We start from the raw sequence: 57,208 nt of genomic DNA, 5'->3' as shown, positions 1-57,208 counted from the left end.
CACCCCATCGCAGGAGAGCGAGGGAGCAACGGCCGCGTGTCCGGTGAACTTTGGTCACCGGTCGGTCACTCAGTGTTACGCGGAGACGGCCTTCTGGACGTCCAGGGCCAGCAGCAGCTGGCCGTCGAGCTTGTAGGCGCCGCGGATCAGGTCGCGGGCCTGGCCCTCCAGCGTGTCCGGCGGGGCCTCGAAGTCGGCGGCGTCCACGTCGACGACGTCGGCGATGGAGTCGACCAGCAGGCTGACCGCCTCGCCGTGCAGCCGCACCACGATGACGACGGCGTCGGTGCCCTCGGGCCGCGGCGGGCGGCCCAGCCGCTCGCGCAGCTCGATCGCGGTCACCACCTGCCCGCGCAGGTTGATCAGGCCGGCCACCGCGGAGGGGGCGAGCGGGACCCGGGTCAGGCCCTGGCTCTTGAGCACCTCCTGCACGTGCTCCACCTCGATGCCGTACAGGTCGCCGTCCAGGCGGAAGGTGGCCAGCTGTCCGCTGGTCGCCACGACGCCCGTGCCGTCGGTGGTCTTGAAGTCGGTCGCGCTGGTCACGTCAGACCTCCAGGAAGGAGCCGGGGACGCCGGACGGCGTCTCGTGGGAAGCCGCCGGGGCGGAGTAGAAGGCCGGGTCGGCGGCGAGGATCGCGGCCCGGACGTCGAGCAGCTCGGTCACCTTGTCGCCGAGGACGGCGGAGCCGAGCAGGCCCATGTCGTCGATGTCGCTGCGCACCGCTGCCTCGCCGTCGACGATGTCGAGGATCTCCTCGACGACGATCGCGACGCTGCGGCCGTGGTCGGAGTAGACGATGACCTCGAGCACCTCGCGCTCGGTCTCGCCGTAGGCGCCCAGGTGCCGGTCGAGCCGCACGATCGGGAGGATCGCGCCGCGGTACTGGACGACCTCGCGGTTGCCGACCTTCTCCACGGTCTCGGTGCGCACCTGCTCGAGCCGGGTGACGGTGTCGAGCGGGATGGCGACCCGACGGCCCCCACCGATGGCCGCGAGCAGCATCCGCTGGCGCTCGGTCTCGCTGCGCGCGGCGGCCGCGGCGGCGTCGCGGTTGGACTCCTGGCCGCGCTCGTTGGTCTCGGCGCGCAGGGCCCGGCGGGCCAGGGCCTGCACGTCGAGGATCAGCGCGACCGTGCCGTCACCGAGGACGGTGGCGCCCTGGTACAGCCCGATCTGCTTGAGCTGGCCGCCGACGGCCTTGACCACGATCTCCTCGGTGTTGATGACGCGGTCGACCACCAGGCCGAAGCGCCGCCCCTCCGCGCGGAGCACCGCGATGACCACGTGCCCGTCGTGCCGGTCCGAGGGGAGCTCGAGCACGTCGGTGAGGCGGACGAGCGGGAGGAGCTCCCCGCGCAGCCGGTAGACCTGCGCCCCGCCGACCTCCTCGACGGCGTTGACGGCCTTCTCGGCGTCCAGGCTGACCAGCTCCTGCAGGCTGATCTGCGGGATGGCGTAGCGGTCGCCGGCGCACTCCACGGTCAGTGCCGGGACGATGGCCAGCGTCAGCGGGATGCGCAGCCGGCAGACGGTGCCCCGGCCGGTCTCGGACTCGACCTCGATCGAGCCGCCGATCGCCTCGATGTTGGTCTTGACGACGTCCATGCCGACGCCGCGGCCGGAGACGTTGGTGACCGCCGCCGCCGTCGAGAAGCCGGGCAGGAAGATCATCTGCAGGATGTCCTGCGGGCTCATCCGGGCGAGCGCGTCCGGGGTGAGCAGGCCGCGCTCGACGGCCTTGGCGCCGACCTTGGCCGGGTCGATGCCGGCGCCGTCGTCGGCGACCTCGACCACGACCTGGCCGCTCTCGTGGCGGGCCCGCAGGGTCAGCACGCCCTCCGCGGGCTTGCCCGCGGCCTTGCGCGTGTCCGCCGGCTCGATGCCGTGGTCCACGGAGTTGCGCACCAGGTGCGTCAACGGGTCCTTGACCGCCTCGAGGAGGGTCTTGTCGAGCTCGGTCTCGCGGCCCTCCATCTCCAGGCGGATCGACTTCTTCAGCTGCGAGCCGAGGTCGCGGACGACGCGCGGCAGCTTGGACCAGATGTGGTCGATCGGCTGCATGCGCGTCTTCATGACGCCCTCCTGCAGCTCGCTGGCGATCAGGTTGAGCCGCTGCGAAGCGCGCAGCAGGTCGGTGTCGTTGGACCGGCCCACGTACTGGACGATCTGGTTGCGGGTCAGGACCAGCTCACCGACGAGCAGCATCAGCTCGTCGAGCAGGTCGACGTCGACGCGGATGGTGCTGTCGGCGACGGCGCGGCGGGTCTGGCCGTCGCCGGTGCCGGCGGGGGCGTCCGCCTCGGGCTGCTCGGCGGGGGCCGGGGTGGCCTCGGCGACGGGCGCGGGCTCCGGGGTCTCGGGCACGACGGGGGTCACTTCCTCGATCAGCTCGTCGACGGGGACGGGAGCGGGCGCGGGGATGGCGGCCTTCGCGCGGGAGGTGCGCTTGGCCGGGGCCTTCGGGGTGGCGGCCTTCTTGGCGACGGCGGTCCTCGCCGGCGCCTTCGCCGGGGCTGCCTTGGCCGGGGCCTTCGCCGCGGCCTTCACGGCGGCGGGCTTCACGGCGGCGGGCTCCGCGGGGGTCGCCGGTGCGGCGGCGGCCGGGGTGTCCTCCATGGCGGCGCTGATGGCGGCGACCACGGCGGAGACGTCCACCGATCCCTCGCCGCCGCTGGCCTCGATCGAGGTGAGCAGCGCCCGGACGGTGTCCACCATCCGCAGCAGCACGTCGGTGCGCGCCGGGGTCAGGTCCAGCGCGCCGTCGCGCAGCCGGGAGAGCATGTTCTCGCCGACGTGCGTGACCTCCTCCAGCCGGTTGAAGGCCAGGAAGCCGCTGGTGCCCTTGATCGTGTGGATGGTCCGGAAGATGCTCGAGAGCCGCTCCCGGGAGTTGGGCTCCTGCTCGAGGGCGACCAGGTCGGAGTCGAGCTGGTCGAGGTTCTCGTGGCTCTCGACCAGGAACTCCTCGACGATGTCGTCCAGACCGTCCACGGGGTGTCCTTCTCTCTGCTTCGCGACGGGGACGCACGTCCCCGCTGGGTCATCGGCGGCGCCGGCCGCGGAATCAAGGTGAATCCGCGGCCGGCCGGCCGTATCCGGTGTTATCGGCAGTGCGGGATCAGTAGGTGAAGCGGCTGACCGTGGAACGCAGGTCCGCGGCCATCCGCGACAGCTCGTCGACGGCGGTGCGGGTCTGGGTCAGCGCCTGCGTGGTCGACTCGGCGGCGGTGGAGACGCCGGTGATGTTGTTGGCGATCTCCGTCGTGCCGCCGGAGGCCTCCTGGACCGAGCGGGCCATCTCGTTGGTCGTGGCGGTCTGCTCCTCCACCGCGCTGGCGATGGTGGTCTGGCGGTCGGAGATCTGGGCGACGATCGTGCTGATCTCCTCGATGGCCGCCACCGCCGCCGTCGTGTCGCCCTGGATGCTCTGCACCCGGCGGGCGATGTCCTCGGTGGCCTTCGCCGTCTCCTGGGCCAGCTCCTTGACCTCGTTGGCGACGACCGCGAAGCCCTTGCCGGCCTCTCCGGCGCGCGCGGCCTCGATCGTGGCGTTGAGGGCCAGCAGGTTGGTCTGCTCCGCGATCGAGGTGATGACCTTGACGACGTTGCCGATCTCGGCCGAGGACTCCCCCAGCTTGGCGACCGTGGCGGTCGTGGTCTCGGCGGCGGTGACCGCACGGGCGGCGACCTCGCTGGCCTCCGCGGCGTTGCTGGCGATCTCCCGGATCGAGGCACCCATCTGCTCCGCACCCGCGGCCACGGTCTGCACGTTGCGCGAGACCTCCTCCGCCGCACCGGAGACGACCCCGGACTGCGCCGCGGTCTCCTCCGCCGACGCCGAGATCTGCGCCGACGAGGCCGACAGCTCCTCCGACGACGCGGCCACGGCGTCGGCCGAGCCCACCACGCCGGCCATGACCTCGCGCAGGTTCGCCTGCGCGGCCGTGAGCGCAGCGGCCATGCGACCGAGCTCGTCGTCCGCGGCGGCCTCCGGCGCTCGTGTCAGGTCACCGGCGGCCAGGGCGTCGACCGAGGCGTGCACCGAGCGCACCGTCGACGTCAGCATGCGGACCACGACGTAGGCCAGCGCGCTGGCCACGAGCAGCCCGACGGCGACCACGACCACGATCTGGGTGACGACGCTCGCGGCGCGGTCCTCACCGGCCGCGGCCTCGTCCGCCGCAGCGACCGCCTGGGCCTCGCTCTCGGCGGCGTAGGGGTCCATGACCGCCGTCGCCAGCGGCTTCTCCTCGTTGAAGCCGAACGCCGTGGCGGTGCCGGCGTCCATCGACGCGAGCTGCTGGTCGGTCGCGGCGTAGTACCCGTCGAGCGCCGTCTGGAATGCGGCCCACGAGGCCTCGTCGGCCTCCTTGCCGTCGTACTCCTCGACGAGGGCGTCCAGCTCCTGGCGCCGCTCGGCCAGGCTCTCCCGAAGGCTCGCGCGCGTCGCGCTGTCGGCCACGTTGTAGGAGATGACACGGACCCGATCACCCTGGAAGCTGCGCTGGATCGCGCCGAGGGTGTCGAGCGGGCGGACGTTCTCCTGGTACAGCCGTGCCTCGCCGTCGCGCAGCGCGTGCGCACCGTTGACGGCCAGCACGGCGATGGCGACGGCCACCAGCCCCATGGTGGCGACCACGGCGGCGAGCTTGACGGCGATCGGGCGGTCGGCGAACCACCGCCGACGGTGGCGGGGACTGCTGGTCAAGGGTGTGCTCCTCCGAGAATGGTGGTCCTGGTGCGTCCGGAGCATCACCTGTTCCGGTCGGTACCGTTCCATTTTTAGGCGGCGTGTCGCGCACCCCTGGAACACGCTTTCCACTGACCGGCTCGACCATGTCGACAAGGCGTCGGCGCGGGCCGGGACATGCCTGGGTAGGACCGTCCGACATCGAGAAGAGAGCGCGATCGCAGTCGGCCACCGCCTTTTCCGTGGCGACACCAGCAGGTGAAACGGCTCACTACCGACCATGACCGGGGGAAATTGCGACCCCGAAATGGCGGACGGGGCGGCGGCCACCTGGCCACCGCCCCGTCCGTCAGGGGAAGGCGTGGGTCGTCAGTAGGTGAACCTCCCGACCGTGCTGCGCAGGTCCGAAGCCATCCGGGACAGCTCGTCCACCGCGATGCGGGTCTGGCCCAGGGCCTGCGTCGTGGAGTCCGCGGCACCCGAGACGTTGGTGATGTTGGCGGCGATCTGACCGGTGCCCTGCGCGGCCTCCTGGACCGAGCGGCTCATCTCGTTGGTCGTGGCGGTCTGCTCCTCCACGGCGGAGGCGATGGTCGTCTGGCGGTCGGAGATCTGGGCGACGATCGTGCTGATCTCCTCGATGGCGCTCACCGCCGCCGTCGTGTCGCCCTGGATGGCCAGCACGCGCTTCGCGATGTCCTCGGTGGCCTTCGCCGTCTCCTGGGCCAGCTCCTTGACCTCGTTGGCGACGACGGCGAAGCCCTTGCCCGCCTCGCCGGCCCGCGCGGCCTCGATGGTCGCGTTCAGGGCCAGCAGGTTGGTCTGCTCGGCGATCGAGGTGATCACCTTGACCACGTTGCCGATCTCGGCGCTCGAGTCGCCCAGCTTGGCCACGGTGGCCGTCGTGCGCTCGGCGGCCGTCACGGCGCGGGCGGCGACCTCGGACGCCTCGGCGGCGTTGCTGGCGATCTCCCGGATCGAGGCGCCCATCTGCTCCGCACCCGCGGCCACGGTCTGCACGTTGCGCGATACCTCCTCGGCGGCGCCGGCCACGATGCCCGACTGCGCCGAGGTCTCCTGGGCCGAGGAGGAGATCTGCGCCGAGGAGGCCGACAGCTCCTCCGACGAGGCGGCGACCGCGTCGGCGGACCCGACGACCGCGCTGAGCACCTCGCGCAGGCTGGCCTGCGCCGAGTCCAGCGCGGTGGCCATGCGCCCCAGCTCGTCCTGCGAGTCCACCCCGCTGCTGCGGGTCAGGTCGCCGGCCGCCATGGCCTCGGCGACGGTCTGCACCGACCGGACGGTGCGCGTGATCCGGCGGACCATGACGACGGTCAGGCCGACGGCCACGAGACCGGCGAGGACCGACAGGACCAGGATGAGCCGCTCGGCCGAGGACGCGTCCTCCGCCGCCTCAGCGTTGCGGGCGGCGGCCTGCTCGGCCTGGGCGACGCCCTCCTCCTCGAGGCCGTCGGCGATGTCGGTCAGCAGCGGGCTGGACACGTCGCGGTACAGCTGGGCGTAGGTGGTCAGGTCACCGGCGTCGGCGGCCGGGAACAGCTGGGCGGCGTTCGAGGCGAGGAACTGCTCGCGGGCCCCGGCGTACTTCTCCATGGCCTCGGGGTTCACGACGAAGGGCTCGTACTCGGCCAGGGCGGCGTCGACGTCGGCCTGCTTCTCCTGCATCTCGCCGACCAGCTCCACGCGGCGCGCCGGGTCGGAGACGGCGTACTCGAGCACGCGGGCACGGTGCGCCGCGGTCGCCCGCTGGACGGCGGAGAGCGCGTTCAGCGGCTTGAGGTTCTCGTCGTAGATCCGCTCCTGGTCCGCGGACATCTCACCGACGCGGGAGATCGCCAGGCCGTTCGTGCCGGCGAGGGCGACGACCAGCAGGCCGACGACCGCGCCGATGCGGAGCCCGACCGGCAGGTCGGACAGCCGTGACCCGACCCCCCTGCGGCGGGTGGGGAGGGAGGAAGTGGTCATGGTGTTCTCCTGCGTCGGGATTCCGGACGGGCCCGGAGCTGTTCGGTGCGCGACAGAGTGGCGCATTCCGACCGGTGCGGAATCGCATCCCGTGGCGTGTCGCAGGGGCGCCGGCGAGATTGTTCGGCGACCGCTCCGGAATTGTCGACCTGGCGATTTCCGGTGCCGCAGGAATGGCGGAGGGGTGGCGGCCCGCAGGCCACCACCCCTCCCCCGAGCCGGTGGCTCAGTAGGTGAAACGGCCGACCGTGGTGCGCAGGTCGGCGGCCATCCGCGACAGCTCGTCGACGGCGGTGCGGGTCTGGGTCAGCGCCTGGGTGGTGGCGTCGGCCGCGGTGGACACGCTGGTGATGTTCTCCGCGATCTGGCCGGATCCGCCGGCCGCCTCCTGCACCGAGCGGCTCATCTCGTTGGTCGTGGCCGTCTGCTCCTCCACCGCGCTGGCGATGGTGGTCTGCCGGTCGGAGATCTGGGCGACGATGCTCGAGATCTCCTCGATCGCGGTGACCGCCGCCCCCGTGTCGCCCTGGATGGCGAGCACCCGCTGCGCGATGTCCTCGGTCGCCTTCGCCGTCTCCTGCGCCAGCTCCTTGACCTCGTTGGCCACCACCGCGAAGCCCTTGCCGGCCTCCCCGGCCCGTGCCGCCTCGATCGTGGCGTTCAGCGCCAGCAGGTTGGTCTGCTCGGCGATGCTCGTGATCACCTTCACGACGTTGCCGATCTCGGCCGAGGACTCCCCCAGCTTGGCCACCGTCGCCGTCGTCCGCTCCGCCGCGGTCACCGCGCGGGCCGCGACCTCAGAGGCCTCCGCGGCGTTGGTCGCGATCTCCCGGATCGACGCGCCCATCTGCTCAGCGCCGGCGGCCACCGTCTCCACGCTGCGCGAGACCTCCTCCGCGGCGCTGGACACGACACCGGACTGCGCGGAGGTCTCCTCCGCCGACGCCGCGATCTGCGCCGAGGACGCCGACAGCTCCTCCGACGACGCCGCCACCGCGCCGGCCGAGGCCACGATCTGCGCGACGGTGTCGGCCATGCCCGTGGCCGCGGTGTTGAGCGCCACGGCCATCTGGCCGACCTCGTCCCGGCCGCGCACCGGGAGCCGGGCGGTCAGGTCGTTGTCCGCCAGCCGCTCCAGCGCGCCCTGGACGTCGCGCACGCCGCGGACGATGCCCCGCGACACCACGAAGGCCAGCCCCGCGCCGAGCATCGCGGCGATGACCGAGACGAGCACCGCAAGGGTGATGGTCTCGGTGCGGGCGTCGACGACGGCCTCCTCGGTCTGCGCGACCCGCGCGTCGACCGACTCGACGAGCTCCACCATCGCCTGGTCGAGGACGTAGAAGACGTCCCACTTCTCACCGGTGGAGAGGGCGTCGCCCTCGTCGAGCCGGTCCTGCTGCCACAGCGCGAAGATCTGGTCGTTGTAGTCGCTCATCTGGGCCCAGTTGGCCTCGATGGTGTCCAGGCTGGCCTCGGCCGTCTCGTCGAGCTGCGACCGGTCGAGGTCGAAGAGCTGCTCGAAGCCCTCGGCGCCGTCCCGGTAGTTGGGCACGTTGTCGCCCTCGGGTGCCGCGGCGACCGCTCCGCCGTCGACCCGCGCCTTCCAGGCGGTGATGTTCTGCCAGTTGGCCGCCCACAACAGGTCGTACCGGGCGTCCTCGACCGTCCGCTGGGCGGCGACAGCCGCCGTCGCCTCGTCGTGCAGGTCGCTGATCCGATCGACGCCGGAGACGCCGCAGACGGTGGCCGCCACCGTGCCCAGCAGCAGCGCCGAGCTCACGGCGAAGATCCGCGTGGCGATCCCGCGGTCGCGGTACCAGTGCCGCGCGGGCCCGCCCCCGCGCGAGGGGAGATGCGTGCGAGAAGACATGGTGCTCTTTTCCTGGGTCGGCCGGCACAGCGCGGGAGCGCCTGCCGAGCGGGGTGCGACGCCTGCCGCGTCGGACGAATGCTGACCCGGGATTCCGAGATCTCTTAGTATTGAGCGGTCGTGTCGTGGTCGCGTTCCGGAATTGGTCGGTGACCGCCATTCCCGGGCCGTTTTGTCGACATCCGGCGGAGCCGCGGAAATGACGGACGCCGGCGGCGACCGAAGTCGCCACCGGCGTCCGCCAGGGGAAGGTCGGGATCGCTCAGTAGGTGAACCTCCCGACGCTCGTGCGGAGCTCGGCGGCCATCTGGGACAGCTCGTCGACGGCGATCCGGGTCTGGGCCAGCGCCTGCGTGGTGGCGTCCGCGGCACCGGAGACGCTGGTGATGTTCTCCGCGATCTGGCCGGACCCGCCGGCTGCCTCCTGCACCGACCGCGACATCTCGTTGGTGGTGGCCGTCTGCTCCTCCACCGCGCTGGCGATGGTGGTCTGCCGGTCGGAGATCTGGGCGACGATGCCGCTGATCTCCTCGATGGCCGTGACCGCGGCGCTGGTGTCGCCCTGGATCGCCTGGACGCGGCGGGCGATGTCCTCGGTGGCCTTCGCCGTCTCCTGGGCCAGCTCCTTGACCTCGTTGGCCACGACGGCGAAGCCCTTGCCGGCCTCCCCTGCCCGGGCCGCCTCGATCGTGGCGTTGAGCGCCAGCAGATTCGTCTGCTCCGCGATGCTCGTGATCACCTTGACCACGTTGCCGATCTCCGCGCTCGAGTCACCCAGCCGGGCCACCGTCGCCGTTGTCCGCTCCGCCGCGGTCACCGCGCGGGCCGCAACCTCGGACGCCTCGGCGGCGTTGGAGGCGATCTCGCGGATGGAGGCACCCATCTGCTCGGCACCCGCGGCCACCGTCTCCACGCTCCGGGAGACCTCCTCGGCTGCGCTGGAGACGACCGCCGACTGGGACGAGGTCTCCTCGGCCGACGCCGCGATCTGGGTGGAGGACGCCGACAGCTCCTCCGAGGAGGCGGCCACCGCGTTCGCGGAAGCGGCGACGCCGGCGAGCACCTCGCGCATGTTGGCCTGGGCCTTGTTCAACGACGCGGCCATCTGGCCCGCCTCGCACGAGCTGGTCACCGGGATGTCCTGCGTCAGGTCACCGGTCGCCAGCGCGTCGAGCGACTTCTTGACCAGGAGCACCGGGCGGGTCACCGAGCGCATCGTCATCCAGCTGAGGAGCAGGACCACCGCGATGCCGGCGACCGCCACGGCGATGCTCATCGTCTGCGACGTGCTGATCGTGCTGTCCAGGTGCTCCTCGCCCGCCTCGTGCGCAGCCGCGATCGCGTCCTTGGCGGTACCGACGGCAGCATCGGTGAGGTCGTTTGCCGCCTGGATGTCCTCCCAGCGGGTGCGGGCGGCCGCCTGGTCGGCCACCGCCCCGTTGACGAAAGCGGTGATGGCGTCGGTGTAGGCGCCGAAGCTGGCCTCCAGGGCGGCGACCGCGTCGCCCGCCTCGCCGGTCAGGCCGATGGCGTCGAGTTCGTCGATGAGGCCCTCGGGAGTGGCCACGTCCTCGGCCAGCTCCTCGAGCTGCCCGGCCGGGTCGGATCGGACGACGGCCTTGTAGCCGTCGACCTTGAGCTCGCTGGCCCGGGTGTCGATCTGCAGCACCAGCTCCTGCGCGCTGCTGAGCTGGGCGAGGTGCTCCTCGGACTCGCGCACGTTGCCGTTGCCGACGATGACGACCGAGAGCAGGCCGACGAAGGCGACGACCACGACGCTCACGAGGATGGTGAACTTCACCGCCAGCGCCCGGTTGGCGAACCAACCGGCACGCCGCGCGGCAGGGGGAGCAGATCTGCTCACAGGAATTCCCTCTCTGGCGGTAAGACGACGATCCGTGTCGTCCGTGTGCGAGAGATTGTTGTGACTCCAGTCAGCCGCCGGAACTTGATTCCCTATGGTTTTCGGGATCGTTGTGCATGGGCTCGGTCGGCGACTCGCCCGGGTCGACGGGTCGACACGGCAATTGAGGTGACCGGGAGTTCCCTTTTCCGGGCGAACCATTCCACCTGCGGAAATGCGCCCGCGCACCGCAGGAGTCGACATCCCGCGCCGACGACCGGGCGCTCGGGACCTTTGTCACGGATCGGTCGTGCGCGACGCGTCTGCGCGCCGGCGGGCTAGGCGAGCAGGTCGGCCAAGCGCTCCAGCAGCGCGACGGCGGCGGCGGGGTCGTCGACCCGGTGCCGGGCCGCGGTCTCGCCGTCCCCGATCTTGACCGTCAGGTCGTCAGGGCCGAGCGTGCGGAAGGCGTCCTCGTCGGTGACGTCGTCGCCGAGGTAGACCGCGGCCCGCGCCCCGAGCTCGTCGGCCAGCCGGCGCAGCGCCGTCCCCTTGTCCGCATCCGTGACGGCCAGCTCGAGGACGTCCTTGCCAGGCTTCAGCGTCAGTGACGAATCGGCCTGCGCCCGTGCCCGGGCGAGCAGCTCGGCAGCGGCATCCCGATCCCGGACCTGCCGGACGTGCACGGCGACGGCCGCGGGCTTGACCTCGAGCCGGGCGCCGGGGACGGCGTCGACCAGCGTCCCCATCCGGGCGGCCAGCTCGTCGCGGTGGTGCGCCAGCTCGCCGGTCAGCGGGCCGTCGAACTCCGCACCGTGGCTGCCGATCCAGCGGAACGGGCCGGACAGCCCGCTGGTGGTCTGCAGGTCCGCGACGCCCCGGCCGCTCACCAGCGCCACCGTCACGCCGTCGGCGGCCGCCAGCCGGCCGAGGACCCGGGCGACGCCCGGCTCGGGGACCGCCTCGGAGGGCACGTCGCGCAACCGGGCGAGCACGCCGTCGTAGTCGCTGGCCACGAGCAGCGGACGGCGCCCGGCGACGGCGGCCAGCGCCTCCTCGAGGGCGGGGGAGGGGCTCACGCCTGCCTGCGCAGCGCCTCGAAGAACGAGGAGGCCCAGTGCTCCAGGTCGTTCCTGAACAGGTGCCGCCGCAGCGCCTTCATCCGCTTGGCCGCCTCGGCCGGCTCCATCCGCAGCGCGCGCACCAGCTGGTTCTTGACCCCGGCGATGTCGTGCGGGTTCACCAGCAGCGCCTGCTTGAGCTCGGCCGCGGCACCGGCGAACTCCGACAGCACCAGCGCCCCGCCCAGGTCGCCGCGCGCGGCGACGTACTCCTTGGCCACCAGGTTCATGCCGTCGCGGTAGGGCGTCACGAGCATGACGTCGGCCGCCCGGTAGAGCGCGGCCAGCTCCTCGCGCGGCATCGACTGGTTGAAGTAGTGCACGGCCGGCCCGGCGATCGAACCGTAGACCCCGTTGATGTGGCCGACCTGCTGCTCGATCGTCTCGCGCATGTGCACGTAGTGCTCGACCCGCTCGCGGCTGGGCGTGGCCACCTGCACGAGCACCGTGTCCGGCGCCTCCAGGACGCCGTCCTCGAGCAGCTCCTGGAAGGCGTTGAGCCGGACGCCGATGCCCTTGGTGTAGTCGAGCCGGTCGACGCCGAGGATGATCTTGGCGGGGTCGCCGAGCTCCGCGCGGATCTCCTTGGCCCGGGCCAGCACCTCCGGCGAGGAGGCCAGCTCGTCGAACGCCGCGACGTCGATGGAGATCGGGAAGGCCCGCGCGGTGACCGTGCGCCCGTCGTACTCGATGGAGCTGTTGCGCGCGGGCAAGTCGTGCAGCCGCCGGGCGAGCTGGACGAAGTTGCTGGCCGCCGACGGCAGCTGGAAGCCCACCAGGTCCGCACCCAGGAGCCCCTCGACGACCGCCGAGCGCCACGGCAGCTGGGTGAACAGCTCGTAGGGCGGGAACGGGATGTGCAGGAAGAAGCCGATGGTGAGGTCGGGCCGCCGCTGGCGCAGCATCGCCGGCACCAGCTGCAGCTGGTAGTCGTGCACCCAGACGATCGCGCCCTCGCCCGCGACCTCCGCGGCGCGGTCGGCGAACCGCTTGTTGACCTGGACGTAGGTGTCCCACCACGTGCGGTGGTACTCCGGCTTCTCGACCACGTCGTGGTACAGGGGCCACAGCGAGGCGTTGGACATGCCCTCGTAGTAGCGGTCGACCTCCTCCTCGGAGAGCTCGACCGGGATCAGCGACATCCCGCCGGACTCGAACGGCTCCGGCGCCTCGCCGGCGGACCCGGACCAGCCGACCCACGCCCCGCCGCGGCCGGCGACGAACGGCTCCAGGGCGGTCACCAGGCCGCCCGGGCTGCGCTGCCAACGGGTGGAGCCGTCGGGATCGGTCACCTGGTCGACGGGCAGCCGGTTGGCGACGACGACCACGGGGCTGTCCGCCCCGACCTCTGCCTCGTTGCGTTCGGTCATACCGGTACCGACCCTACCCATGAGCGCCGGTCACAGCAGGCCGGCCGCCCCGTACGCCGCCGCGGCAGCACCGATACCCAGGACCAGCGTGGCACCCAGGTAGGCCAGCGCCCGGGGGAGCGCGCCCTGCTCCACCAGCCGCACGACGTCGGCCCCGAAGGTGGAGAAGGTGGTCAGGGTGCCGCAGAACCCGGTGCCGACCAGGGCCAGGACCGCCGCGTCGACGTCGGCGGCGCCGAACAGCGCACCGAGGACGGCGCTGCCGAGGACGTTGACCACCAGCGTGCCCACCGCGGCGTCCCGGCCCCGGCGGACGGCGAGCCGGGTGGCCAGCAACCGCAGCGGTGCGCCCACGACCGCGCCGGCCGCCACGAGCAGCGCCGTCACCGCAGCACCCGGGACGGGCGGCGGACCACGAGCGCGCCGGCCACGACGGCGAGGACGCCGCCCAGCACGGAGGCGACGACGTACCCCCCGGCCAGCAGCGGGCTGCCGGCCCGGACGACCTCGACGGCGAACGCCGAGTACGTGGTCCACCCGCCGAGCAGGCCGACCGAGAGCAGCGGACGCGCCCAGCCGGGCTCGGGGGACCGCTCGGCGAGGACGGCGACCAGCAGACCGATCAGGAAGCACCCGGTGAGGTTGACCAGGAGCGTGGCCCACGGCCAGCCGCCCGGCTGGTGGGGGAGGGCATCGGACACCGCCCAGCGGCCCAGCGCGCCGAGCGCCCCGCCCACGGCGGCGAGCAGGTACGCCATCGCCCGCCCTCCTGCAGATCGGCCCCCGCGATGCGGCAGCATGCGCGGAACAGGGTCGCACGGGCGCGGTCCGGGGCAGGGGAGGAGCAGCCGTGGGACCGCTGCAGGGCGTGCGCGTGGTGGAGTTCGCCGGGCTGGGGCCGGGGCCGTTCTGCGGCATGCTGCTGGCCGACCTCGGCGCCGACGTGGTGCGGATCGACCGGAAGGGCGCCCGCGGCGGTCTGATCGGCTCGCTCGGTGCCACCTCGCTGCTCGACCGGGGCAAGCGCTCCATCGCCCTGGACCTCAAGGACCCGGCCGACCTCGACGTCGTCCATGCGCTGGTCCGCCGGTCCGACGTGCTGCTCGAGGGGTTCCGGCCCGGCGTCATGGAGCGGCTGGGCCTCGGTCCCGACGAGCTGCTCGGGGAGAACCCGGCGCTGGTGTACGGCCGGATGACCGGCTGGGGCCAGACCGGCCCGCTCGCGCCCACCGCCGGGCACGACATCGGCTACATCGCGTTGACCGGCGCGCTGGGGGCATCGGGCCGGCCGGACGAGCGGCCTGCCCCGCCGCTGAACCTGCTCGGCGACTTCGGCGGCGGGGGAGCCTTCCTGGCGCTGGGTGCGCTGGCCGCGCTGCTGCACGCCCGGGCGACGGGGGAGGGGCAGGTGGTGGACGCGGCGATCGTCGACGGCACCGCCGTCCTCACCACGATGATCCACGGGATGCTCGACGCCGGTGTCTGGACCGACCGGCGCGGCCGGAACCTGCTGGACACCGGCGCGCCGTTCTACGACGTCTACGCCTGCGCGGACGGCGCCTTCCTCGCCGTCGGGGCGCTGGAGGAGCAGTTCTACGCGGCGCTGCTCACCGGGCTGGGGCTGGCCGGCGACGAGACGCTGCCTGATCGCTTCGACCCGCGGCAGTGGCCGGCGCTGCGCGCGCGGTTCACCGAGGTCTTCGCGTCGCGGACCCGCGCGGAGTGGTGGCAGGTGTTCGAGGGCACCGACGCCTGCGTGGCGCCCGTGTGGTCGCTGCTCGAGGCCACCCGCGACCCGCACAACGTCGAGCGGGGGGTGTTCACCGAGGTCGACGGCACCGTGCAGCCCGCCGTCGCCCCGCGGTTCTCCCGCACCCCGGGCGCGGTCGGCAGCGTGCCGCAGCCCGGCCAGCACACGGACGAGATCCGCGCCGAACTCGGCCTGGCGACGTGATGGAACGGCCCCCTGCAGGGCCCCACCACGAGCGTGCGAGTGGTGGGGGGCAGGGGGTCCTTCAACGGCGGCGGGTCTCGGGGAAGAGCAGGTCGACGAAGCGCTCGGCCGTGGGCCGCGGCTCGTGGTTGGCCAGGCCGGGGCGCTCGTTGGCCTCGATGAACACGTAGTCGGGGCCGTCGACCGCCGGCACCAGGAAGTCGATGCCGGTGACCGGGATGCCCAGCGCCTCGGCCGCCCGGATGGCCGCCTCGGCGATCTCCGGGTGCAGCTGGTCGGTGACGTCCTCGATCGTGCCCCCGGTGTGCAGGTTCGCCGTCCGCCGGACCTGCACCCGCTCGCCGTTCGGCGGGACGTCGTCCATCGCGTACCCGGACTCGGCGACGACCTCGGCGGTCGTGTCGTCCAGCGGGATCCGCGACTCCCCGCCGGTCGCCCGCTCGCGGCGGCGGCTGGTGGAGCGCACGAGCGCGGCGACGTCGTGCCGCCCGTCGCCCACGACCTCCGCCGGACGGCGGACGGCGGCGGCCACCACCTCGCGGTCGATGACGACGACCCGCAGGTCCTCACCCTCGACCCGCTCCTCGACCAGCACGTCGGGGCAGAACTGCAGCGCGAACGCCACCGCCCGCTCCAGGGCCGCCTCGTCCTTGACGCCGACGGTGATGCCCCGGCCCTGCTCCCCCCGTGCGGGCTTCACGACGACGTCGCCGACGCCGCGCAGCAGCGCCCGGGCGTCGTCCAGGTCGCCCTCGCAGGCCAGCGCCCCCTGGGCCACGCGCACCCCGGCGCGGCGCATGATCCGGCGGGTCACCCGCTTGTCGTCACAGCGGCTCAGCGCCACCGCGGTGGTGAACTCCGAGAGCGACTCGCGGGTGAGCACGGAGCGCCCGCCCAGGGTCAGCCGCATCTCGCCCCAGTCGGCGTCGGTGACCTCGACGCGGATCCCGCGCCGCAGCGCCTCCTCGGCGATGATCAGCGCGTAGGGGTTGAGCTTCTCCAGCCCCGGCGGCCGTGCGGCGAACAGCGGGGTGTTGATCGGGTTCTTCCGCTTCACGCAGACGGCGGCGACCCGGGTGAAGCCGAGCTTGCGGTACAGCGTGATCGCCGGGGTGTTGTCGTGCATGACCGAGAGGTCCAGGTAGGCCCGGCCGCGGGCCACGTAGCGCTCGGCCAGCACGCGGACCAGCGCCTCACCGGTGCCGGGGGGAGCGTCCTGCTTGTCGGCGACCAGGCACCACAGGCTGGTGCCGCCCTCCGGGTCGCCGAAGGCGAGCACGTGGTCGACGCCGGTGACCGTGCCGACGATCTTGCCCGTGCGGGTGTCCTCGGCCACCAGGTAGGTGAAGGTTCGGGTGCGGTGGTTGGCCCACATGGTCGTGGCGTCCGCGGTCACCATGCCGTTGCGCGAGTAGAGGTCGTTGATGACCTCCATCTCCGCCTGCGAGGTCACGGTCCGCACGAAGACGCCGCGGATCACCTCGGGGCGGGCGCGGTAGCGGTGCAGGTCCAGCCGGTAGGTGAGCGACGGGTCGATGAACAGCTCGTCGGGCGCCATCCCGACCAGGACCTGCGGATCGCGCGGGTAGACGCAGATGTCGCGCCGGCCGGTCTCCTCGGCGCGCAGCACGTCGACGACCCCGCGCAGGTCGCGGAAGGTCTGGCCGAAGACGAGCTGCCCCCAGCCCAGGTCGAGCACGACGTCGGAGGCCATGCCCTCGATCTCGTGCGCCGTCGGCTCGTGCCAGGACCGGCTGGTCAGCTCGGGCGTGGACGCCACCGCCGTGCGACGGCGGTGACCGGCCAGCCGGGGTGCCGTGGTCATCTCCTCAGACACCGTGGTTCTGCAGCCAGAGCTCCAGCAGGCCGAGCTGCCAGAGCTTGTTGCCGCGCAGCGGGGTGAGCTCGCCGTTGGGGTCGGCGAGCAGCTCCTGCACGTACTCGGGGCGGAACAGGCCCCGTTCGCGGGCGGCGTCGTCGGTGAGCGCGTCGCGCACCAGGTCGAGCACCTTGCCCTCGAGGTGGGTGATCGCCGGCACCGGGAAGTAGCCCTTGGGCCGGTCGATGACCTCCGGCGGGATGATCCGCCGGCCGATCGCCTTGAGCACGCCCTTGCCGCCGTCGGCGAGCTTCAGCTCCGGCGGGCAGAGCGCGGCCAGCTCGACGAGGTCGTGGTCGAGGAACGGGACGCGCGCCTCCAGGCCCCAGGCCATGGACATGTTGTCGACCCGCTTCACCGGGTCGTCGACCAGCATGACCTCGCTGTCCAGGCGCAGCGCTGCGTCCACCGCGGTCTCCGCGCCGGGGGCGGACATGTGGTCGCGCACGAACGCCAGGCTCGGGTCCTGGTCGAGCATGTAGCGGCCGGAGACGACCTGGCACATCTGCGCGTGGTCGCGGTCGAAGAAGGCCGTGGCGTAGGTCTGCACCGCCTCCTCGCGACCGACGCCGGCCAGCGGCGGGTACCAGTGGTAGCCGGCGAAGACCTCGTCGGCGCCCTGGCCGGACTGCACGACCTTGATCGACTGCGAGACCCGCTCGCTGAGCAGGTCGAAGGCGACGACGTCGTGGCTGACCATCGGCTCGGCCATCGCGCCGATCGCGTGGCCCAGCGCGCCGGCCAGCTCGTCGGAGCCGACCCGGATGCGGTGGTGGTCGGTGGCGAAGTGCTCGGCGATGACGTCGGAGTACTGGAACTCGTCGCCCTCGCGGCCGCCGGCGGACTCGAAGCCGATCGAGTAGGTGGCCAGTCCGGTCTGCCCCTCCTGGGCGAGGAGGCCGACGATCAGGCTCGAGTCCAGCCCGCCGGAGAGCAGCACACCGACCGGGATGTCGGCGACCAGCCGGCGGCGGACGGCGACCCGCAGCGCCTCCTCGATCGCGTCCTCCCAGTCGCGGGCCGACCAGCCCGCGTGCTCGGCTCGGCGCTCGTAGGTGGCGTTCCAGTACCGGTGCTCGCGGCTGGTGCCGTCGGCCTCGATCACCCGCACGGTCGCCGGCGGCAGCTTCCGGACGCCGTTGAGGATGGTCCGCGGCGCCGGGACGACGGCGTGCCAGGTCAGGTAGTGGTGCAGCGCCACCGGGTCGATCGAGGTGTCCACCTCGCCGGCGCGCAGCAGCGCGGGCAGCGTGGAGGCGAAGCGCAGCCGCTTGCCGGGCGTCTCGCTCAGGTAGAGCGGCTTGATGCCCAGCCGGTCGCGGGCCATGACCACCCGGCCGGTGTCCCGCTCGGCGATGACGAAGGCGAACATCCCGTGCAGGTGGTCGACCACGTCGACGCCCCAGTGGTGGTAGCCCTTGAGGATCACCTCGGTGTCGCTGTGCGAGAAGAAGCGGTAGCCGTGGCCCTCGAGCTCGGCGCGCAGCTCCTTGTAGTCGTAGATGCAGCCGTTGAAGACCGCGGTCAGGCCCAGCTCGTTGTCCACCATGGGCTGCGAGCCGCAGGTGGACAGGTCGATGACCGACAGCCGCCGGTGCCCGAAGGCCACCCGCCCGTTGCTCCACGAGCCCTGGCCGTCCGGACCCCGGGGGACCAGGGCCTCCACCATGCGGGCGACGGCCGTCGTGTCAGCCGTCGAGCCGTCGAACGTGATCTCGCCGCAGAGGCCGCACATGCAGAACGATCTAACCCGCTCCGCGCGGTTCACGCCCGTCCAGGAGCAAGATCACACGGACTCGTAACAACGCTGTTCCACGTGGAACCGGCTTCCGGCTCGCGCGAGCCGCTGGGCAGCGTCCTGGCTCAGCACGACGGGTCCTGGCTCACCGTCGGCAGTGAGCCAGGACCCCTGGTGATCAGGTCTCCTGATCACCGGGGCGCCCCTCAGCTCCCGGTGAGCCGCTGGACGGCGGCGACGACGTCGACCAGGCCGGTGCCCTTGTCGAACGAGGTCGGGTACCCGCCGACCGTCTGGTAGCCGGCGCCGTCGGCGTACCGGTGCGCGCTGCCCTTGAGCGCGGCCTCGACCTCGGCCGGGGTCGCCGTCGGGTCGGCCTGGAACAGCTGCGCGACGATGCCCGCCACGTGCGGCGCGGCCATCGACGTCCCGCTGATCGTGTTGAAGGTGCCCAGGTCGAGCAGCCCCGGGCCGTTGCGGAAGTCCAGGCCGGTCGCGCAGATGACCAGGTACGGGCGGCAGGACGAGGTGATCGCCTCCCCCGGCGCCGACAGGTCCGGCCAGGTCGAGGGGTCGGCCGCGGCGCCGCGCGAGGAGAACTCGCTGACCGCGCCGTCGCGGGTGCCGGTGTCCTGGTCGAAGTAGGAGGCCACCGACAGGATGCCGCCGGTCGGGTCCTGGCCGGGCGGGTTGGTGAGCGACGCCGACCCGTCGCCGCCGTCGTTGCCGGCGGCCCAGACGGTGACGACGCCCTCGTCCGCCAGCGCCCGCTGCAGCTTCACCGTCGCCGAGTTCGGGTCGAACGCACCTCCGCCGGACGGCCCGTAGCTGTTGTTGGTCACCTTGATCGGCGGGCAGGTGCTGGCCGGGACACCGGCGCCGCACGGGGCCTCGTGGTTCTCCAGCACCCAGTTGAGCGCCGAGTCCGCGCCCACGATGAACAGCACCGCACCGGTGGAGATCGACACCAGGCTGGCGCCGGGGGCCGCGCCCTGGAGCGTGCCGCCGTCGGCGAGCGTCGTCGGCCGGCCGGCGACGATGCCGCTGACGTGGGTGCCGTGCCCGCCGACGGAGAGCGTGTCGGTGTCCAGCTGCTGCGGCACGCGGACCACGCAGCCGCTGGAGGTGTCCGACTCGATCAGGCACAGGCTCTTGAGGTTGGCGACGACGGCGCTGCTGCCGTCGGCGTTGCGGAAGTACGGGTGGTTCGGGTCGATCCCCGAGTCGATGACCGCGACCGAGACGCCCGAGCCGTCCAGCGCCTCCCCGTCCGCACCGGTCAGCGTGGCCACCGCCTCGGCGCCGCGGGTGGCGGTGTTCGAGGTCTCCTGCGCCAGCTCGATGGGCTGGTTGCCCTCGAGGTACGTGACGCCCGGCCGGGACCGCGCGGCCTCGATCTGCTCGGCGGTCCCGGTGGCGACGACCACGCCGATCCGCTCGAACTCGGTCACCTGCCGCATGCCGGTCGCCTGCACCGCGGCGCGCGCGGCCGCGGCGTCGGTGCCGTGCACCAGGACGGTGGTCGTGCCGCTCAGGGCGGCGAGCTGGTCGGCCAGGAAGTCCTGTACCGGGGCGAGCGGCGCGGCCTGCGCGGGCGCCGCGAGGAGCGCGCCGGCGACGACGGCCGCCAGGCTGCTCGAGGCCAGCAGGCGACGGGAGCGGTTCATGGAGGCACCTCGCGGGGTCAGGGCGGAAGGTGCCCTGCCCCAACGACGGTCGTCGGCCCTGGTTACGGCGCCGCCGTCCCGTGGCAAGGTGCGGCCATGGCATCCCGGACGGCCAACTTCAGCATCGACGCCCGCGACCCCCGTGCCCAGGCGGCCTGGTGGGCGCAGGTGCTCGACGACTTCGAGCCGGAGCCCGACGAGGACGACGACGAGGAGGCCGGCCTGCGCGGTCCGGGCGGCCGCTCCCTGCTGTTCCTCCGCGTCCCGGAGGGCAAGACCGTCAAGAACCGCATGCACATGTGCCTGCGGCCGGTCGACCGCAGCCGCGACGAGGAGGTCGACCGGCTGCTCGGGCTCGGCGCGACCCTCGTGGCCGACCTGCGGGAGGACGACCGCGGGTGGGCCGTCCTGGCCGATCCGGAGGGCAACGAGTTCTGCGTGCTCACCACCCGCGCGGACGAGGCCGGCATCGCGCGGGGGACGGCTCAGCCGTAGTAGAGCGCCACCGGCCGGCCGTCGATCTCGCGCACGTCGACCGGCGTCTCGTAGACGTCGGCCAGCACCTCCGGGCGCATGATCTCGCGGGCCGGGGCGTCGGCCACGACGGCGCCCTCCCGCATGGCGACGATCCGGTCGGCGTAGGTGGCCGCGAAGTTGATGTCGTGCAGCACGGTGACCACGCGCTTGCCGAGGTCGTCGGCCATCTGCCGGACCAGCCGCATGATCTCGGTCATGTGCCGCAGGTCCAGGTTGTTCAGCGGCTCGTCGAGCAGCACGTACTCGGTGTCCTGGGCGAGCACCATCGCGATGAACGCCCGCTGCCGCTGCCCGCCGGAGAGCTCGTCGAGGAAGCGGCCGCGGAGCGCGTCGAGGTCCAGGTAGGAGATCGCCCGGTCGATGTGCTCGCGGTCGTGCACGGTGAGCCGGCCGCGCGAGTGCGGGAAGCGGCCGAACTCGACGAGGTCGTGCACGGTCAGCCGGGCGGCGACCGAGTTGTCCTGCCGCAGGACGGCCAGCTTCTTCGCCAGCTCGGCCGACGGCGTCGACGCCACGTCCAGGCCGTCGACGGTGATCCGCCCGGCGTCCGGCGCCACCAGCCGGCCCACGAGGCCGAACAGCGTCGACTTGCCGGCGCCGTTGGGGCCGATGAGCGCCGTCACGCCCTCCCCGCCCAGGGTGAGCGAGACGTCGTCGACGACCGTGGCGCGGCCGTAGCGCTTGGTCACGTTCTCGAGCGCGATCACCGCGCCCCCTTCCGCAGGACGAGGTGGAGGAAGAACAGGCCGCCGGCGAAGTCGATGACCGTGGAGAGGGTGCCGCCGTAGCCGAGCAGCCGCTCCAGCACCAGCTGGCCGCCCAGCAGGCAGAGGACGCCGAGCAGGACGGCGGTGGGCAGCGTCCAGGCGTGGCGGAAGGAGCCGGCGTACGAGTAGGCCAGGTTGGCCACGATCAGGCCGAAGAACAGGATCGGGCCGACCAGCGCCGTCGAGGCCGCGATCATCACCGAGACGCTGGTGAACAGCAGCATCACCACCCGCCGGTGGTCGACGCCCAGCCCCACCGCCGCGGGCTCCCCGAGGGTGAGGACGTCCAGCGTCCGCACCAGCGGCACGACCGCGGCGCAGGAGAGCGCGACCAGGACGGCGGTGAGCACCAGCAGCGTCTCGTCGGGCCGGGTCAGCGAGGCGAACATCGCGTCGGAGAGCACCTGGAAGTCCAGCGGGTCCAGCATCCGCTGCATCCACTCGGTGAAGGCGCGGAAGAACGTGCCCAGCACGATGCCGACCAGCAGCATGAGGTGGATCGAGCGCCGCCTGCCGCCGAACAGCCAGGTGAACAGCAGCACGCTGAAGCCGACCATCACGGCGATCTGGACGAGCCACAGGGTGAGCTCGTCGGCCGCGAGGAACGCCGCCGAGCCGGAGACGAAGACCAGCACCGTCGAGATGAGCACGTAGAAGGCGTCGAAGCCCATGATCGACGGGGTCAGGATCCGGTTCTGCGTGATCGTGTGGAAGACGACGGTCGAGACGCCGACCGCCGTCGCCACGACGAGCACGGCCGCGACCGTGCGGCTGCGGATCTCCAGCGCGAAGGCCAGCGACCCGGGGACGTCGGTGAGCAGGTAGACGACGGTCAGCAGGAGGACGACGGCGCCGAGCGCGCCCAGCCGCACGCCCGGCCGCGCCCACAGCGCGCGGGCCCGGGTCCGGGCCGGTTCGGGCGTCGGGGTGGCGGCCGACGTGGCCGCGGGATCAGTGAGCACCGCTGCGCCTCCGCAGCAGCAGCCAGAGGAACAGCACCGCGCCGACGACGCCGACGATCACCGACAGCGGGATCTCGTACGGGAACCGGATCACGCGCGCCAGCAGGTCGCAGGCGAGGACGAACACCGCGCCGAGGCCGGCGACCCAGGGGATGGCGCGGCGCACGTTGTCGCCGATGATCAGGCTGACCACGTTGGGCACGACCAGGCCGAGGAACGGGATCAGCCCGGCGGTGACGAGCACGGCCGCGGTGATCACCGCGACGACGACCATGCCGACGGCGACCACGCGCCGGTAGTCCAGCCCCAGGTTGGTGGCGAACTCCTCGCCGAGGCCGATGACGCTGAACCGGTCGGCGGCCACCCAGGCGACGACGACCATCAGCCCGGCGATCCACACGAACTCGTACCGGCCCTGCATGACCGTGGCGAAGCTGCCCTGCGACCACTGGCCCAGCGACTGCAGCAGGTCCAGGCGGTAGGCGACGAACGTGGTCACCGCCGCGACCACGCCGCCGAGCATGATGCCGACGAGCGGGACGAGCACCAGCTGGCGCACCGGCACGGCGCGCACGACCCGCAGGAACACCCAGGTGCCGAGGAGCCCGAAGGCGGCGGCGACGGCCATCTTCCCGACGACGGCCAGGCCCGGGACGAAGACGATCGTGGTCAGCATGCCGAGGGTGGCGAACTCGCTGACGCCGGTGGTGCTCGGCTCGACGAACTTGTTGCGGACCAGCATCTGCATGATCAGGCCGGCGATGCCCAGCGAGGCGCCGACGAGGACCACCGCGATCGTGCGCGGGATGCGGCTGGCCACGAGCAGGAAGGCGGCGTCGCTCCCGGTGCCTCCGCGCAGGAGCGCTGCGGGGGAGACGTCGGAGACGCCGACGAAGAGGCTGGCGCCGGCCAGCAGCACGAGCAGCACGCCGACGAGCACCCCCACCCACGTGCGGCGGGGCCGCGCGGGGGCAGGGGTGCTCGTCGGGCTCGGGGCGAGCGCCGTCACGGACGGGCCCGGTCCACGGGGTACGGGCAGGTCATCCGGCGATCTGCAGGACGTCGTCGATCATGATTTTCGTCGTCTCGATCCCGCCGAAGACGATGTACCAGGCCGTCGGGTCGAGGTAGACGATCTGGTCGTTCTCGGCCGCGGTGGTCTGGGCGACGATGTCGTTGTCGAGCACCGCCTGCGCGGCCTGCGCGCCGGCCTCGCCGGTGGCGGCGTCGCGGTCGACCACCCACAGGTAGTCGGGGTTCGTCTCGAGCAGGAACTCGAAGGAGACCGGCTCGCCGTGGGTGGCGGCCTTGATGTCGTCGACGACCGGCTCCACGCCGAACGCGTCGTAGATCAGGCCGCCGCGGGCGGCGCGCGCGTCGGAGCCCTCGCCGGCCGGGGCCATGGCGCTGAGCTCGCCGCCGGAGACCATCAGGCCGAGGCCCGTACCGGCGTCGGCGGTCGCGGCCCGCGCCTCCTCGATGCCCTCCTCGACGTCGGCGATGGCGGCGGCCGCCTCGTCCTCGGCGCCGAGGACCTCGCCGAGGAAGGTGACGTTCCGCTCGAGGTTCTCGGTGTAGGTGCCGCGCAGGCTCAGATCGACCGTCGGCGCGATCTCGCTGAGGTCGTCGTACAGCGCCGACGAGCGGCCGCCGATGATGATCAGGTCGGGCTGCTGCGACTCGATCTCGATGAGATCGGCCTCGAACAGGGTCCCGACGTCGTACGCGTCGTCGGCCAGGGCGTCCTCGAGGTAGCCGGGGACCGAGTCGAGCGGAGCACCGGAGACCTCGCCGCCGAGCGCGCCGATCGTGTCGAGGCTGGCCATGTCGAAGACCACGATGTTCTCGGGGTTCTTCGGGACCTCGACGGTGGTCTCCTCCAGCTGCGGATCGGCGTCCTCGTCGGCGGCGTTGACGTTGCGGTCCCAGGTGAAGCTGACCGTGCCGGCGTCGTCGGTGCTCCCCGCGGCATCGGCCTCGGCGTCGCCGCCGCAGGCCGACAGCGCCAGGACGGCGGAGAGGGGCAGGGCGAGGGCGGCGAGGGGCCGGGCTACGCGCATGGTGCTCCTGTTCGGAACTGAGGGTAGGTAGTCCTAACTAAGGCGGCCCTAACCTGTCATACCCGTTCCGGAACGTCGTCACCGGGTCCCGGCCGGCCGGGTCCCGGTTGGCCGGCGCCCGGGCGGGGCAGGAGCGGCGCATGCAGACGCGCACCCTCGGATCCCTGACCGTCGCCGCCCAGGGGCTGGGCTGCATGGGGATGAGCGAGTTCTACGGGACCGGCGACCAGGCGGAGGCCGAGCGGACGATCCGCCGGGCGCTCGACCTGGGCGTCACGTTCCTCGACACCGCGGACATGTACGGCCCGTTCACCAACGAGCGACTCGTGGGGGCCGCGATCGCCGGCCGGCGCGATGACGTCGTGCTGGCCACCAAGTTCGGCAACGAGCGCGGGGAGGACGGGTCGTTCCGCGGCATCAACGGCCGGCCGGAGTACGTGCACCGCGCCTGCGACGCCTCCCTGCAGCGGCTCGGCGTCGACGTGATCGACCTCTACTACCAGCACCGGGTGGACACCTCGGTGCCCGTCGAGGACACCTGGGGGGCGCTGCGCGAGCTGGTCGAGGCCGGCAAGATCCGGCACGCGGGCATCTCCGAGGCCTCCCCGGAGACGATCCGGCGGGCGCACGCCGTCCAGCCGGTGACCGCGGTGCAGACCGAGTACTCGCTGTGGACCCGCGACCCCGAGGACGACGGCGTGCTCGCCACCTGCGCCGAGCTCGGCATCGGCTTCGTGGCCTACTCCCCGCTGGGCCGGGGCTTCCTGTCCGGGCAGATCCGCAGCATCGACGACCTGGCCCCGGACGACTTCCGCCGGCACAACCCGCGGTTCCAGGGCGCGGCGTTCGAGCAGAACCTGCGCCTGGTGGACCGGGTGCGCGAGATCGCCGACGAGAAGGGCGTGACCGCCGGCCAGCTGGCGCTGGCCTGGGTCATGGCGCAGAGCGGCCGGGACGGCGCGGGTGGGCGGGGAGGTGCCACCGTCGTCCCGATCCCCGGAACCAAGCGGGTCGCCTACCTGGAGGAGAACGTGGCCGCGGCCGAGGTCGTCCTCACCGACGACGAGCTCCGCCGGATCGACGAGGCGGCGCCGCGCGGCGCCGCGGTCGGCGACCGCTACCCGGACATGTCCACCGTGCACCGCTGACGGAGGACCCCGCTGCACCCCAGCCCGCGCCAGCTCGGGCCGGGCCCCCGCACCGGGGCCGGGGCCGTACCGGGAGGATAGGAGGGTGCTGGTCCCGCTCGTCGTCGCGATCACGGTGGTCGCCGCGCTCGTCGTCGCCGTGGGGCTGGCCTCGACGCTGGCCTCCCGCCGGACGGGGCTGGTGCACGTCGCCGCCGTCGGGCTGCTGCAGGGGCTGCTGGTGGCGCAGGCGGTCCTCGCGCTCGTCCGGATGGACGACGGCACCCCGGCGGACCGGCCCACGTTCCTCGGCTACCTGGCGGGGATCGTGCTGATCCCGGTCGCCGGCTGGCTGTGGGCCCGCACCGAGCAGACCCGCTGGGCGGGCACGGTGCTGGCGGTGGCGGGCGCGGCCGTCGGCGTGATGGTGTGGCGGCTGCTGGAGCTGTGGGAGGCGACGAGTGCCTGACGACCGCGCCTTCGGCGCCCCCGCGGCGCCGGCGGGCAGCACCTCGTCGGGAGCGGGGCGGGTGCTGGTCGCGCTCTACGGGGTGTTCGCGCTGGCCGCGGGCGCGCGGGCGGCGGTGCAGCTGAGCACCCGGTTCGACGAGGCGCCGCTGGCCTACCTGCTGTCGGCGCTGGCCGCGGCTGTGTACGTGGTGGCCACCGTCGGCCTGGTCCGCGGCGGACCGGGCGGACGCCGGCTCGCGCTGGCCGCGATGGGAGTCGAGCTCGTGGGGGTCCTCGTCGTGGGGACCCTCTCGCTGGCCGATGCCGCGGCGTTCCCCGACGAGACCGTGTGGTCGGGCTTCGGCCGCGGCTACCTGTACGTGCCGCTGGTCCTGCCGGTCCTGGGGCTCCTGCTGCTGCGCCGGCGGCGGGCGGGCTAGAAGTCCCCGCCGCCGAAGTCGCCCCCGAAGTCACCTCCGCCGAAGTCACCGCCGCCGAAGTCACCGCCGCCGTAGTCGCCGCCGGCGTCCGCGCCGTCCTCGTAGCCGGCGGCGTAGGCCTCCTCGTCACCCCCGCCGAACAGCCCGCCGTCACCGAGCCCGGTGTCGAAGAGGGCGTCGGCCACGGCCGTGCCGATGACCAGGCCGCCGATGGTGCCGAGCAGGCTGCCGCCGATGATGCTGCCCATCCCCGGTCCGCCGTAGCCGCCGCCGTACCCGGGCCCGTAGCCGCCGCCGTAGCCGCCGCCGCGGTAGCCAGGACCGGGGCCGAACGCGCGCTCCAGGGTGCCGGGCCTGCGCATCTCGGCGCGGGTGGCGGCGCGGGCGAGGGTCTGCGGGTCGTCGGCGCGGGGGCGTTCCGACATGGGGACCGCCGCGGCGAGCTGGGTGAGCACCTGCTGCCGCTGGTCGGGGGTCAGCTGGGCGAACGCCTCGGCGTGCGCCTGCTCGATCTGCTCCGGGGGAGCGGTGCGCAGCAGGTAGCGGTAGCGGGCGACCGCCTGCTCGTCCGAGGGCTGCTGCCCGGACGGCGGCTGCGGCGCGTGCCCGCCGCCGTAGCCCTGGTCGTAGCGCTGGTCGTAGCGCTGGTCGTAGCGCTGGTCGTAGCGCTCGTCGTACCCCTGCTGGTAGCCCTGGTCGTAGCGCTGGGAGGGTGCCTGCCCCCGGCCGGAGAGGCGGCCGAGCAGCCGGTCGAGCAGTCCCATGGCGTTCCTCCTCGTGGTGTCGCGCCTGCGATGCCCCCAGCATCCCGCCGTCACACCCGCGGCGTCAGCCCTCGTCGCGCTGCAGCAGGCCGTAGGCGCCGCGGTGGAACAGCAGCGGCCGGCGGTCGGGGGAGGACCCGAGGTCGAGCACCCGGGCGACGACGATCGTGTGGTCGCCGCCGTCGTACTCCGCCCACAGCTCGCCGTCGATCCAGGCCACGACGTCGTCGAGCACCGGCGAGCCGTGCGGGCTGGGGGTCCAGGGCACGCCGGTGAACTTGTCGTCGGCCGACCGCGCGAAGTTCTGCGAGACGGCGTCCTGCCCCTCGGCCAGCACGTTGACGCAGAAGCGCCCGATGTCGCGCAGCCGGGCCCAGGTGCGGGACGTGCGGGCCGGCGAGAACGCCACGAGCGGCGGGTCGAGCGACAGCGAGCTGAACGACTGGCAGGTGAACCCGATCGGGCCGTCGGCGGTGTCGGCGGTGACGACGGTGACGCCCGAGGCGAAGTGCCCGAGGACGTCGCGCAGCATCCGCGGGTCGACGATCCGGGGCGGGTCCTCGGGCGCGGGACCGGTCACCGGGCGTCCAGCGCCCGCGGCACCGAGCGGCCACCGGCGCGGTACAGCGAGCTGGGCAGCTCGTGCCCGACCGCCTCCTCGGTGACCCGGGCCGCGCCCAGGACGGCGTCGAGGTCCAGCCCGGTCCGCACGCCGGACTCCTCGAGCATGTAGACCAGCTCCTCGGTGGCGATGTTGCCGCTGGCGCCGGGCGCGAAGGGGCACCCGCCCAGCCCGCCGATCGAGGCGTCGAGCTGGGTCACCCCGGCCTGGACGGCGGCCAGCGCGTTGGCCTGCCCGGTGCCCCTGGTGTCGTGGAAGTGCACGCCGACGGCGACGCCGGGGCAGGCCCGCCGGACGGCGTCGAGCAGCTGGACCACGCGCAACGGCGTCGTCGTCCCGATCGTGTCGCCCAGGCAGAGCTGGTCGGCGCCGGCGGTGACCGCGGCGCGGGCGACGTCGACGGTGCGTGAGATCGGCGTGCGCCCGTCGAACGGGCAGTCCCAGGCGGTGGCGATGATGACCTCGAGCGAGCCCCCCGCGCCGTGCGCGAGGCCGGCGACCTCGCTGACCGCCCCGACCGCCTCGGCGGTGCTGCGCCCGGCGTTCGCGCGGCTGTGCCCGTCGGAGGCGGAGACGACGTACTCGAGGTCGGCGACACCCGCGTCGACGGCGCGCACCGCGCCGCGCGCGTTGGCCACCAGCGCCGACCAGTGCACCTCGGGCCAGCGCGCCAGCTCGGCGGCGACCTGGTCGGCGTCGGCGAGGGCGGGCACCGCCTTGGGGGAGACGAACGACGTCGCCTCGATCCGCCGCACGCCGGTGGCGACCAGCGCCTCGAGCATGGCCAGCTTGCCGGCGAGGGGGACGGGCGCCTCCAGCTGCAGCCCGTCGCGCATGCCGACCTCACGGATGTCGACAGCCGCCGGCAGCACCAGGTCGAACTCGTTCACGGGGCACCTCCTCGATGCGTCCCCTGCATCCTGCCCCTCCGCGCAGGTCGCCCGATGAGGCGACCCGGAACGGTTCCGGTGCGGCTCCCGGAGCGATCGTCGGTGGCGTCGCGCAAGATGGAGCCAGGCGACGGAGGTGGGATGTGATCGAGGTGGTGGACGCGCTGCCCCCTGCTGACCGCCGCAGCGTGTTCGCCAACGCGCCGATGGGGGTCGTGCTCACCACGCCCGACGCCGTGCTGATCGACGTGAACCCGGCCTTCTGCAGCCTGCTGGACCGGCACGCCGAGGAGCTCGTGGGGCGCAGCGTGCACGACCTGGTCGACCCGGAGGCCGCCCTCGGGACGCGGGAGCAGCACGCGGCGCTGCTCGCCGACCCGTCCCGGCCGATGCGGCACGAGACGCGGCTGGTGCGGGCCGACGGCAGCATCGTGCCGGTCCAGGTCACCGCCTCCTGGGTGGAGGAGACGCCGGAGGGCCAGCCGGCCCACCTGGTGATCATCGTCGAGGACATCACCGAGCGGAAGGCGCTCGAGGCCCAGCTGGTGCACCGCTCGCTGCACGACCCGCTCACCGGGCTGCCCAACCGGCTGCTGTTCCAGGACCGCCTCTGGCACGCGCTCGAGCGCGGCCGCCGCGAGCAGACGCCCACGTGCGTGGTGATCATGGACCTGGACGGCTTCAAGGCGATCAACGACGAGCTCGGCCACCCCATGGGCGACCTCGTGCTCGTCTCCTTCGCCGACCGGCTGCGCTCGATCCTGCGGGCCAGCGACACCGCCGCCCGGCTGGGCGGCGACGAGTTCGCCATCGTCTGCGAGAACACCCACCGCGCGGACGCCGAGGTGCTCGTGGACCGGCTGCGCGAGGCGGCGACGATGCCGCTGCAGCTCAGCGGCCAGGAGATCTCGATCGGCATCAGCATCGGCATCGGCTGGGCGCCCGGCGGGGAGGAGCCCACCGACGTCCACGAGCAGGTCGTCCGCGCGGCCGACGACGCGATGTACGCCGACAAGGCACGGCGACGGGCCGAACGGCGCCGCTGACCCGCGGAACGGCCGTGTTTCCGCAGGTCACACGCGTCACTGAGCGGTACCGCGGAGGTCGGCGCCCGCCGATGGGGTGGCTACACCGAGCCCACCCGGAGATGGTCCCCATGTCGCTGCGTGCCCGTCTGCGCACCACGTCGCTGCGCACCACGCTGATCGCCTTCCTGCTGCTGCTGGTGATCGTGCCGCTGGGGGTGCTCGGCGCCGTCGCGTTCAGCAAGAGCAGCGGCGACTGGCGCTCGGCCGAGGGCGAGCTGCTGCGCAGCGAGGCCGTCTCGACGATCGACAAGATCGACCGGAACCTGTTCGAGCGGTGGGGCGACGTGCAGGCGTTCGCCTACAACCCGGCTGCGCAGGACGACGCGGCCACGGTCCAGGCGGCGGCCGACTTCTACAGCAAGAACTACGGCATCTACGACCTGCTGCTGGTCGCGGACGCCGCCACCGGCACGGTCGTGGCGACGAACACCGTGACGGGGGACGGGCAGCCGGTCGACGCGGCCTCCCTGGTCGGCACCTCGGTGGCCGGCACCCCGTGGTTCCAGCAGGCGCTGCAGCTGCCGGCGGGGCAGACGTTCTACAGCGACGCCAGCGTCGAGGGCGCGGTCACCACGGCGGTGGGCCGGGAGGTCGTGTCCCTGCCGTTCGCCGCCCCGGTGTTCGGGCCCTCGGGCGCCCCGGTCCGGGTGTGGGTGAACTTCGCGTCCTGGGACCGCGTCGTCGGCCAGATCCTCGACGAGCAGGTGGCGAAGATCCAGGACCGCGGGGTGTCCAGCGTGACCGGGCAGGTGCTCCGCGGGGACGGCGTCGTCCTGGCCGGGCCCGGCGCCGACGGCACGAGCGGGCTCGACCTGCTCGCGGCCGGGCTGCCGGCCGCCGAGGCGCTGGCGCGGGACGAGTCCGGATCCGGGGAGGCCCCGTACCCGGGCGGCGTGGACCAGGTGCACGGCTACGCCTCCTCCGCCGGTGCGCTGGGTTTCCCCGGCTACGGCTGGGGCGTGCTGATGCGCGAGGACGCCGAGGAGGCCGCGGCGCCGGCCCAGTCGCTGCTCGCCGTGATCGTCGCGGTGGCGGGCATCGCCGCCGTCGTGGTCGGCCTGGTCGCCGCCCGGTTCGCGGCGACGATCACCGGCCCGCTGCGCCGGGCGGCCGCGGTGCTGCAGAAGGTGGCCGAGGGCGACCTCCGGGAGCGCCTGGAGGTCCGTCGCGGCGACGAGGTCGGGCAGCTCTCGACCGCGCTCAACGCCAGCCTGGACGACCTGTCCGAGGTGCTGGCCGCGACCCGGGACACCGCGTCCGGCGTGGCCGCGAGCTCGCAGGAGCTGCTGGGCCTCGCCGGCCGCGTGGCGACCGATGCGGGCAGCGCCGCCACCTCGGCCCAGGACGTCGCCTCGGCGGCCGGCCGGGTGTCGACGTCGGTGCAGGCCGTGGCCGCGGGCGGCGAGCAGATGGGCGCCTCGATCCGCGAGATCTCGACCAACGCCACCGAGGCCGCGCGCGTGGCGGGCCAGGCGGTCACCGTCGCAGCCACGACGAACGAGACGGTCCGCGCGCTGGGCGACTCCTCGGCGCGCATCGGCGAGGTCGTCAAGGTCATCACCAGCATCGCCGAGCAGACGAACCTGCTCGCGCTCAACGCCACCATCGAAGCGGCGCGGGCCGGCGAGGCGGGCAAGGGCTTCGCCGTCGTCGCCAACGAGGTCAAGGAGCTGGCCCAGGAGACCGCCGGGGCCACCGAGGAGATCTCCCGCCGGGTGGCCGCGATCCAGGCGGACAGCGCGAGCGCCGCGGCGGCGATCGAGCAGATCAGCGCGATCGTCGCCCAGATCGACGACTACCAGACGACGATCGCCTCGGCGGTCGAGGAGCAGACGGCGACGACGGCGGAGATGAACCGCGGGGTGGCGGAGGTGGCCGCCGGTTCGGGCGGCATGGCGGCCACGGTCGACGGGATCACTGCGGCCGCCGGCTCGACCAGCGGTTCCGCGACCGAGCTGCGGGCCGCCGCGGACGCGCTGACCGGCGCCGCCGGCCGGCTCAACGGGCTGGTGGAGCGCTTCCGCCTGACCCGCTGACCGGCTCCCCGGCCGCCACCCAGCCGGTGGTCGCCGGGTTGCGCGCGAAGACGGCGGTCAGCACCGGCAGCGGCAGCCCGAACAGCGCGACGGCGATCACGAAGTCCTCGTCGTCCCCGTAGAGGGTGGCCGTGCCGACCACCAGGACGAGCACCAGCGAGACGATCGCGGCCAGCGCCGCGGTGAGCAGCAGCGACGCCGGGCGGCGGGCCAGCAGCCGGGCCGCGCCGGTGATCAGCCCCGCCGCGCAGGCGACCCCGGTGAGGACCAGCAGCACGTAGGCGCCCTCGACGTCCCCCGCCAGCAGCTCCATCAGGAAGCCGGCCGACACCAGCGCGGTGAGGCCGCCGGTGACGAACCCCAGGACCGCGGCCGACGTGGCCACGCCCGGGCGGGCCGGCCCGTGCGGCCAGGGGGCGGCCGTCGCGGGTCCGAGCGGCCAGCCGTAGCCGGGGGAGCCGTGACCGGGTGGCGGGCCGTAGCCCGGGGGCTGCCAGGGCGGGGGACCGTAGCCGGGCGGGGGCCCGTAGCCCGGCGGCGGGCCGTACCCGGGCGGCGGCCCGTATCCCGGCGGCGGCCCGTACCCGGGCGGGGGCCCGTACCCCTGCGGCGGCCCGTACCCGGGCGGGGAGCCGTGGCCGGGCACCGGCCCGCCCGGCCTCGGGTACGACGGCGGCCCGTCGTAGCGCTCCTCCGGACCGGGGGACCCCTCGTCGCTCACACCCCCAGTGTGACCGCCCGCCGTCCCGGCCCGGCGAGACCCGCTACCGCTGCAGCGCCGCCCCGACGACCTGCTGCGCCTCCTGCTGGACCTGGGCCAGGTGCTCGGGACCGCGGAAGCTCTCCGCGTAGACCTTGTAGACGTCCTCGGTGCCGGACGGGCGGGCGGCGAACCAGGCGTTCTCGGTGACCACCTTGAGCCCGCCGATGGCCGCGTCGTTGCCCGGGGCGCGGGTGAGCTTGGCGGTGATCGGCTCGCCGGCCAGCTCGGTCGCGGTCACCGCCTCGGGGGAGAGCTTGCCCAGCGCCGCCTTCTGCGCCCGCGTGGCCGGTGCGTCGACGCGGGCGTAGGCCGACTCGCCGTGCCGCTGGGTGAGCTCGCCGTGCAGCTGGGAGGGCGAGCGCCCGGTCACGGCCTGGATCTCGCTGGCCAGCAGCGCGAGCAGGATGCCGTCCTTGTCCGTCGTCCACACCGAGCCGTCGCGGCGCAGGAAGGAGGCGCCGGCGGACTCCTCGCCGCCGAAGCCGACCGTGCCGTCCAGCAACCCGGGCACGAACCACTTGAACCCGACCGGCACCTCGACCAGCCGCCGGCCCAGGCCCGCGACGACGCGGTCGATCAGCGACGACGACACCAGCGTCTTGCCGACGGCGACGTCGGCACCCCAGGACGGCCGGTGCTCGAAGAGGTAGGCGATCGCGACGGCCAGGAAGTGGTTCGGGTTCATCAGCCCGCCGTCGGGCGTGACGATGCCGTGCCGGTCGGCGTCGGCGTCGTTGCCGGTGGCGATCTGGAAGTCCGCGCGCTTGCCGATCAGCGAGGCCATGGCCGACGGCGACGAGCAGTCCATCCGGATCTTGCCGTCCCAGTCCAGCGTCATGAACCGCCAGGTCGGGTCGACCAGCGGGTTCACCACGGTGAGGTCGAGGCGGTGGCGCTCGGCGATGGCCGCCCAGTAGTCGACGCTCGCGCCGCCCAGCGGGTCGGCGCCGATCCGGACGCCGGCGTCCCGGACGGCGTCGAGGTCGAGCACCGAGGGCAGGTCGTCGACGTAGTCGCCCAGGAAGTCGTGGGACCGGGCCTGGGCGCGGGCGCGGGCGAAGGGGACCCGGCGGACGCCGTCGAGGCCGTTGCGCAGCAGCTCGTTGGCGCGGTCTGCGATGACCTTGGTGGCGTCGGTGTCGGCCGGCCCGCCGGACGGCGGGTTGTACTTGAACCCCCCGTCGCGGGGCGGGTTGTGCGACGGGGTGACCACGATTCCGTCGGCCAGACCGGTGGTCTTCCCCCGGTTCGCCCGCAGGATGGCGTGGCTGACCGCCGGGGTGGGGGTGTACCGGTCGGCGGCGTCGACCAGCACGGTCACGTCGTTGGCGGCCAGCACCTCCAGCGCCGACGCCCAGGCCGGCTCGGACAGCGCGTGGGTGTCCCGGCCGATGAACAGCGGTCCGTCGTAGCCCTGGGCGGCCCGGTACTCGCAGATCGCCTGCGTGGTCGCCACGATGTGCGCCTCGTTGAAGGCGGCGTCGAACGCCGAGCCGCGGTGCCCGGAGGTGCCGAAGACGACCTGCTGCGCGGCGTCGGACGGGTCGGGCTCGAGCGTGTAGTACGCGGTGACGAGCGAGGCGACGTCGATCAGGTCGCTGGGCTGGGCGGGCTGGCCGGCACGGGGATCGCTCACGCCGCTGATCTTGTCCGCCGCGCAGCGGCCGCGCGACCCGGCGCCCGCCTCAGACGAGCGCCCTGCCGACGGCGACGGCGCGGGTGTCCGGGGCCGCCACGCGGACGGCGTCGGCCTCCTGGTCGTCCAGGGCGGTCTGGGAGCGCCGCTCGGCCTCCACGCGGGCGGCGTAGCTCGCCACCTCCGTGCCGATCCGCTCCTCGTCCCAGCCCAGCACCCCGGCGACCGCGCGGGCCACCGGCTCCGCGGAGTCGACCCCGCGGTGGGCGGTCTCGATGGAGATCCTGGTGCGCCGCGCGAGCAGGTCGTCGAGGTGCAGCGCCGATTCGTGCGCGGCCGCCCAGACCATCTCGACCATCAGGTATTCCTCCGCCCCCGGGACCGGCCGCAGCAGCTCCGGGTCGTCCGCGGCCAGCGCCAGGACGTCGGGGGTCAGGGAGCCGAAGCGGTCGAGGAGGTGCTGCGCGCGGAACCGCGGGATGCCCCAGCGGTCGGCGAGCGCCTCCAACTGGTTCACCATGGCGTGGTAGCCCTCCGCGCCGACCAGCGGGACGTTCTCGGTCACGCTCGGCGGCACGCGGCGGGTGACGTCCTCGGCGACTGCGTCGACCGCGTCAGCCGCCATCGGGCGGTAGGTCGTGTACTTGCCTCCGGCGACGGCGATCACCCCGGGCATCGGGCGCGCCACGGCGTGCTCGCGGGAGAGCTGGCTGGTGAGCTCCGACTCCCCGGCCAGCAGCGGGCGCAGGCCCGCGTAGACGCCGGTGATGTCGTCGTGGGTGAGCGGGACGGCGAGCACCTCGTTGACGTGCTCGAGGATGTAGTCGATGTCGGCCCGGCTCGCCGCGGGGTGCGCCTTGTCCAGCGACCAGTCGGTGTCCGTCGTGCCCACGATCCAGTGGCTACCCCAGGGGATCACGAACAGCACCGACTTCTCGGTGCGCAGGATCAGCCCGGTCTCCCCGTTGATCCGGTCCCGTGGGACGACGATGTGCACGCCCTTGCTGGCCCGCACGTGGAACCGCCCCCGGCCGCCCACCAGGGTCTGCAGGTCGTCGGTCCAGACGCCGGTGGCGTTGACCACGACCTCGCTGCGGACGTCGACCTCCGCGCCGGTCTCGACGTCCCGGACCCGGGCCCCGACCACCCGGCCGCCGGCGTGGGTGAAGGACACCACCTCGGCGGAGTTGAGGACGGTGGCGCCGTAGGCGGCCGCGGTACGCGCGAGGGTCAGGGTGTGCCGGGCGTCGTCGGCCTGGGCGTCGTAGTAGCGGACCGCGCCGACCAGGGCGTCGGGCTTGAGCGCGGGGAAGAGGGTGCGGGCGCTGGTGCGGGTGAGGTGCTTCTGCGCGGGCATCGGCTCGGCCAGGGCGCCGACACGGGCCAGGCCGTCGTAGAGGGCGAGGCCGGCGCTCACGTACGGCCGCTCCCACACCCGGTGGGTGAGGGGGTAGAGGAAGGGCACCGGCTTGACCAGGTGCGGCGCGAGCCGGTTCACGCTGAGGTCGCGCTCGTGCAGCGCCTCGCGGACCAGCCCGAACTCGAAGGACTCCAGGTAGCGCAGGCCGCCGTGGAACAGCTTCGAGGAGCGCGAGGAGGTCCCCGAGGCGAAGTCGCGGGCCTCGACCAGCGCGGTGCGCAGGCCGCGGGTCGCCGCGTCCAGCGCGACCCCCGCGCCGGTCACGCCTCCGCCGACGACCAGGACCTCGAACTCGGTCTCGGCGAGCTCGGCCCAGGAACGGGCGCGCTGCTCGGGGCCGAGCGGCGGTACTGCGGTCATCGGTGCTCCTCTGCGGTGTCGTGCTCCTCCAACGGTAGGAACGGCAGCACGGGGGATCGAGCCAGGGCGTTCGGCAATGCCGAACGCTTCACGCGGTGGCCGTCTCCTCACCGATCCAGCCCAGCGACCGGCTGACCGCCCGGCGCCAGCCCTCGCGGGCCCGTGCCCGCGTGCCGGAGTCCCACCCGGGATGCCACGTCCGGTGGCCGTCGGCGAGGGCGCGGACCGCATCGGTGTCAGGCCACAGCCCGACCGCGAGGCCCGCGGCGTAGGCGGCACCCAGCGCCGTCGTCTCGGCGACCGGCGGACGTTGCACCGGCACGCCGAGGACGTCGGCCTGGATCTGCATGCACAGCTCGTTCGCGGTCACGCCACCGTCCACCCGCAGCACCTCCAGCCGCACGCCGGAGTCGGCCTCCATCGCGGCGGCCACGTCTGCGGACTGGTGGCAGATCGAGTCGAGGGTGGCCCGGGCGAGGTGCTCGCGCCCGTGGAAGTGCGCCAGGCCGACGATCGTGCCGCGGGCGTCCGGCCGCCAGTAGGGGGCGAAGAGCCCGGAGAACGCGGGCACGAAGTAGGCGCCGGCGCTGTCCTCGACGGCGGCGGCGAGCTCCTCGATCTGGGCGGCCTCGTCGATCAGCCGCATCCGGTCGCGCAACCACTGGACCGCCGAGCCGGTGACGGCGATGGAGCCCTCCAGCGCGTAGACCGGGTCCTCGCCGGCGAACCGGTAGCAGACGGTCGTGAGCAGGCCGGCCCCGCTGCGCACCGCCTCCTTGCCGGTGTTGAGCAGGAGGAAGTTGCCGGTGCCGTAGGTGTTCTTGGCCTCGCCCGGGGCGAAGCAGGTCTGACCCACCATGGCTGCCTGCTGATCCCCGAGGACCGCCGTCACCGGGACGCCCGCGAGCTCCGGCACCGTGCGCACCGTGCCGTGACCGGCCGGGTCGGTGGAGTCGACGATCCGGGGGAGCAGAGCCCGGTCGATCGCGAACACGTCGAGCAGCTGGGGATCCCACTCCAGCGTGTCGATGTCCATGAGCATCGTCCGGCTGGCGTTGGTCACGTCGGTCACGTGCACCCCGCCGTCGGGACCTCCGGTGAGCTGCCACAGCAGCCAGCTGTCCACGGTGCCCGCGAGCACGTTGCCCGCGGCGGCACGCACCTCGTCGGCGTGCGCGTCCAGCAGCCAGCGCAGCTTGCCGGCGGAGAAGTAGGTCGCGGGAGGCAGGCCGGAGCGGCGGCGGACCAGGTCGGCGAGCCCGCGCCGCCCGATGTCGTCGATGAGCGGCTGGGTGCGGGTGTCCTGCCACACCAGGGCGTTGCCGAGCGGTCTGCCGGTGCGCCGGTCCCACAGCAGCGTCGTCTCGCGCTGGTTGGTGAGGCCGACGGCGGCGAGGTCCCCGGCGCGCAGCCCGGCCGCGGCCATCGCCCGCGCGATCACCTCGCGGGTGCGCTCCCAGATCTCCTCGGGACGGTGCTCCACCCAGCCGGGGCGGGGCAGCACCTGCGCGTGCTCGGCCTGGGCACGCGCGACCTCGCGGCCGGCGGAGTCGAACACCATGAAGCGGGTGCTCGTCGTCCCCTGGTCGAGCGCTCCGACGTACCGGCCGGGACGGCCGCCCCCCGGGGAGGGGGCGGCCGCCGGGATCGCCTGGGTGCCCACGCTCAGCGCGCCGCCCCGTCGCCCGCCAGTGCCGGCTCGCCGTCGGACCGGGTGCCCCCGTCGGCCACGGGTGCGTGGTCGGTCCCGGCCTCCCGGGTTCGGCTGCGCAGGACCGCGACCACGGCGAGCACGACCGCCGCGGCGATCGGCAGCCAGACCCGGACCAGCTGGGTGCCACCACCCCAGGTGCCGACCTCCACCTGGTTCGCCGTGCCGGCGACGTTGTTCCAGGTGATGAGGATCGAGGAGATGAACGCACCCGCGTAGACCGTGCCGGTCTTGTCCGCGAAGTACGTGGCGATCAGACCGACCACGAACAGCAGCGGCACGAACTGGTAGGCCACGATCGCCAGCAGGGGCTGGGTGTCGATCCACAGCGTCCCGCCCGCGATCAGCGGGGCGTAGTCGAGGACGATCAGCACGAGCACGCCCACCGCCAGGGCCACGCCGTTGGCCAGCATCCGGCGCCCGGTGCTCCAGCGGGACTCGGCGGAGCGCAGCTGGGCGTGCAGGACGGTCGCGATGACCAGCGTGAACACGGTGAAGGGCACCAGGTAGGTGAGGAAGACCCGGAACCGCGCGGCGTCCATGAGGTGCAGCTGGAAGACGTAGAAGCGGAAGTCGGTCTGGAAGGCCCAGTCGGAGAAGGCGAGCAGCCCGTACAGCGCCCCGGTGACGACGGCGGCGAAGACGGCGGACCTGCCGACCACCCGCCAGGAGAACCCGCCCTGCCCGGCCAGACCGTAGGCGCGGGCACCGCCGCCGGCCCGGCGGCCGCCGGTGACGTGCCAGACGGCGAACAGCACCAGGGAGATGAGCGCGTTGCCCAGCGCCCAGAACATGACGCCGGTGGTGATCTCCTGGGGGAACAGGCCGTTGGGGGTCACCCACTCGCTGCCCCAGATCTGGAAGGGGAAGTAGGTCACCGCCGAGACGACGGCGGTGAGCAGCGCCGTTCCCCACCACGGCAGGCCGCGCATGCCCACGCCCGGAGCGGGGCTGCCCGCCAGGCCGGCGAAGAACCGGGTGCGCAGCAGCAGGGCGCCGAACGGGAAGAGGAAGAGGATCCCGCCGAGGAAGGCGACGAGGGTGCCGGCCTCCTTGAGCCACCAGATCTGGCCGGACGCGGAGTGGCCGCCCTCGAGCGTCTGGTCGAACCAGTCGATCGAGTGCCGCACGGCGGTGGGGTCCAGGGTCAGGCCGGGGTGCGTGGCATCGGGCCGGTAGACCACCCGGGCGGTGCCGTCGTCGATCGAGCCGTAGACCCGGCCGGTCTCGACCGGCTCGTCGGTGCCGAAGACCGACATCATCTTCTCGTTGGACTGGACGTCGTCCGCGTCGGCCTCGTTCCACATGAGCGTGGAGAACTCCTCGTGCTGCCCGTAGACGAGGGCCATGTTGCGCGGGAACTCCGCGTCGCCCTCCGGGGAGACGCCCGAACCGGTGGAGGAGCCCACGAGCACGATCGAGCGGTAGGCGTCGGGCAGGACGGCCGCGGCGGTGAGCACCGTCCAGCCGCCCATCGAGTGGCCCTCGAGGCCGATGTTGTCCGGATCGACGATGTCGAGGGAGCGCAGGTAGGACAGGGCGGCCGGCCCGCCGTAGCCGTTCTCGTAGGCCGCCCCGCCGGAGAAGCCGTGCCCGGACTGGTCGAGGGCCATCACCACGTACCCGCGCCGGGCGAACTCGATGGCGAAGGCGTCCTGGGTCTCGCGGCTGTTGATGTAGCCGTGGACGGCGAGGATCGCCGGCGCGGGGTTCTCCGCGGTGACGCCGTCGGGGACGTACATCAGCGCGGAGAGGGTCTGCCCACCGCTGCCCGTGAAGCGGACGTCGGTGACCTCCACGTTCCCGTTGTCGGACTGCACGGCGGCGGCCACGCCGCCACCCAGCAGCACCAGGGCCAGAGAGACCAGCAGGAGGCTCCACAGCCTCCGCGGCCGGGACCGGACAGGGGTGGTCATCAGAGGGCTCCTCATCGACGGTGACGGGGTGCTGACGTGACGTGTCGGCCCGGCAGCGGGCGAACCGTAGGGCCGGCCAGTTGCGCTGCTCAACGAGTGCCGTACGGCAATGTCGTACGTCGTCCCGCGGTGCTCGCGCGCGATGGCCTACCGTCGGTCGCCGTGCCGGGCAGCGTGCAGTCGATCGAGCGCGCGGCCGCGATCCTGCAGGTCATCGCCGGGTCGGGCGGACGGCTGGGCCTGCGCGAGATCTCCGAGGCGGTCGGCCTGGCGAAGACGACGGCGCACGGCCTGCTCCGGACACTGGTCACCGTGGGATTCGTCGCGCAGGACCGCCGGACCGGGCGGTACGAGCTCGGGGCGGGCCTGCTGAGCCTGGGGACGAGCTACCTGGACGACAACGAGCTGCGGGCGCGGGCCTCGAACTGGACCGACGCGCTGGCCTCGCGCAGCGGCAGCGCCGTGCGGCTGGGCACGCTCGCCGGCACCCAGGTGGTCGTGGTGCACCACGTCTTCCGCCCCGACGACTCCGCGCAGGAGCTGGAGGTGGGCACGGCGCTGCCCGCGCACGCCACGGCGCTGGGGAAGGTGCTGCTGGCCTGCCAGGTCCCCCTGCCCCCGCTGCCGCAGGAGCTCGAGCGGTTCACCCGCGCCACGTCGACCACGGCCGCCGAGCTGGCACCCGAGCTGCAGGAGACCCGGACGCGCGGCTGGGCCCTGGAGCGCGAGGAGCACCTGCCCGGCGTGGCCGGGCTGGCGGCGCCGGTCCGCGGGGCGGCCGGGCTGGTGGTCGGGGCCCTCGGCATCACCGCTCCCGTGGCCGCGGTGCTCGACGGACGGGGCGCACCCCGCCCCGCGCTCGTCGGGATGGTCACCGACGCCGCCACCGCGGTGTCCCGCGAGCTGGGCGAGCGCCGACCGGAGCACAGCCGTGGCTGAGCGGTACGTGCTGGCCATCGACCAGGGCACCACCTCGACGCGGGCCATCGTCTTCGACCGCGCCGGCCGGCTGGTGGCCGTCCGGCAGCGGGAGCACCAGCAGCACTTCCCCCGGCCGGGCTGGGTGGAGCACGACCCCGAGGAGATCTGGGCGAACGCGCAGCGCACGGCGGCGCAGGTCATGGGGGACGTCGCCGCGCTGCCCGGCGAGCTGGTCGCGCTGGGCATCGCCAACCAGCGGGAGACCACCGTGCTGTGGGACCGCCGCACCGGCCGCCCGGTCACCCGGGCGCTGGTCTGGCAGGACACCCGGACGGCGGACCTCGTGGCCGAACTCGCCGCGCGGCCGGACGCGCACCTGGTCGCCGAGCGCAGCGGCCTGGAGATCGCCGGCTACTTCGCCGGCCCGCGGCTGCGCTGGATCCTGGACTCCGTCCCGGGCGCGCGCGAACGGGCCGAGCGGGGCGAGCTGCTGTTCGGCACCATGGAGAGCTGGCTCATCTGGAACCTCACCGGTGGCCCGGCCGGGGGCGTGCACGTGACCGACGTGACCAACGCCAGCCGCACGCTGCTGATGGACGTGCACACCTGCCGCTGGGATCCGGAGCTGCTCGCGTTCTTCGACGTGCCCGCCGCCGTGCTGCCCGAGATCCGGCCCTCGGTGGGCGTCATCGGATCGGCCACCGCACTGCCCACCCCCGTCCCCATCGCCGGTGCCCTCGGCGACCAGCAGGCGGCCTTGTTCGGGCAGGCGTGCTTCCAGGCGGGTGAGGCCAAGTGCACCTACGGGACCGGCAGCTTCCTGCTGCAGAACACCGGCACCGACCTGGTCCGCTCGAGCCACGGGCTGATCAGCACCGTGGCCTACCAGCTGGCCGGGGAGCCGGTGCACTACGCGCTGGAGGGCTCGGTCGCCGTCGCGGGATCGCTGGTCCAGTGGCTGCGCGACGGGCTCGGGCTGATCAGCTCCGCGGCCGAGGTCGAGACCCTGGCCCGGACGGTGGAGGACAACGGTGGCTGCTACGTCGTCCCCGCGTTCTCGGGCCTGCTGGCGCCGCACTGGGCCGGCGAGGCCCGGGGCGTCGTGGCCGGCCTGACCTCCTACGTCACCAAGGGCCACCTGGCCCGTGCCGTGCTCGAGGCCACCGGCTGGCAGACCCGCGACGTGGTGCAGGCGATGGACGCCGACTCCGGCCTGCCGCTGCCGGCGCTGCGGGTCGACGGCGGGATGACCACGAACAACCTGCTCATGCAGTTCCTCGCGGACGTGCTGGACACCCCCGTCGTCCGGCCGATGGTGGGGGAGACCGTCTCGCTCGGCGCCGCGTACGCCGCGGGCCTGGCCGTGGGTGTGTGGTCCGACGTCGCGGCGCTGCGCCGGAACTGGCACCGGTCGGCCCAGTGGTCCCCGCGCCCCGAGCGCGCCGCTGCGCTGACCGCCGAGTACCCGCGGTGGCAGCGGGCGGTCGAGCTCAGCATCGCCTGGGGCCGGTAGCCGGTCAACCCGCCCGGCGGGGCTCCCCGCGGTAGGTGCCGAACTGCCACAGGTTGCCCTCGGGGTCGCGGATCGTCACGTCCCGGGAGCCGTAGTCGGTCGTGTAGGGCTCGCGCACGACCTCCGCTCCCGCGGCGACGGCACGGGCGTGGACGGCGTCCGGGTCGGCGGTGACCACGTAGCAGCCCACGGCCTCGACCGGCCACTGGCCGCCGTCGTCCCGCCGGGAGCCGAGCATCACCCCGCCGCCCTCGGGCCAGTCGAGCTGGGCGTGGTCGACGCGGTCGCCCTCGCCGTAGCTCACGGTCTCCTCGAAGCCGAGGACCTCGACGAGGAAGCGGATGAGCCCGCGGGCGTCCTTCGCGCGGAAGGCGGGCCAGACCTGGGGTGGGGGAGTCGTCATGACGCGGACAGTGCCGTCGTGACCGCCTCTGTGTCTTGGGCGAATCCGAACTCGGCCGCCAGCCACCGCGTGGGGGGAAGCCCCGCGAACTCGCGCCACTCGCGGGTCAGGTGCGCCTGGTCCGCGTAACCCGCGGCCACGGCGAGCCCGGCCAGGTCCAGCCTCCGGCCGGCGGCCGAGCGGGAGGCGAGCTCGCGCCGCGCCCTGTCGAAGCGGACCACGCGCGCCGCCTCCTTGGGGCGCAACCCGGTGGCCGCCCGAAAGCGCTGCTCCAAGTGCCGGGTGCTCCAGCCGACGTGCGCGGCAAGCCGGGAGACGGGCAGCCGCCCGCCGGTCGCCGTCGTCAGCCGCCAGGCCTCCCGCACCTCGGCCGGGTCGGGGACTTCCTCCCGGAGCCGGCGCAGCAGCCCAGCCTCGAGAGCGCGGAACCGGCCCGACCACGTCGCCGCGGAACGGACCCGGTCCACCAGCTCGCCGGCCGACGGCCCGAGCAGGTCCTCCAGCGGTGCATCGACCGAGGCCAGGGCGCCGGCCGGGCAGCCGAGCAGGGCGTGGGCGCCGAACGGGGTCAGCGAGAGCTGGATGCCGGCCTGCCGGCCCGGGTGGACGATGCGCGCCGGCCGGGTGTGCAGCCCGCCGACCAGCGAGTCGTACCGGCCGGGGGACTGGACCGGATCGGGGTGGGCGGCGATATCCAGCGGCTCGTCGAGCGTGACGACGACCGTGAGGAACGGCGACGGCAGCCCCCGGTGCTCGCCGGGCGGCAGACCTTCGTGCCGGTAGCCGACCGCGGCCGCGACGAACGGGCGCAGCGCGGGGTGCGGGCGGTGCACCACCGACTCCTGCAGCACGCGGTCAGGATCGCGGGCCGGCCACGCGCTGTCACCCCCGGTCGGCCCGCGGACGGCTCAGTAGCCGCTGGAGGTCCTCGCGAGCCCGAAGACGAGGCCGAGGACGAGGAAGCCGATGCCGACCCAGCCGAGCACGATGCCCGCCGTCGCCATGCCGCTCCCGGAGTCGCCGCGTTGCCGGATCTGCTGCTTGGCCACGTAGCCGAAGACCAGCGCCAGGATGCTGCCGATCCAGTACAGCCAGAGGATGCCCAGGACCATCGACGCGACGGCCATGCCGTTCGTGCGCCGCGGCGGCGCGTACGGATAGCCGCCGTACGGCGGCTGGCCGTAGCCCGGCGGGTAGCCGCCGTAGGGCCCCGGGGGCTGCCCCCAGGCGGGCTGGTCCGGTGCGCCGTGCGGGTCACCGGCAGCCGGCTGCTGAGGTCCGGGGTAGGTCATCGCTCGCTCCTGATCACTCCGGTCCGCCGGTGACGGAGGTCCTCGCGTTCGGTCGCACATCCTGACCGTTCGCGGCGGCGATCGGGGTGAGGCGCGCGACGGCACGGACCCGAGGTGGCTGCCCGGTCTCGTCAGGCCGGATCCAGTCCCGCTGCCCCTTCGAGCGCCGCCGCCACGGCCTCGAACTCCGCCAGTGCAGCCGTGAGGTCGTCGACGATCTCCCGTGCGATGACCTCGGGGGAGGGCAGGTCGTCGAGGTCCTCGAGCGAGGCGTCCTTGAGCCAGGTGATGTCGAGGTTCGCCTTGTCACGTGCGAGCAACTCGTCGTAGGTGAAGGAGCGGAACCGCTCGCTCTCCACCCGTTCCGAGCGCGGCCGCCCGGGGCGGTAGAACTCGACGAACTCGTCCAGGTGGCTGCGCCGCAGCGGGTTCTGCTTGAGCGTGAAGTGCTGGTTGACCCGCAGGTCGTAGACCCAGAGCCGCTCGGTCCAGGGGTGGTCGGCGGCCGGCCGCTTGTCGAAGAACAGCACGTTCGCCTTCACGCCCTGCGCGTAGAAGATGCCGGTCGGCAGACGGAGCAGGGTGTGGACGTCGTAGTCGCGCAGCAGCTTCTTGCGGATCGTCTCGCCTGCACCGCCCTCGAACAGCACGTTGTCCGGCAGGACGACGGCCGCCCGGCCGGACATCTTCAGGATGGTCGCGATGTGCTGCAGGAAGTTGAGCTGCTTGTTCGCCGTGGTGACCACGAAGTCCGCGCGCTCGATCTCGCGGTCCTCGCGCGCCTCGCGACCGTCGGCGCCCACCATCGTGATCGACGACTTGCGCCCGAACGGCGGGTTGGAGAGGACGACGGAGTACCGCTGGCCGGGATCGGCGAGCAGCGCGTCCTTGACCTCGATCAGGCTCTCCCCGCTGGGCTTGCCGATGCCGTGGAGGATCAGGTTCATGGCCGCCAGGCGGGCCGTGCCGTCGACCAGCTCGACGCCGTGCGCGAAGGCGTCACGCAGGTGGTCGCGCTCCTCCGGCGTCATGTCCTCGGCGTGCTGGGAGGCGTACTCGTGCGCGGCCAGCAGGAAGCCACCGGTGCCGGCGGCCGGGTCGATGACCGTGTCGGCCGCGGACGGCTGGAGGCAGTCGACCATCGCCTGGATCAGCGGTCGCGGGGTGAAGTACTGGCCGGCGCCGGACTTGATGTCCTCGGCGCCCTTGGCCAGCAACGACTCGTAGGCGTCGCCCTTGATGTCGGTGCCGGACGCCGACCAGTTCTCCTTGTCGATCAGGTCGACGATGAGCCGCTTGAGCTTGGCTGGGTCCTGGATGCGGTTCTGCGCCTTGCGGAAGACGACGCCGAGGACGCCGGGCTGCCGGGCCAGGTCCTCCAGCATGTGCCGGTAGGTCAGTTCCAGGTCATCGCCGTCGGCGTCGAGCAGCCGCTGCCACGAGCAGTGCGCGGGCACGATCCGCTCAGGCTTGAGCGGCCGGGTCTCGCGCTCGTGCGCCATCTTGAGGAAGAGCAGGTAGGTCAGCTGCTCGGTGTACTCGATCGTCGAGACACCGTCGTCCCGGAGGACGTTGCAGTAGCTCCACAGCTTGTCGACCAGCCGCCGTGCCTCGGTCACCGAACTCCTCGTCGTCCCCGGATGTCGCCGGCCCGATGCTCGCACGTGCCGATGAGGCCACGGCTCAGGGACAGCCACCCGCGCGCGTCCTCCTGCTCGTTGCGACGGCGCCCGGAAAGGCCCGCAGAATTTACGTACTCGCGCCCTGAGCAGGGCTTTTCTGTCGTACCTCGATCGTATGTTCGACTCGTCGATCGGCCCCGCGGCGGGAGGAGGAGCACATGTCCGAGCTCCGCTCCGCCCTGGACCAGCTGGCCGAGATCGACCTCGATGCCATGACGGACGACGCGCTGCTCGACCTCGCCGCCGAGCTCGTCACCGCGAGCAACCGGGTCGCCGCGTCGGTGACCGCCGTCGTTCGAGCGGCTGACCGGCGTGAGGCCTACCGGCACGACGGCGCGGTCTCGATGAAGAGCTGGCTGCGCGGCAGCTGCCGCATGGCCCCGGACCAGGCGACGGCGATCGTCTCGACGGGTCGGCGGCTCGAGCAGCTGCCGGAGACGGCGGCCGCGTTCGCTGCGGGTGAGATCAGCTCGGCGCATGCTCGAGTGATCACCAGGGCCATGACGCCGGGCCGGCTGGCCAAGGCCGCTGACGTAGGCATCGACCTGGCCGAGACCGACGAGATCCTCGCGTCCCTGGCCCGGGCGACCGCCCCGCACGAGACGGCTCGCGGCGTGAAGGCATGGGTGGCCGGCGTCGATCCCGATGGCAGCCTCGATGACGCCGCCGACGTCCGCCGGCGGTTCACCATGGCTACCGGGATGGACGGCCGGGTGTACCTGCGGGGCGATCTGGACGCCGCCGGTGGCGAGTACCTGCACACCGCGCTCGGCGCGTTGATGAACGGGGACCGCCCCGCCGGCGACAGGCGGTCACACGCGGAGCGGCAGGCGGACGCGCTGGTGGCGCTGGCCCGCGGTGCGCTCGACGGCGGATCCCTCCCCGATGTGCGGGGCGAGCGGCCGCACGTGCGCGTGACCATCGACTGGTTGGCCCTCTGCGCCGAGCGTGGCGCCCCGGGCGGCTCCGGGGGCTCGCTGGGATGGGCGGGGCCGATCAACCCGGAGACGGCGCGGAGATTGGCGTGCGACGCCAGCGTCGTCCGCATCATCACCGGCCCGGACGGGCTGCCGCTGGACGTCGGCCGGGCACAGCGCACGGCGAGTGCCGCGATCCGCCGGGCCGTCGAGCTCCGTGACGGGCACTGCGTCTTCGCCGGCTGCGACGCCCCGCCGGAGTGGTGCGACGTCCACCACGTCGTCCACTGGGCCCACGGCGGGCCGACGAGCTGCGACAACGGGGCACTGCTCTGCGAGCGGCACCACACGAGCTGTCACGAAGGCGGGTTCACGATCCGCCGAGATCCCGGCACCGGCCACTGGCACACCTACCGGCCGGACGGAACCGAGGTTCTCAGCCGCGCCGGTCCCTGAACCGGACGGCGGCACCCGCCGCCCGGCATGTCACAGGGACTCGAAGAAGTCCTCGTCCAGCTGGTGCAGCGTCACGGTGACCTCCGCCTGCACACCCACGCCGTGCCGGAGCATGAGCTCGGCGAGGCGTGCTCCATCGATGAGCTCGATGCGGGCGTTGACACGCTCGGCCTCGGTCCGCGCACCTGCAGAGAAGCTGCTGGTGGTGATGAACACGCCGCGGTCACCCTGTGCGCCCATCAAGGCGCCCACGAATGCCCTGGATGGCCGGCCTCTGGACTGACTGGTCGGGCGCGTAGCGCTTGGCCTGGAGGTAGATGCGGTCCAGCCCCAAGGGGTCCTGGCTGATGATGCCGTCGATGCCGGCGTCACCGCTGCGGCCGGAGTGCTCGACGCCGCCGGAGCGGCCGTAGCCCATCCGCTCGAGGAGACGGACGACGAGGCGCTCGAAGTCGGTCGGTGACAGCGACAGAGCGCGCTTCAGCAGCTCACCTTCCAGGGCCGCCCGGTTCTCGGTGACCGCCTGGGACAGGAGGTCCTGCGGCGAGGCCGCATCGACCACGATCTCTGCCTCGATCACATCGTCCGCAGCAGGAGACCGCACACTGCTGCGTGAGCGGAAGTCGCGGTAACTGGGGAAGCGCTGGAGGACTGCCATGTCCACGCGTTCCGGATGCGCCGCCAAGACCTGGCGACCGGTATCGCTGATTGCGATGTGGCCACGCGCCGGTCGCTCCAGCAGACCGGCCTGGAATAGGTGGCTGATCGCCCAGGTGACGCGGTTGTCCATCCGACGCTGGCGGCCGCTGGGCAGTAGCGCCTCGCGCTCCTCGTCGGTGAGTCCGAAGCGGTCGCTCATGGCAGTGACGAGATCGCGCGTCCGCCGCACCGAGCCATCGCTCACGGCCTCCAGCAGCGGCCGCATGAGCGACTGGAAATCGGGGATCACAAGGCCGCCTCGGCCATCTCCTCGACGACCTCAACGTCGGAACTCCGCCCGGTCAACTGCCCCGAGAACGCTGCGCCGAGCAAGGCCCGCCTCAGTGAGGAGGATCGAAGCTGGAGCAGACGCAGTTCCTGACGTAGACGAGCAGCCCGCTCGCCGGTAGCCCGCAGCTGGGCCACCAGACGACGCTGCTCATCGAGAGGGGGGACCGGCATGAGCATTCCTCGCAGCCGTTCCTGAGGAAGGTGCTTGATCGTCGTTCCGGTGAACATCGCGCTTGTGTCTCCGGTACGGATGGTCGCCTCGAGCATCGCCGCAGCGAACTCAGGCGTCAGCCGGCCCGGATCGACTCGCACGCGATGCAGCGCCTTCTGGAAGGTGATCAGGTCATCGCTGCCTGGCCAGATGGCACAACGCCCCGGCTCACCGCCTTCGCAAACCAGCAGATCGCCCGGCCGAAGGGCTAGCTCCTGCCTTTCAGCCTCCGACAGGCTGACCGACTTCACGTCGCTCGTGTCGACGGAACCCCAGCGGACGTTGATGTTGCGCAGATAGGGCGTCGGCGTCCCGGTAGCCCGCTTGCTGTCGAGCATCTTGCCGAGACGGGTCTCCGCCACCTCACCGAGCGGAAGGAACTCAACGCCACGCACACGCAGTTCGTTCGCTTCCCGTTGCAGGGAGGCGACCGTCAGCGCATCGAGGCGTCGCACTCCCGCTGCAACCATGTCCTTCGCGGCGTCCAGTCGGGAGAGGTAGTCCTCCAGCAGGACGACGATGCGCCGCTGCTCGTCAAAGGAGGGGACCGGTATGGGGAGGTGGCGGATCGTCTTGAGGCCGAGTCGGGGCCTTCCCACACCGTGCAGTTGCTCGGCCGCCCATCGTTTGAGCGCCGGATTCTGCATGGCGTACATGACCCAGCGGGGATCAACCTCGTCAGACAACCGAACTCGAACGCAATCCGCTTTGACGATGGCCGCCCCAAGCGTCGCGGGTGCGAGGCACGCGCGCGGCGGGTCCTCGCCCAGCGACGCGATGAGGAGGTCGTCAGCGCGGACTTCGTGCTTGCGCAAGCCCTCGAAGTGCGACCAGGGGATAAACGCATCGGAGCTTCGGTACACACCCTCGCCGATGTTCTGGAGGCGGACGACGCGGGCACCGTCGGATGAGTAGTGAGCGCTGGTTAGCTTGGAGCCGAACGGACCGTCGGTGATTGCACCGGGCTCTGCGGCCTTCAGTTCATCGAGGACAGCCCAGCGCCACCCGTCTGGCAGATCATTCATGCGATCAGCTCGCGGTTGAGGTCGGCGAGGTAGACCGCGGCCTTCTCGCCGAGGTCGCGGAGCAGGCCATCCACGCCGCCGTGCTCGGTGAAGGGCACGTTGTCCAGGTCGTCCTCCGTGATGCCTGCCGACGCAGCGATCACGTCGGCCATGCGGTCCAGCCACCAGCGCTGCCGCTCCGTGAACACCGCCCCGGCCTGCTCCTGCTGGGCCAGCCAGGACCGGTACCGTTCGCCCACCTTCGCAGCGAAGGGTTCGAGGCGGTCGTCCGCCCCCAGAGTGAACCTCACCAGGGAGACGAGGTCGGTGACCGTGTGCCGGTCCGCGTGCCGCACCCGGCCGACCTCGATGGCCTCGTAGGCCCGCCAGATGAGGTCCGGCGTCCAGTTGTGCGGCGGCCGCTTGATCCGCTCCGCCAGCTCGCGCAGCTGCGCGAAGGTGACGCTCGCGTCCTCCGACCGCGAGTACAGCAGCTCCAGCGCCGTGATCTCGCTGCGGTTGTCCTCCAGGTACTGCCGCCACGAGGTGACCACCGAGCGCGCCTTCTCGGTGTCCACCACCCCGCCGGCACCCAGCAGCGTGTCGACGCTGACGTCGTCGATCACCTGGTCGTGCTGCCGCCGCAGCTCCTTGATCCGATCGCGCAGCTCCGGCCGCGCGGCCAGCGGCTCGACGGCCTTGTCCACCAGCTCCTGGACGGCCTTCTCCGGGTTCTCCGGCTGGGCGGAGATGGCCTTTGCCTGCTCGTCCGGGTCCACCGCGTGCACCAGGCGCTGCACGATCGCTCGCAGTGATCCGCCCGCGACCTCGTCCAACTCCGCGCGCTCAGCGGGAGTCAGGTCCAGCTCCAGCTTCGCCAACCGGGACGCGAGTGATGCCGTTTCGTCCTCGGTCAGCGTGAACATCCCGGCCTTGTCGAGCAACCGGTCCAGGGACACCGACTTCTTCCGCTCCAGCGGGGTCGCGTCCACGTGCGGGTGCTCGGTGACGCCCACGGCGTCGACCAGCACGAAGCGGTCCTTCGTGGTGGCGTCCGGCGTCACCAGCTGGAAGTCCGTGGAGGAGATCGTCCGAGATCCGCGGCCCTTCATCTGCTCGAAGTAGGACGCCGAGCGCACGTCCCGCATGAAGAACACGCACTCCAGCGGCCGGACGTCGGTCCCTGTGGCGATCATGTCCACGGTCACCGCCACCCGCAGCGTCGGCGACGTCCGGAACGCCTTGAGCGCGCCCTTCGGGTCCTTCGCGTTGTATGTGATCTTGGCGGCGAAGTCGTTGCCCTGGCCGAACACCTCGCGGACCGTGGTCACGACCTCTTCGGCGTGGTTGTCGTCCTTGCAGAAGATGAGCGTCTTGGGCACCGTCGACCGGCCCGGGAAGATCTCGGTGAACAGCCGGTCCCGGAAGGTCTCCAGCACCAGCCGGATCTGGTTCTTCGCCGTCACCGCCCGGTCCAGCTGGCCCGCGGTGTAGACGACGTCCTCGTCCAGCGACTCGTACCGCTGCTTGCGGGTCCGGCGGTCCACCTTCGGCACCACGGTGCCCGCTTCGATCGTCGATCCGGACTCGGAGATCTGCGTCCTGATCCGGTACACGTCGAAGTCGACGTTCACGTTGTCCGCCACGGACTCCGCGTAGGTGTACTCCGAGACCAGGTTCTGCTGGAAGAAGCCGAACGTCTGCTTCACCGGCGTCGCCGTCAGACCGACGATGTGCGCGTCGAAGTACTCGAGCACCCCGCGCCAGACCCCGTAGATCGAGCGGTGCGCCTCGTCGACGATCACCAGGTCGAACGACTCCGGCGGCATCTGCGGGTTGTACGAGACGTCCACCGGTGCATCGGGCACGAACCCGTCGAGGCCCGGATCATCGACGTCCTCGATCGTCCGACCCTGGAGCGCGGCGTAGACGCGCTGGATCGTCGAGATCACGATCGACGACGAGTCCAGCATCCCGGCGCTGGTCAGCGGATTGACGTTGTAGATCTCGGTGAGCCGGCGGCCGTCGTCCGGCGTGGCGTAGTTCTGGAACTCCGCGAAGGTCTGGGAGCCGAGGTTGTTCCGGTCGACCAGGAACAGGATCCGGCGGAACCCACCGTGCTTGAGCAGCCGGTAGCAGCTGGTGACGGCGGTATAGGTCTTGCCCGCACCGGTGGCCATCTGGACCAGGGAGCGGCTGTACCGCTGCTCAGCCAGCGAGCGCTCGATGCCCTCGATCGCGGTGATCTGCGCGGGCCGCAGTCCTTCGGTGATCAGCTCGGGCATGGCGCGGACCCTCGCCCGCCAGGTGGCGGCGACCGGGTCCACCTCGGCATCGCGGATGGTCCGGGCGAGCGTCTCCGGGCGCGGGAACGAGAAGATCCGCCGCGCCCGCGGGACCGGGTCGTAGCCGTTGGTGAAGTGCACCTCGGACCCCGACGCCTCGAAGACGAAGGGCAGCCGGTCGTCCAGCGTGAGCGCTCGGAGCCGGACCTCCGGCGGAAGTCCGGTCGCGTACCGAGCCGACTGCCACTCGACGCCGGACAGCGTCGTCCCTTCCGGCTTCGCCTCGATCACCCCGACGGCGCGCCGGTCCACGTAGAGCACGTAGTCGGCCCGCCCGTGCCCGCTGGCCATGATCACCTCGCGGACGGCGACACCGGGCAGCGTGAGGTTGGCCTGGCCCTGGTTCTGGACAGCCCAGCCCGCGGCCCGTAGCTGCCGGTCGATCAGCACGCGGGCGCGCTGCTCTGCGGTGAGCTGGCCTTTCTCCCCGTTCTCCGTCATGGCGTCGAGGACGATAGGGCCTCGGCCGTGCCGTAACCAGCCATGACGCGGAGTGGCTACCCCTCCCGGGGCGCGTACATGATCAGCGCGACTCCGAGCAGGCAGACCAGTGCGCCGGCGACGTCCCAGCGGTCGGGCCGGAACCCGTCCACGGCCATGCCCCAGGCCAGCGAGCCCGCGACGAAGACGCCGCCGTAGGCAGCGAGGATCCGGCCGAAGTTCGCGTCGGGCTGGAGCGTGGCCACGAACCCGTACAGGCCCAGCGCGATCACCCCCGCACCGACCCACAGCCACCCGCGGTGCTCGCGCACGCCCTGCCAGACCAGCCAGGCGCCGCCGATCTCGGCCAGCGCCGCCAGCGCGAACAGCAGCAGCGAGCGGGTGACCGTCACTCGACCGACGCCGGGCCCTGTGACCGTTCCTCGACTCCGTCGAGGAACCGCCGCAACGTCTCCAGGAAGACCTCCGGCTGCTCCGAGTGCACCCAGTGCCCGGCGTTCTTCACCTTGACCAGCCGGGTCGCCGGGAACAGCTCGTCCATCCGCTCGCGGTCCTCGGGCAGCACGTAGTGCGAGTTCGCGCCGGCGATCCAGAGCACCGGCCCGTCGTAGGTGGTCCCCGGGGGCGGCTCCGGGAAGCCGCGCAGCTCACCGAGGTCGCGCGCGAGCAGGTCCAGGTTCAGCCGCCAGCGCCAGCCGCCCGCTGCTGCGCCCACGCCCTCGCGGACCAGGCTCTGCAGCAGGAAGCTGCGCACCATCCGGCTCGGGACGGCGGTCTTCAGCGCGGCGTCGGCGTCCTGGCGGGTCTCCAGCGCCCCGAGGTCCATCGCCTTCATCGCCGCGATGTACGCGGCGAACGGCGAGGCCTCCTCGTCCTCGTCGTCGGTCCGGCCGCCCTGGAGCGGGTACTCGACCGGAGCGATGTCGACGACGACCAGCGCCCGCAGCAGCTCCGGCCTGCGCAGCGCGAGCGTCATCGCGACCTTGCCGCCCATCGAGTGCCCCACCAGGGTCACCGGCTCGCCGTAGCCGGCCAGCTCCTCGGCGACCAGCTCGGCCATGTCGAGGTAGTCGACCCGCTCGGTCCACGGCGAGTGCCCGTGGTTGGGCAGGTCGAGCAGCGTGACGCGGTGGCCGTCGGACAGGCCCTTGGCGATCGTCGTCCAGTTCTTGCCCTGGCCGAACAGGCCGTGCACGAAGACGACCCGCGGCCCGGCCTCGCCGAGCGTCCGGGCGTGCAGCCGTTCCTCCTCGCCCGCGTCCTCGGTCACCCGGCGATTCCACCACGAACCGTCGTCCCCGCCGCTTACCGTGCCGGGGACGAGGGGGAGGTGGCATGCCGGGACGACGGCGCCGCAGCAGCAGTTCCACGGGCACGACCACCCGGACCCGGGCGGCAGCTCCGCGCAAGCGGGCGGCGGCGAAACCCGGCGGGGCGAAGCCCGCTCTCGAGCTGCCGGTCGCCGGCCGGGGGGAGCGGGTGTGGGTGCTCGCCGTCCCGTTCCGGGCGCCCGCACCGGGCGCCCAGTGGCACGCCGGGCTGCAGGCGCACGTGTGGGTCGGGGCGGAGCTGCCCAGCGCGCTGGCGCCCTACGACCCGCCGCCGCACAGCTTCGAGCGGTTCGTCGAGGACGAGCTCAACGCCGTTCCCCGCCCGCTGCCCGAGCCGCGCGCCCTCATCCCGCGCGACCTGCAGTGCGACGGCGCCGACGTGATCGCGGCGCACGCCGCCGCCGGCGGCCGGGTCTTCCTGCTCGGCGACGACCCCGGCGTCGGCAAGACCGGGACGGCGATCCTGGCCGTCAAGGCGGTCGCCGAGCAGCGCGACGTCGAGCGGGTGCTGGTGGTGGCCGACCGGCCCGCGGCGATCACCATCCCGCACTGGTCGCGCTCGATCGCCGGCTTCGGTGACGGCGGGCTGCGCTGGTGCGTCACCACCTGGGACCGGCTGGGCAAGGTGGCCGCCGTCCTCAAGGCGACCGGCACGCGGTTCGACGTCGTCGTCGCCGACGAGGCGCACATGGTCCGGCACACGACGACGCAGCGGTGGAAGCACTGGAAGGCGGTCTCCGGCGCGGGCCGGGTGAAGGACGCCCCGTACGTGCTGGCGGCGACCGCCACCCCGGCGCACACCCCGCTCGAGCTGCCCTACCTGGCACCGGAGTTCGCCCAGCGGCACGGCGAGGGCCTGCGCGAGTGGGCCGACCTCCCGGCCCGGCTGGCCGCGCACGGGTTCCACGTGGAACGTGGCCGCTACGGCTGGCAGTGGACCGAGGACGCCGCCGCCCGCCGCTCGGACCTCGCCACGCTGCAGGGCTGGCTGGCCGACGCCGATCCGCCGGCCACCCTGCACCGGCCCGCGCCGTGGGGCCAGGTCTCCGTCGGCGGGGCACCGGTGACCCTGACCCCCGCCGAGCGGGCGGCCTACGAGGCGGAGTGGTCGGAGTTCCGCGCCGAGATGAAGCTGGCGCGCAAGGGCCGGCAGACCGCCCGCGGCCGCGCCGCCCTGCTCCGGTTCCGGCAGAAGGCCGGGCTGATCCGCGTCCAGGCCACGGTCGACTGGATCAAGGCCCAGGTGGAGGCCGAACGGCAGGTCGCGGTGTCGGTCGAGTTCGTCGAGACCGCGGCCGACCCGATCCGCGAGGCGCTGCTCGACGCGAAGATCCCGGTCGCCGGCATCTACGGGCGCGACCGGTTCGACGTCGAGGCCGAGCGGCTGCGCTTCCAGCGGGGCGACGCGCAGGTGTGCGTCTTCACGGTCACCGCCTCGATCAGCCTGCACGCGGAGGAGCTCCTGCCGGACGGCTCGCACGCCTCCGCGCTGCCGCGGGTGGGGCTGTTCCACCAGCCGCGGTTCTCCGGCATCCAGGCGCGGCAGGTCACCGGCCGCACGCACCGCGACGGCAAGGTCTCGCCGTGGCTGGTCGCCTTCGCCGAGGACACCGTGGAGGAGCAGGTCGCCCGGGTGATGGTCGAGCGGCTTGCGGTCAGCGGCTCGACCGCCGGCGCCGACACCGCGGCCCTGCAGGAGATCGCCGAGCTGCTCGACGCCGACTGGCTGCCCGCCACCGCGCTCAGCGAGAGCTGAGCCCGCGCCCGACGCCCGGCGGCTCGGGGTCAGCCACGCGGGAGGGAGCGACCGTCCGGCAGCGTCCGGCCGCTCAGCAGGGCGACCAGCTGCCCGCCGTCCGCGCGCACCGGTTCGCCCTGCCCCCACGTCCACCCGGAATCCGCGGCTTCGAGCCGCACGCCGGTCAGGTCGATGCCGAAGATCGCACCGTCGGCGGCGGTGAGCGAGTCACGGACCGCGGTCACCGCCTCGGGCGGGGCGACCGCCTCCCGGCCGAGCGCGACGGTGACGTCGAGCGAGTGGATGACCGCGTGGCTCAGCGCACCGGCGGCGCCGCCGCCCGGTGGCTCCCAGGCGTGCAGCTGCGGGGAGCGGAGGTCGTCCAGGAGCCGTTCGGCGGGCAGCTCGCCGTCCCGCGCCGCCACCGCGTCGGACAGCTTCGTGAAGTCCCCGCCCGCGGCGGCCATCTCGGCGCCGAACCGCTCCGGCGTCAACCGCACCGGCATCGTCACGTGCGCGACCACGTGCCGGACCTGCCATCCGGCGCACAGCGTCGGTGCCGTCCAGGTCGCGGCGGGCTCATCGGCCAGCAGGTCCGCCAGGCCCTCGCAGGTCCGGCCCACCCACACAGAGGCCGCTCGATCCGTCCCGGCCGTCCCGCTCGCGTTCATCCCCGCTCCCTCCACCCGGCCCGCTCCCTGCGGGCCGCGACGGGTGGACCGGGGCGGACCGCGGAAGTCATCGGTCAGGCGCCGGGCGTGCCCTGGAGGTCGTTGCGCGGCATCAGCCGGTCGGCGCGCAGGGGCCGCTCGTCGCCGGGGGTCTCGGTCCAGTCGACCTCCACGATCTGGCCGGCGCGCAGGCTCGTGCCGGCCCGCGGGTCGATGGCGGCGGCGTCCACCCAGCAGTCGCCCGGGACCTCGGGCAGGTCGACCAGCCCGGTGCCCGTCGCCTCGTCCCACCGGACGACCGTCCCCACGCTGGTGCCGCTGCGCGTCATGCGGCCAGCCTGCTCGGGACCGCGGACGGCGGCAAGCGGTGGCCGAACAGGGGGCGGACCCCGGGTCACCCGCGGGGAGGCGCTCCGGCGTCGCGCTCGAGGGACGCACGGTCCCAGTGCGCCGCGTCCGCCGCTGCCTCGTACGTGCGCTGCAGGAAGTCCAGCAGCAGCGCGTCCGGGTCCGGGGCGGTGCGCACCAGCTCGTAGGGCAGCACGAACTCGCTCAGCTCGTCGACCCAGCGGGCACCCCCGGGCAGCCCGGTCGCCTCCCGGAACCCGGGCGGCTCGGGGTAGGCGTAGCTGTAGAACACGCCCTCCTCCCCGGGCGGACCGGGCCAGTAGCCGCAGCTGCTGACCTCGTGGGAGTAGGCCTCCAGCATCACGTGCGGGCCGCAGTTCGGTGCGCCGCCCGGGTGGTCGGGGGCGGTACGCCCGGAGAACCGCGTCGTGGCGAGGTCGAGGGCTCCCCAGAACAGGTGCACCGGGCTGGACTTCCCGACGAACCGGTCCCGGAAGACGGTGAAGACCCGCGTCATCTGCACCATCGCCTGCCAGAAGCGGTGCACCGCATCCGGGTCGTAGCTGGCGTGCTGCCGGTCGTCGGCGAACGGGACGGCTCCGGGGATCTCGACCGGCACCGGCCAGATCGGCGTCCCCACCCCCAGCTCGTCGAGCAGCCGCATGAACTCGGCGTAGAAGTCGGCCACGGCGCGGGGCACCAGCGGCAGCGTGCCGCGCCCGCCGTCGGTCGTGAGAACGTCGAGCCGGTGGTCGACGAGGTCGAGGTCCACCTGGAAGGACGGCCCGCTCGGGTGCGGCACGAGCGAGGTGGTCAGGCCGCGGGCGGTCACGTACAGCGGCACGTTCCACCAGTGGTTGGCCAGCGGCGCGTTGGCCATGCGCACCTTGCCGATGACCTGCGTGTACAGCTGCAGTGTGTCGCGCGTATCCGCCCAGTCGGCGACGCGGATCGTCGGCCACTGCTGCGCGGGGGTTCGCTCGTTCACGGGCCCAGTCTGCCGCTCCGGCCGGCGCTGCTAGGTTCGGCCTCGTACGTGGCACGGGGTGTCCCGCCCGGGACTGAGATCACACCCGTCGAACCTGCTCCAGTTGGTACTGGCGAAGGGATGTCACCGGCATGCATGCCGTCGATCTGCGGGCTGCCCGCGAGGCGCTGCGCGAGCAGCAGCCCCTGGTGCACTGCCTCACCAACACCGTCGTCCAAGCGTTCACCGCGAACGCCCTGCTCGCCGCCGGCGCGGCCCCGGCGATGGTCGACGCCCCGGAGGA

General features: G+C 73.1%; 50 protein-coding genes and 1 riboswitch (1 of these 51 running past the window's edge). Of the genes, 12 read left to right on the top strand and 38 right to left on the bottom strand.

The window, feature by feature from the left end:
* Window positions 1–75 precede the first annotated feature (75 nt).
* The 10 genes from DQ241_RS01295 to DQ241_RS01250 form a co-directional block, all read right to left on the bottom strand.
* The gene (locus tag DQ241_RS01295) at window positions 76–546 is read right to left on the bottom strand and encodes a chemotaxis protein CheW (RefSeq protein ID WP_233492136.1); all 471 of its coding nucleotides are present in this window, start codon (window positions 544–546) and stop codon (window positions 76–78) included.
* 1 nt (window position 547) lies between these two features.
* Window positions 548–2,995 (bottom strand): chemotaxis protein CheW, encoded by a 2,448-nt coding sequence (locus tag DQ241_RS01290; RefSeq protein ID WP_113828336.1) that lies wholly within the window; start codon window positions 2,993–2,995, stop codon window positions 548–550.
* Between the two features lie 127 nt (window positions 2,996–3,122).
* A complete protein-coding gene (locus tag DQ241_RS01285) occupies window positions 3,123–4,712 on the bottom strand; it encodes a methyl-accepting chemotaxis protein (RefSeq protein ID WP_370444366.1) in 1,590 nt (529 codons plus the stop codon).
* 351 nt (window positions 4,713–5,063) lie between these two features.
* A complete protein-coding gene (locus tag DQ241_RS01280) occupies window positions 5,064–6,680 on the bottom strand; it encodes a methyl-accepting chemotaxis protein (RefSeq protein WP_113828332.1) in 1,617 nt (538 codons plus the stop codon).
* Window positions 6,681–6,906: 226 nt separating this feature from the next.
* Window positions 6,907–8,553, bottom strand: a complete 1,647-nt coding sequence (locus tag DQ241_RS01275; RefSeq protein WP_113828330.1) for a methyl-accepting chemotaxis protein — start codon at window positions 8,551–8,553, stop codon at window positions 6,907–6,909.
* 262 nt (window positions 8,554–8,815) lie between these two features.
* The gene (locus DQ241_RS01270; RefSeq protein WP_233492135.1) at window positions 8,816–10,417 is read right to left on the bottom strand and encodes a methyl-accepting chemotaxis protein; all 1,602 of its coding nucleotides are present in this window, start codon (window positions 10,415–10,417) and stop codon (window positions 8,816–8,818) included.
* A gap of 317 nt (window positions 10,418–10,734) precedes the next feature.
* Window positions 10,735–11,475, bottom strand: a complete 741-nt coding sequence (otsB, locus tag DQ241_RS01265; protein WP_113828325.1) for a trehalose-phosphatase — start codon at window positions 11,473–11,475, stop codon at window positions 10,735–10,737.
* A complete protein-coding gene (locus tag DQ241_RS01260; RefSeq protein WP_113828323.1) occupies window positions 11,472–12,887 on the bottom strand; it encodes a trehalose-6-phosphate synthase in 1,416 nt (471 codons plus the stop codon). Before DQ241_RS01260 ends, otsB begins: the two co-directional genes overlap by 4 nt.
* Window positions 12,888–12,917: 30 nt before the next feature.
* Window positions 12,918–13,274 (bottom strand): CrcB family protein, encoded by a 357-nt coding sequence (locus DQ241_RS01255; RefSeq protein ID WP_113828320.1) that lies wholly within the window; start codon window positions 13,272–13,274, stop codon window positions 12,918–12,920.
* The gene (locus DQ241_RS01250; RefSeq protein WP_113828318.1) at window positions 13,271–13,645 is read right to left on the bottom strand and encodes a CrcB family protein; all 375 of its coding nucleotides are present in this window, start codon (window positions 13,643–13,645) and stop codon (window positions 13,271–13,273) included. The genes DQ241_RS01255 and DQ241_RS01250 overlap by 4 nt, the downstream gene beginning before the upstream one ends.
* Before the next feature lie 92 nt (window positions 13,646–13,737).
* Between DQ241_RS01250 and DQ241_RS01245 the strand changes: the two genes are divergently transcribed.
* The gene (locus tag DQ241_RS01245) at window positions 13,738–14,841 is read left to right on the top strand and encodes a CaiB/BaiF CoA-transferase family protein (RefSeq protein ID WP_113828317.1); all 1,104 of its coding nucleotides are present in this window, start codon (window positions 13,738–13,740) and stop codon (window positions 14,839–14,841) included.
* 61 nt (window positions 14,842–14,902) lie between these two features.
* On the opposite strand, the gene ngg is transcribed toward DQ241_RS01245, so the two are convergent.
* The 3 genes from ngg to DQ241_RS01230 form a co-directional block, all read right to left on the bottom strand.
* On the bottom strand, window positions 14,903–16,666 hold the full coding sequence (gene ngg, locus DQ241_RS01240; protein ID WP_113828315.1) for an N-acetylglutaminylglutamine synthetase: 1,764 nt from the start codon (window positions 16,664–16,666) through the stop codon (window positions 14,903–14,905).
* A gap of 4 nt (window positions 16,667–16,670) precedes the next feature.
* Window positions 16,671–18,455, bottom strand: a complete 1,785-nt coding sequence (locus tag DQ241_RS01235) for an N-acetylglutaminylglutamine amidotransferase (protein WP_113828313.1) — start codon at window positions 18,453–18,455, stop codon at window positions 16,671–16,673.
* 209 nt (window positions 18,456–18,664) lie between these two features.
* The gene (locus tag DQ241_RS01230; RefSeq protein WP_113828311.1) at window positions 18,665–20,125 is read right to left on the bottom strand and encodes a S8 family serine peptidase; all 1,461 of its coding nucleotides are present in this window, start codon (window positions 20,123–20,125) and stop codon (window positions 18,665–18,667) included.
* Between the two features lie 96 nt (window positions 20,126–20,221).
* On the opposite strand from DQ241_RS01230, the gene DQ241_RS01225 reads away from it, so the two are divergent.
* Window positions 20,222–20,620 (top strand): VOC family protein, encoded by a 399-nt coding sequence (locus DQ241_RS01225; RefSeq protein WP_113828308.1) that lies wholly within the window; start codon window positions 20,222–20,224, stop codon window positions 20,618–20,620.
* Here the strand turns inward: DQ241_RS01225 and DQ241_RS01220 are convergent.
* The 4 genes from DQ241_RS01220 to DQ241_RS01205 are packed head-to-tail and all read right to left on the bottom strand — an operon-like array spanning window position 20,611 to window position 24,451.
* A complete protein-coding gene (locus DQ241_RS01220) occupies window positions 20,611–21,369 on the bottom strand; it encodes an ABC transporter ATP-binding protein (protein WP_113828306.1) in 759 nt (252 codons plus the stop codon). The two genes, DQ241_RS01225 and DQ241_RS01220, sit on opposite strands and share 10 nt — an antisense overlap.
* Window positions 21,366–22,391 (bottom strand): iron chelate uptake ABC transporter family permease subunit, encoded by a 1,026-nt coding sequence (locus DQ241_RS01215; RefSeq protein ID WP_113828304.1) that lies wholly within the window; start codon window positions 22,389–22,391, stop codon window positions 21,366–21,368. The genes DQ241_RS01220 and DQ241_RS01215 overlap by 4 nt, the downstream gene beginning before the upstream one ends.
* Window positions 22,381–23,400 (bottom strand): ABC transporter permease, encoded by a 1,020-nt coding sequence (locus tag DQ241_RS01210; protein WP_113828302.1) that lies wholly within the window; start codon window positions 23,398–23,400, stop codon window positions 22,381–22,383. The genes DQ241_RS01215 and DQ241_RS01210 overlap by 11 nt, the downstream gene beginning before the upstream one ends.
* A gap of 31 nt (window positions 23,401–23,431) precedes the next feature.
* Window positions 23,432–24,451: a siderophore ABC transporter substrate-binding protein gene (locus DQ241_RS01205; RefSeq protein ID WP_113828300.1), complete on the bottom strand. Its 1,020-nt coding sequence runs from the start codon at window positions 24,449–24,451 to the stop codon at window positions 23,432–23,434.
* Window positions 24,452–24,591: 140 nt separating this feature from the next.
* On the opposite strand from DQ241_RS01205, the gene DQ241_RS01200 reads away from it, so the two are divergent.
* The 3 genes from DQ241_RS01200 to DQ241_RS01190 all read left to right on the top strand — a co-directional run bounded on the left by DQ241_RS01200 (window position 24,592) and on the right by DQ241_RS01190 (window position 26,468).
* Entirely contained in the window at window positions 24,592–25,599 is a 1,008-nt protein-coding gene (locus DQ241_RS01200; protein ID WP_113828298.1) for an aldo/keto reductase, read from the top strand.
* A gap of 85 nt (window positions 25,600–25,684) precedes the next feature.
* A complete protein-coding gene (locus DQ241_RS01195; protein ID WP_233492134.1) occupies window positions 25,685–26,047 on the top strand; it encodes a hypothetical protein in 363 nt (120 codons plus the stop codon).
* The gene (locus DQ241_RS01190) at window positions 26,040–26,468 is read left to right on the top strand and encodes a hypothetical protein (protein ID WP_113828297.1); all 429 of its coding nucleotides are present in this window, start codon (window positions 26,040–26,042) and stop codon (window positions 26,466–26,468) included. Before DQ241_RS01195 ends, DQ241_RS01190 begins: the two co-directional genes overlap by 8 nt.
* Here the strand turns inward: DQ241_RS01190 and DQ241_RS20465 are convergent.
* The 3 genes from DQ241_RS20465 to DQ241_RS01175 all read right to left on the bottom strand — a co-directional run bounded on the left by DQ241_RS20465 (window position 26,465) and on the right by DQ241_RS01175 (window position 28,744).
* Window positions 26,465–27,232, bottom strand: a complete 768-nt coding sequence (locus DQ241_RS20465; protein WP_158545849.1) for a hypothetical protein — start codon at window positions 27,230–27,232, stop codon at window positions 26,465–26,467. The two genes, DQ241_RS01190 and DQ241_RS20465, sit on opposite strands and share 4 nt — an antisense overlap.
* 64 nt (window positions 27,233–27,296) lie before the next feature.
* A complete protein-coding gene (locus tag DQ241_RS01180) occupies window positions 27,297–27,812 on the bottom strand; it encodes a flavin reductase family protein (RefSeq protein ID WP_233492133.1) in 516 nt (171 codons plus the stop codon).
* Window positions 27,809–28,744, bottom strand: a complete 936-nt coding sequence (locus tag DQ241_RS01175; protein ID WP_113828295.1) for a hydroxymethylglutaryl-CoA lyase — start codon at window positions 28,742–28,744, stop codon at window positions 27,809–27,811. The genes DQ241_RS01180 and DQ241_RS01175 overlap by 4 nt, the downstream gene beginning before the upstream one ends.
* A 143-nt stretch (window positions 28,745–28,887) precedes the next feature.
* Here DQ241_RS01175 and DQ241_RS01170 point away from each other — a divergent pair, with 143 nt between their 5' ends.
* Both DQ241_RS01170 and DQ241_RS20985 read left to right on the top strand, forming a co-directional pair.
* The gene (locus DQ241_RS01170; protein ID WP_113828293.1) at window positions 28,888–29,790 is read left to right on the top strand and encodes a sensor domain-containing diguanylate cyclase; all 903 of its coding nucleotides are present in this window, start codon (window positions 28,888–28,890) and stop codon (window positions 29,788–29,790) included.
* A 110-nt stretch (window positions 29,791–29,900) separates the two neighbouring features.
* The gene (locus tag DQ241_RS20985; protein ID WP_233492132.1) at window positions 29,901–31,868 is read left to right on the top strand and encodes a methyl-accepting chemotaxis protein; all 1,968 of its coding nucleotides are present in this window, start codon (window positions 29,901–29,903) and stop codon (window positions 31,866–31,868) included.
* Here the strand turns inward: DQ241_RS20985 and DQ241_RS20745 are convergent.
* From DQ241_RS20745 to DQ241_RS01140, 5 genes are all read right to left on the bottom strand, one after another.
* Complete coding sequence (locus tag DQ241_RS20745; RefSeq protein ID WP_113828291.1) at window positions 31,831–32,589, bottom strand: hypothetical protein; 759 nt, start codon at window positions 32,587–32,589, stop codon at window positions 31,831–31,833. The two genes, DQ241_RS20985 and DQ241_RS20745, sit on opposite strands and share 38 nt — an antisense overlap.
* A 43-nt stretch (window positions 32,590–32,632) precedes the next feature.
* Window positions 32,633–34,267: a phosphoglucomutase (alpha-D-glucose-1,6-bisphosphate-dependent) gene (pgm, locus tag DQ241_RS01155; RefSeq protein WP_113828289.1), complete on the bottom strand. Its 1,635-nt coding sequence runs from the start codon at window positions 34,265–34,267 to the stop codon at window positions 32,633–32,635.
* A 49-nt stretch (window positions 34,268–34,316) separates the two neighbouring features.
* Window positions 34,317–36,047 (bottom strand): glycerol-3-phosphate dehydrogenase/oxidase, encoded by a 1,731-nt coding sequence (locus DQ241_RS01150; RefSeq protein ID WP_113828287.1) that lies wholly within the window; start codon window positions 36,045–36,047, stop codon window positions 34,317–34,319.
* Between the two features lie 88 nt (window positions 36,048–36,135).
* A complete protein-coding gene (glpK, locus tag DQ241_RS01145) occupies window positions 36,136–37,710 on the bottom strand; it encodes a glycerol kinase GlpK (RefSeq protein ID WP_233492131.1) in 1,575 nt (524 codons plus the stop codon).
* Between the two features lie 2 nt (window positions 37,711–37,712).
* Window positions 37,713–39,674 (bottom strand): S9 family peptidase, encoded by a 1,962-nt coding sequence (locus DQ241_RS01140; protein WP_199583957.1) that lies wholly within the window; start codon window positions 39,672–39,674, stop codon window positions 37,713–37,715.
* A gap of 162 nt (window positions 39,675–39,836) precedes the next feature.
* On the opposite strand from DQ241_RS01140, the gene DQ241_RS01135 reads away from it, so the two are divergent.
* A complete protein-coding gene (locus DQ241_RS01135) occupies window positions 39,837–40,613 on the top strand; it encodes an IclR family transcriptional regulator (RefSeq protein ID WP_113828883.1) in 777 nt (258 codons plus the stop codon).
* Window positions 40,606–42,108, top strand: a complete 1,503-nt coding sequence (glpK, locus tag DQ241_RS01130; protein WP_113828285.1) for a glycerol kinase GlpK — start codon at window positions 40,606–40,608, stop codon at window positions 42,106–42,108. The genes DQ241_RS01135 and glpK (DQ241_RS01130) overlap by 8 nt, the downstream gene beginning before the upstream one ends.
* Before the next feature lie 4 nt (window positions 42,109–42,112).
* On the opposite strand, the gene DQ241_RS01125 is transcribed toward glpK (DQ241_RS01130), so the two are convergent.
* From DQ241_RS01125 to DQ241_RS01110, 4 genes are all read right to left on the bottom strand, one after another.
* On the bottom strand, window positions 42,113–42,511 hold the full coding sequence (locus DQ241_RS01125; protein WP_113828283.1) for a VOC family protein: 399 nt from the start codon (window positions 42,509–42,511) through the stop codon (window positions 42,113–42,115).
* Window positions 42,508–43,362, bottom strand: a complete 855-nt coding sequence (locus DQ241_RS01120) for a helix-turn-helix domain-containing protein (RefSeq protein WP_113828282.1) — start codon at window positions 43,360–43,362, stop codon at window positions 42,508–42,510. The genes DQ241_RS01125 and DQ241_RS01120 overlap by 4 nt, the downstream gene beginning before the upstream one ends.
* Before the next feature lie 57 nt (window positions 43,363–43,419).
* Entirely contained in the window at window positions 43,420–43,803 is a 384-nt protein-coding gene (locus DQ241_RS01115; protein ID WP_158545848.1) for a DUF4190 domain-containing protein, read from the bottom strand.
* A 131-nt stretch (window positions 43,804–43,934) separates the two neighbouring features.
* Window positions 43,935–45,422, bottom strand: coding sequence for a class I SAM-dependent DNA methyltransferase (locus tag DQ241_RS01110; RefSeq protein ID WP_113828278.1), 1,488 nt, complete (start codon window positions 45,420–45,422; stop codon window positions 43,935–43,937).
* A gap of 221 nt (window positions 45,423–45,643) precedes the next feature.
* Here DQ241_RS01110 and DQ241_RS01105 point away from each other — a divergent pair, with 221 nt between their 5' ends.
* Window positions 45,644–46,858, top strand: coding sequence for an HNH endonuclease signature motif containing protein (locus DQ241_RS01105; protein ID WP_113828276.1), 1,215 nt, complete (start codon window positions 45,644–45,646; stop codon window positions 46,856–46,858).
* A 30-nt stretch (window positions 46,859–46,888) separates the two neighbouring features.
* Here DQ241_RS01105 and DQ241_RS21245 read toward each other — a convergent pair whose 3' ends face one another.
* The 6 genes from DQ241_RS21245 to DQ241_RS01075 are packed head-to-tail and all read right to left on the bottom strand — an operon-like array spanning window position 46,889 to window position 53,119.
* Window positions 46,889–47,074, bottom strand: a complete 186-nt coding sequence (locus DQ241_RS21245; protein WP_255410948.1) for a restriction endonuclease — start codon at window positions 47,072–47,074, stop codon at window positions 46,889–46,891.
* Between the two features lie 7 nt (window positions 47,075–47,081).
* Entirely contained in the window at window positions 47,082–47,807 is a 726-nt protein-coding gene (locus DQ241_RS01100) for a winged helix-turn-helix domain-containing protein (RefSeq protein ID WP_255410947.1), read from the bottom strand.
* Window positions 47,804–49,084 (bottom strand): restriction endonuclease subunit S, encoded by a 1,281-nt coding sequence (locus tag DQ241_RS01095; protein ID WP_113828274.1) that lies wholly within the window; start codon window positions 49,082–49,084, stop codon window positions 47,804–47,806. The genes DQ241_RS01100 and DQ241_RS01095 overlap by 4 nt, the downstream gene beginning before the upstream one ends.
* Window positions 49,081–51,849 (bottom strand): DEAD/DEAH box helicase family protein, encoded by a 2,769-nt coding sequence (locus DQ241_RS01085; RefSeq protein WP_199583955.1) that lies wholly within the window; start codon window positions 51,847–51,849, stop codon window positions 49,081–49,083. The genes DQ241_RS01095 and DQ241_RS01085 overlap by 4 nt, the downstream gene beginning before the upstream one ends.
* A 56-nt stretch (window positions 51,850–51,905) precedes the next feature.
* Window positions 51,906–52,241, bottom strand: coding sequence for a YnfA family protein (locus DQ241_RS01080; protein ID WP_113828269.1), 336 nt, complete (start codon window positions 52,239–52,241; stop codon window positions 51,906–51,908).
* Window positions 52,238–53,119 carry an alpha/beta fold hydrolase gene (locus DQ241_RS01075; RefSeq protein WP_113828267.1) on the bottom strand — a complete coding sequence of 294 codons (882 nt, stop codon included), beginning with the start codon at window positions 53,117–53,119 and terminating at the stop codon, window positions 52,238–52,240. Before DQ241_RS01075 ends, DQ241_RS01080 begins: the two co-directional genes overlap by 4 nt.
* Before the next feature lie 65 nt (window positions 53,120–53,184).
* Between DQ241_RS01075 and DQ241_RS01070 the strand changes: the two genes are divergently transcribed.
* Window positions 53,185–54,936: a helicase gene (locus tag DQ241_RS01070; RefSeq protein WP_113828265.1), complete on the top strand. Its 1,752-nt coding sequence runs from the start codon at window positions 53,185–53,187 to the stop codon at window positions 54,934–54,936.
* 29 nt (window positions 54,937–54,965) lie between these two features.
* Here the strand turns inward: DQ241_RS01070 and DQ241_RS01065 are convergent, their stop codons facing one another.
* From DQ241_RS01065 to DQ241_RS01055, 3 genes are all read right to left on the bottom strand, one after another.
* Window positions 54,966–55,589 (bottom strand): maleylpyruvate isomerase family mycothiol-dependent enzyme, encoded by a 624-nt coding sequence (locus DQ241_RS01065; RefSeq protein WP_113828263.1) that lies wholly within the window; start codon window positions 55,587–55,589, stop codon window positions 54,966–54,968.
* 74 nt (window positions 55,590–55,663) lie between these two features.
* Window positions 55,664–55,918 (bottom strand): hypothetical protein, encoded by a 255-nt coding sequence (locus tag DQ241_RS01060; RefSeq protein ID WP_113828261.1) that lies wholly within the window; start codon window positions 55,916–55,918, stop codon window positions 55,664–55,666.
* 65 nt (window positions 55,919–55,983) lie between these two features.
* Window positions 55,984–56,925: a DUF5996 family protein gene (locus DQ241_RS01055; RefSeq protein ID WP_113828259.1), complete on the bottom strand. Its 942-nt coding sequence runs from the start codon at window positions 56,923–56,925 to the stop codon at window positions 55,984–55,986.
* A 44-nt stretch (window positions 56,926–56,969) separates the two neighbouring features.
* A riboswitch (TPP riboswitch) is annotated at window positions 56,970–57,063 on the top strand.
* Between DQ241_RS01055 and thiM the strand changes: the two genes are divergently transcribed.
* Window positions 57,057–57,208, top strand: partial view of a hydroxyethylthiazole kinase gene (thiM, locus tag DQ241_RS01050; protein ID WP_113828257.1) — the 5' end (the start) only. Its footprint extends 646 nt past the window's final position; only the first 152 of its 798 coding nucleotides appear in the window; its start codon is at window positions 57,057–57,059; the stop codon falls past the right edge of the window. Its footprint overlaps the riboswitch before it by 7 nt.

Origin of the sequence: Blastococcus sp. TF02A-30, assembly GCF_003319185.1 — a bacterium.
In the GTDB taxonomy this organism is placed as follows: domain Bacteria; phylum Actinomycetota; class Actinomycetes; order Mycobacteriales; family Geodermatophilaceae; genus Blastococcus.
The sequence above is the reverse complement of the archived record's forward strand: the minus strand, read 5'-3'. Positions and strand labels throughout refer to the sequence as shown.

Excerpts from the sequence above, each read along its gene's own strand:
- DQ241_RS01275 (WP_113828330.1), bottom strand. The coding sequence starts at position 8,553 with ATGTCTTCTCGCACGCATCTCCCCTCGCGCGGGGGCGGGCCCGCGCGG.
- DQ241_RS01230 (WP_113828311.1), bottom strand. The coding sequence starts at position 20,125 with ATGAACCGCTCCCGTCGCCTGCTGGCCTCGAGCAGCCTGGCGGCCGTC.
- DQ241_RS01095 (WP_113828274.1), bottom strand. The coding sequence starts at position 49,084 with ATGAATGATCTGCCAGACGGGTGGCGCTGGGCTGTCCTCGATGAACTG.
- DQ241_RS01070 (WP_113828265.1), top strand. The coding sequence starts at position 53,185 with ATGCCGGGACGACGGCGCCGCAGCAGCAGTTCCACGGGCACGACCACC.
- DQ241_RS01150 (WP_113828287.1), bottom strand. The coding sequence starts at position 36,047 with ATGACCGCAGTACCGCCGCTCGGCCCCGAGCAGCGCGCCCGTTCCTGG.
- DQ241_RS01140 (WP_199583957.1), bottom strand. The coding sequence starts at position 39,674 with ATGACCACCCCTGTCCGGTCCCGGCCGCGGAGGCTGTGGAGCCTCCTG.
- DQ241_RS01085 (WP_199583955.1), bottom strand. The coding sequence starts at position 51,849 with ATGACGGAGAACGGGGAGAAAGGCCAGCTCACCGCAGAGCAGCGCGCC.
- DQ241_RS20465 (WP_158545849.1), bottom strand. The coding sequence starts at position 27,232 with ATGGGACTGCTCGACCGGCTGCTCGGCCGCCTCTCCGGCCGGGGGCAG.
- DQ241_RS01105 (WP_113828276.1), top strand. The coding sequence starts at position 45,644 with ATGTCCGAGCTCCGCTCCGCCCTGGACCAGCTGGCCGAGATCGACCTC.
- DQ241_RS01205 (WP_113828300.1), bottom strand. The coding sequence starts at position 24,451 with ATGCGCGTAGCCCGGCCCCTCGCCGCCCTCGCCCTGCCCCTCTCCGCC.
- DQ241_RS01235 (WP_113828313.1), bottom strand. The coding sequence starts at position 18,455 with ATGTGCGGCCTCTGCGGCGAGATCACGTTCGACGGCTCGACGGCTGAC.
- DQ241_RS01065 (WP_113828263.1), bottom strand. The coding sequence starts at position 55,589 with ATGAACGCGAGCGGGACGGCCGGGACGGATCGAGCGGCCTCTGTGTGG.
- DQ241_RS20985 (WP_233492132.1), top strand. The coding sequence starts at position 29,901 with ATGTCGCTGCGTGCCCGTCTGCGCACCACGTCGCTGCGCACCACGCTG.
- DQ241_RS01115 (WP_158545848.1), bottom strand. The coding sequence starts at position 43,803 with ATGACCTACCCCGGACCTCAGCAGCCGGCTGCCGGTGACCCGCACGGC.
- DQ241_RS01125 (WP_113828283.1), bottom strand. The coding sequence starts at position 42,511 with ATGACGACTCCCCCACCCCAGGTCTGGCCCGCCTTCCGCGCGAAGGAC.
- DQ241_RS01200 (WP_113828298.1), top strand. The coding sequence starts at position 24,592 with ATGCAGACGCGCACCCTCGGATCCCTGACCGTCGCCGCCCAGGGGCTG.
- ngg (WP_113828315.1), bottom strand. The coding sequence starts at position 16,666 with ATGACCACGGCACCCCGGCTGGCCGGTCACCGCCGTCGCACGGCGGTG.
- DQ241_RS01060 (WP_113828261.1), bottom strand. The coding sequence starts at position 55,918 with ATGACGCGCAGCGGCACCAGCGTGGGGACGGTCGTCCGGTGGGACGAG.
- DQ241_RS01250 (WP_113828318.1), bottom strand. The coding sequence starts at position 13,645 with ATGGCGTACCTGCTCGCCGCCGTGGGCGGGGCGCTCGGCGCGCTGGGC.
- DQ241_RS01260 (WP_113828323.1), bottom strand. The coding sequence starts at position 12,887 with ATGACCGAACGCAACGAGGCAGAGGTCGGGGCGGACAGCCCCGTGGTC.
- DQ241_RS01225 (WP_113828308.1), top strand. The coding sequence starts at position 20,222 with ATGGCATCCCGGACGGCCAACTTCAGCATCGACGCCCGCGACCCCCGT.
- DQ241_RS01280 (WP_113828332.1), bottom strand. The coding sequence starts at position 6,680 with ATGACCACTTCCTCCCTCCCCACCCGCCGCAGGGGGGTCGGGTCACGG.